Genomic DNA, 57,671 nt, shown 5'->3' on the forward strand with positions numbered 1-57,671 from the left:
AATGCTGCCTGGCGGCAGGAGATGCCGCCAGAAAACGCATGCCTTACGCACTTCAAGCCAACTACACGCCTCATCTCGACAAGGCTGCTTGAACTTCGAAGATACTGACTGGTTGTTCAGATCTTCCCTAGTCGTTGATTGGCTTCGGATGTGTTAACAGGCCCTAAGCACATGCGCCGGAATTTGCTATTCGGGATTGGGGATTCGCAGAAGCAGCGTATTGATTGGCCTGCCAATTCCGCTTCAGTTCGCTTAAACCGATGCAAGGAAAATTCAAGTCGGTGTGTTTTGCGAATTCCCAATCCCGAATGACGCATCCCGCCTCCATGACTAACAGCACATCCGCTATACCTAACTCCACACTAGCATTGCCTTCAACCTAGTGGAGATGGCGATGACCGAGCCGGATGCCTACCTACGAAAATTTCAGAAAGAACTGAGCGCCGGCACCGTGTCGCTGGCGTTGCTGGCAGTGCTGGCGCAAGCCGACGAGCCGCTGTATGGCTACCTGATCGCCAAGCGCCTGGAGCGATTGGATGGCGTGCTGAGTGGCAAGCAGAGTGCGCTGTATCCGGTACTGCGCAATCTGGAAGCGGCAGGGCTGCTGCAGAGCCATGTCGAGCCCTCTGCGTCCGGTCCGCCGCGGCGCTACTACCGCATCACCCAAACCGGGCGTGATTGCCTGCGCGACTGGACCGCCGCCTGGCGCGCCACCCGCGATTCCGTTGATTCAGTGCTTGAGGGGACTCACCCATGACGACCATTGCGCAGACACGTCCGTTGCCGACCACCATTCCCGATTACCTGACCCAGTTGCGCCAGGCCCTGGCCGGCGCGGACCCGGCGATGATCCAGGACGCACTCTACGATGCCGAGGAGTACCTGCGCGCCGAACTGGCCGAGCACGCTGACAAGAGCGAGGCCGAGGTGATCGCCGGCGTGGCCAGCAGCTACGGCGCGCCGGATGAAGTGGCCGAGATCTATCGCGAGACCGAAGTGACGGTGACGCGCGCACTGCGTCCGCCGCTACCGCCCAAACGCAGTTCCTGGATGGGCAGGTTCTTCGGCGTCGCGGCCGACCCGCGCACGTACGGCGCATTGTTCTACATGCTGCTGTCGCTGGTCACCGGCGTGTTCTATTTCACCTGGGTGGTGACCGGCGCGAGTCTGTCGGCAGGCCTGTTGATCCTGATCATCGGTGTGCCGCTGCTTGTGCTGTTTTTCGGGTCGGTGCGTGTGCTGTCACTGGTGGAAGGCCGCGTCGTGGAGACGCTACTGGGTGTGCGCATGCCGCGTCGTCCCGCCCATCCCGGGCCGCAAGGTGGCTGGCTGCAACGCATCGGTGCGATGTTCACCGATGCGCGCACCTGGAGCACGATGCTGTACTTCCTGCTGATGCTGCCGCTGGGCATTATTTACTTCAGCGTGTTCACCACCTTGTTGTCGTTGTCGCTGGGCTTGGCCGCTTCTCCGCTGGCGCTGCTGTTCGACAACACGGCGGTGCTGACCTGGGATGGCGTGGATGTCACCAGCCCCTTGCTGGCGCTGCCGTTGTTTGTCGTCGGCGTGCTGCTGCTGTTCGTCACGCTGCATCTGGCACGCGCCTTCGGCAAGCTGCATGGGATGTTCGCCAAGCATTTGCTGGTCAAAAGTGGCGAAAGTTGAGTGCACTGCGTGATTGCGTGATTGCGTGATTGCGTGTTGTGCGACATGCGACATGCGACATGCGACTGCGATCGCTGCAGTACCGCGTGGTCTGCAGTGCAGAACCTGAAAGACGCTACGACTTGAAATCCCGGTTGTCGTGGAAGTGATTGGACAGTGCGGATAGATCAGTTGCAGAGCGGGTGATCTGTGGATTGGCTGCAGGGCCCTTGCCCGCCCACCATCGCGGGACACGCCGCAAGTACGTCCATGTAGGCTCTTGCGCGGCATCCATGCCGCGTAAGGTCCCGCGACGGTGGGCGGGCAAGGACCAGTCGAGCTGGTCGGTATGCATGTTTTCAACAAAGCAGCCGGCTCACTTTCTGGTGCGGTGTCCTCGCCGATTGCGGGACCGTGTAGCGGCATGGATGCCGCCACCGAGCCTACAGGGAGGTACTTGCGGCGTGTCCCGCGGGCGGCGAGGGCACCGCGCGCTCGACCACTCGACCACGCACTACTCTGTCTTTGCATGAACCAAGAATCTGCCCATAAAAAAGCGCCTTGATCAAGATCGATCAAGGCGCTTTTTTTTCACCTGATCAAGCGCGTTTGCCGCGCTTGCGGATCGGGGTGACGGTGGCGGGGTCGCGGCTGCCGACCGGGTCGGCATCGTAGCGAGCGATGAATTCGCGCACCTGCGGGTACACCACTTCGCGCCAGCGACGGCCGCTGAAGATGCCGTAATGGCCGGCGCCTTCCACCACCAGATGACGGCGATGCGCCGCATCGATGCCGGTGCACAGATCGTGCACCGCTTCGGTCTGACCGAGGCCGGCGATATCGTCCAGTTCGCCTTCGATGCTGAGCAGTGCGGTATTGCGGATCGCCGACGGCTTCACCAACTGACCGTCCACTTTCCACTTGCCCTGCGGCAGCAAGAAGTCCTGGAACACCACGCGAATCGTGTCCAGGTAATACTCGGCCGGCATGTCGAGCACGGCGTTGTATTCGTCGTAGAACTGCCGGTGCGCCTGCGCATCCTGCAGGTCGCCCTTGACCAGATCGGTGTAGAAATCCCAGTGCGACATCACGTGTCGGTTGGGATTCATCGACAGGAAACCGGCGTGCTGCAGGAAGCCCGGATACACCTGCCGGCCATGCCCCGGATAGGGAAACGGCACGGTGTGGATCAGGTTGTTCTGGAACCACTCGATGCCGTTCTCGGTGGCCAGGTTGTTGACCTGGGTCGGGCTGCGGCGTGCATCGATCGGCCCGCCCATCATCACCAGCGAGCGCGGCGTGGGCTCATCGTTGGTGGCCATCAGCGATACCGCCGCGAGCACCGGCACGGTGGGCTGGCACACGCTCACCACATGCAGGCGGTCGGCGCCGATGTGGCGGATGAATTCCTGGATGTAGCTGATGTAGTCCTCGAGCCGGAACGCGCCGGCTTCCAGCGGCACCATGCGCGCGTCGACCCAGTCGGTCACGTAGACCTTGTGGTTGCGCAGCAGGGTACGCACGGTGTCGCGCAGCAGGGTGGCGTGGTGGCCGGACAACGGCGCCACCACCAGCACGGCCGGCTGCTGCTTCATCGTGCCGATCAGCTCGACATGGTCGCTGAAACGCTTGAAGCGCAGCAGGCGGCAGAACGGCTTGCTCAGGACTTCGCGTTCGATGATCGGCAGCGAGTGGCCATCGACCTCGACATCGTCGAGCGCCCAGGCCGGCTTTTCGTATTCCTTGCCGAGGCGATGGAACAGCTCATTGCTGGCTGCCATGCGTTCGGCGCCCGGGAGCGAGGCCCACAGACTGTCGGGGTCGGAGAACATCTTGGCGTTCGCCTGGGCCTGATGCACCCAGGGGGCGAGCAGATTACGGGTTAGCTCGTGCAGTTGATAAAGCATTCCACCCATCCGTGCGGCTTTGCTGCCACGCAGCATACCCGCTTTGGCGCATTTGCACCTTAATGGGGCTGCGGACGGTAAAGGTTGTCATAGGAGCTATGGCAAGCGTAAGCAGCTTCATCTGCCGCCATTTGTGATCTTCCGAACGGCTTAGCGCTACGGAAGATCGCGTTAGTAGTAGGACTATCGAAGCCCCTCTCCTGCGGGAGAGGGGTTGGGGTGAGGGTACGGGGCAAAGCCACACGCGGTAAGTCATTCAAGCAACCAACGGACTACTCTCAACCGCGCTCCAGTGCCGATGCCTCCCCACCCAACTGCGGCGACAACCAGCAATGCGATCCCAGCGCCGCAAAGCCCACGCTGGCGAAGCGGCGCCGATACCAGCGCGCCGGCCGCGGCTGAAAACCATCGTGATCGCCTTCGAAGGCATCCTCCTGCGCAAATGTCTCCAGAAACGCCACGCCTGCGCACATCTCGGCCAGTCCGGGCAGGCCCTGGTTGAACTCACGCGTGGGTACGTAATGCAGCACGTCCGAGCAGATCAGCAGATCCACCGGCGCACACGGGCGCAGCCAGGCGAAGTCGCCGAAGCGGGCAGGGTGGATCTGCCGGCTGCGCCCGTAGCGCTGCACTGCATAGGCGCTGCTGTCGAAACCCAGATAACTGAGCTTTGGCCGCAGCGCCAGCAACGGTGCGCGCCACGCGGCCTCGCCACAGCCGATATCCAGCACGCTGCGGATCGGGCGCTCCAGGTAGTACTCGGCCTGGCTCACCGCGAGTGCGACCTTGCGTCGCAGGCGCGCCGGGTCGGCTAGCCCGGCATCGCGATACCAGCGGCTGAAATAGTGGGCGTCGTACTGTTTGTCGTCGGGCTGATGCATGGACGGATGTGCTTTCGCGCAAGCGGATAGGTGAAAATGCGGGCCATCCTACGCCAGCCAGCGAAGCCAGCCCATGACCCTGTATCTGTGGATCAAGACCTTCCACCTGTTGTTCGTCATCGCCTGGATGGCCGCGGTGTTCTACCTGCCGCGCATCCTGGTCAATATCGCCGAAGCCGGCGCCGAACCCGCAGTGCGCGCGCGCCTGGTGCTGATGGGGCGCCGCCTCTACAAGTTCGGCCACAGCATGCTGGGTCTGGCGCTGGTGCTGGGTGCGGTGTTGTGGCAAGGCTATCGGGTGATTCCTGACTTCCCGACGATGGTGGCTGGCGGCTGGATGCACGCGAAACTCTTTGCAGTGGCGCTGATTCTGGCGCACTACATCGTGTCCGGGCGCTGGTTGAAGGGCGTGGACCAGGGGCGCGCCGTGCCCAGCGGCCGCGCGCTGCGGTTGTTCAACGAAGTGCCGGTGTTCTTGTTGGTCGGCGTGATCTGGCTGGTGCTCGCCAAGCCGTTTTGAGCGCTGTTGACGAACAGACGGCGTGTGCCGAGCCGAGGCGCTGGCCGACGCAGGTTGACTGGGTCAGGTAGCAATTACGCGTCGACGCCCAGCTCGCTCAGACCTTTGCGTGCGATGTCGATCCAGGCGCGTTGTTCGCGCTGGTAATGCTTGGGCGAGGCGGCCGCGTGGCGTAGCACCTGCTCGAAGATGGCCTTGGCCTCCTGCTGGCGCGCAGCGCGCAGCAGCAATTGCGCATAGCGCACGCGTGCTTCTTCGCCCGGATAGCCTTGCGCAAGCGTCTCGTACTCGTGCAGCGCCTCGTCGATGCTGCCGCTGTCTTCAACCGCGCGTGCATACAGCAGATGCCCGTCGTGCGAACGGTAATTGGGATTGGCGGCGATCAATGCGTCCAGGGTCTTGCGTGTTTCCGCCGCCTGGCCCAGCCCGTACTGCGCCTTGGCCAGGCCCAGCATCAAGTCTGGATCGTCGCGGTAGATGCCACGCAGCGCGCCCTGGTAGAGCTCTGCCGCACGCGTGTAGTCGCCTTGTTCCAGCAGCGTCTGCGCGAGCCGACGGCGGTTTTCCGGAGTGTCGGCCACATCCAGTTGCCGCGAAGCGTCGCGTTGTTCGCGTTGCGGATCGATGCGCTGACGCACCTTGCGCAGTCCACGGCGCGCCGTGGGGTCGTTGCGCAGGTCCGGGATCACCGCCACGCACACGTAGACCAGGACCGCCAGCAAGGAAAACGCCAGCAGGATGAAGATCCAGTACAGCGGGCGGCCACTACGCACCACGTGCACGCAGCAGGCGGCCTGTAACACCAGCGACAACAGCAGTAGCGGGCTCATTGTGCGGACATCCTTTTCATGCGTGCCTGGCGGTGCGATGGCGCGCTCTGCGCCATCGTGAGTCAACCGCCGATCAGTTGCCTTCGTAAGCGCCGTAGCTGCGCAGGCGCTCGTAACGCTGCTGCAGCAGTGCGTCGACCGGGATCTTTTCCAGCGCGTCCAGCTCGTTGAGCAGCACCGCTTTCAGACGCTTGCCCATCTGCTCGGGATTGCGATGCGCGCCGCCGGTGGGTTCGCGAATCACCTTGTCGACCAGGCCCAGGCCTTTCAGGCGCTTGGCGGTGAGGCCGAGCTGCTCGGCAGCGTCCTTGGCCTTGGCCGCGTCCTTCCACAGGATCGAGGCGCAGCCTTCGGGCGAGATCACCGAATAGGTGCCGTATTCCAGCATCAAGGTGCGGTCGCCCACGCCGATCGCCAGCGCGCCGCCGGAGCCGCCTTCGCCGATCACGGTGCAGATCACCGGCACTTTCAGTTCGGCCATTTCCAGCAGGTTGCGTGCGATCGCTTCGGACTGGCCGCGCTCTTCGGCGCCGATGCCGGGATAGGCGCCGGGGGTGTCGATGAAGGTCAGCAGCGGCAGGCGGAAACGCTCGGCCAGCTTCATCAGGCGCAGCGCCTTGCGGTAGCCCTCCGGGCGCGGCATGCCGAAGTTGCGCGCAACCTTGGTCTTGGTGTCGCGGCCTTTCTGGTGACCGATGATGACCACCGGACGGCCATTGATGCGGCCCAGGCCACCGACGATCGCCTTGTCATCGGAATAGGCGCGGTCGCCGGCCAGTTCCTGGAATTCGTCGCAGATGGTGTTGATGTAGTCCAGCGTGTACGGGCGCTGCGGGTGGCGCGCCAGCTGCGAGACCTGCCAGGCGGAGAGGTCGCGGAAGATCTGAGCGGTGCGTATGCGCAGCTTGTCGCGCAGCGCACGCACCTCGGTGTCCACGTTGACTGCAGGGCCGGTGCTGGCCTTGCGCAGTTCCTGGATCTTGGCTTCCAGATCGGCGATGGGTTGCTCGAAGTCGAGGTAGTTAGGATTCATGCAGTGGTGTCGTCAACGTAAGGCGGGAAGTGTAGCTGAAGCGGTGCGCCCGACCCGTACGGAACCGTTCGGATGCGGGGATTCGGGATTGGGGATTCGCAACAGCGGTCCAGAGCAACCCGAACGTAGCAGCGCCGCTCTTGCCAATCCCGAATCCCGAATCCCCAATCCCGGCCCCTCACGCCCACGGTGGGCTGTACTTGATCTTCAAGGTGCGCACTGCCGGGTCGGCGCGCAGGCTGTCCATCAGGTGCTGGTCGATGCGCACCGAGTGGCTGCCGTTGAGGTCGAGCATGCCGGCGACGCCGCCGCTTTGGGCGCGTAGCAGCAGGTCCAGGCGCAGCGGCGTCTTGCCGGGGCGGTGCTTGGCCAGCAAGGCGTCGATGCGCTTCCAGGCCTGTTTTTCGCGCAGGTCCAGGCGCAGTGACAGGCGTTGCGCGTGGTCGGCGCAGATCTGCTCGTAGTCCCAGCACTGGCGGATGCGCAGGCTGTAGCCGCCGTTGAATTCGTCCTCGCGCAGGCCGCCCTTGACGATCAGGATGCGGTCGCGGGTGAGCAGATGCCCGAACTCGGCCATCGCATCGGAAAACGCGCTGCACTCGACCCGGCCACGGCCGTCTTCCAGTTGCACGAACACCTGGCTGTCGCCCTTGCGACGCACGCCGACCACCAGGCCGGCGAGAATGGCGCTGACTTCCGGGCGCCAGGCACGTTTTTCGCCATCGCCGCCGCCCCCACCGCCGCCACGCTGCTGCGAGGCGAGAATCTTTTCCAACGCCCCCAGATCGCAGCCGACCAGCTCGCGCACTTCGTCGCGGTGCGGGTCGAACGGGTGGCCGCTGAGATAGAAGCCCAGCGTTTCGCGCTCGCCGGTGAGCAGTTGGCCCAGCGGCCATTCCTTGCTTTCGGGCAGGTCCAGACGCAGTGCCGGTGCACTCGGGTCCGGCCCGCCGAACAGCGAGTTCTGCCCCGAGGCGCGCTCGCGCGCCATCTGCTCGGTGGCTTTCATCACCTCCGGCAGCTGCAGCATCAGCGAGGCGCGGTTCTTGCCCAGGCCGTCCATCGCGCCGGCATTGACCATCGCCTCCAGCGTGCGCCGGTTGAGCTTTGCGGTGCCCACACGCGTGCAGAAATCCAGCAGCGTGGTGTAAGGGCCGCCGCGCTCGCGTTCTTCGATGATCGCCTCGCACGCGCTCTGGCCGACGCCCTTGATCGCGCCCAGGCCGTACTGAATCGTGTCCGGGGTGGCGGCCTCGAACATGTAGGCCGATTCGTTGACGCGCGGCGGCTTGACGGTCAAGCCGAGGTTGCGCACCTCGTCGAGGAAGCCGACCACCTTGTCGGTGTTGTCCATGTCCGAAGACAGCGTGGCGGCCATGAACTCGGCCGGGTAATGCCGTTTCAGCCAGGCGGTCTGGTAGCTGACCAGCGCGTAGGCGGCGGCGTGCGACTTGTTGAAGCCGTAGCCGGCGAACTTCTCCATCAGGTCGAAGATTTCGTCGGCCTTGTGCGCGCTCACGCCGCCCTTGGCTGCGCCCTCGCGGAAGATCTCGCGGTGCTTGGCCATTTCGGCCGGCACTTTCTTGCCCATCGCGCGGCGCAGCAGGTCGGCGCCGCCCAGCGAATAATCGCCGACGATCTGCGCCATCTGCATCACCTGCTCCTGGTACACCATGATCCCGTAGGTGTCCTTGAGGATGGCCTCGGTGCGCGGATCCGGGTAGATGATCTCCTGCTGGCCGTGCTTGCGCGCGTTGAAGTCCGGGATCAGATCCATCGGGCCGGGGCGGTACAGCGACACCAGCGCGATCAGGTCTTCGAAACGGTCCGGGCGCGCGTCCTTGAGCAGGCGGCGCATGCCCGAGGATTCGAACTGGAACACCGCGCCGGTATTGCCCGAGGCGAACACGCCCTTGTATGTGGGCACGTCGTCGAGGGGGAGGGTGGTGATGTCGACCGGGTCGATGCCGGCGCGCGCGTGGCGCACGTTGATCGCCTTGACCGCCCAATCGATGATGGTCAGCGTGCGCAGGCCGAGGAAGTCGAACTTCACCAGGCCGACCGCTTCGACGTCGTCCTTGTCGAACTGGGTGACCTGATTCTTGCCGCGCCCGCCCTCGTCGTGTTCGGCGAACAGCGGGCAGAACTCGGAGAGCGGCTCGGGCGCGATCACCACGCCGCCGGCGTGCTTGCCGGCGTTGCGGGTGAGGTCCTCGAGCTGGCGCGCCAGGTCCATCAGGTCGCGCACGTCGTCTTCGACCTGATAGCGCTGGATCAGGTCCGGCGAGGCCATCTCCGAATCCTTGCCTTCGCCCATCGCATCCTTGAGCGTGATGCCCAGGATGTTGGGGATCAGCTTGGCCACGCTGTCGACCAGGCCATAGGTGAAGCCGAGCACGCGCCCGGCGTCGCGCACCACCGCCTTGGCCGCCATGGTGCCGTAGGTGATGATCTGGCTGACCCGCTCGCGCCCGTACTTGCGCGCCACGTAGTCGATCACCTCGTCGCGGCGATCCATGCAGAAGTCGATGTCGAAGTCGGGCATCGACACGCGTTCGGGATTGAGGAAGCGCTCGAACAGCAGGTTGTACGGCAGCGGATCCAGATCGGTGATCTGCAGCGCCCAGGCCACCAGCGAGCCGGCGCCGGAACCGCGGCCCGGGCCGATCGGAATGCCCTGGTTCTTGCCCCACTGGATGAAGTCGGCAACGATCAGGAAGTAGCCGGGGAAGCCCATCTTGATGATGGTGTCCAGCTCGAATTCCAGCCGGTCGACATAGTCCTGGCGGGTCTTGCCGGGGGCGATCGGGCTCTTTTCCAGGCGCGCGGCCAGACCGTCGCGCGCCTGGCTGCGGATCCAGCTGTCCAGCGTTTCGTCTTCCGGCACCGGATAGGCGGGCAGGAAGTAGGTGCCCAGGCGCATCTCGATATTGCAGCGCTGCGCCAGCGCATGGGTGTTGTCGATCGCGTCGGGCACGTCGGCAAACAGCGCGGCCATCTCGTCGGCAGACTTCAGGTACTGCTGGTCGCTGTATTCGCGCGGGCGCTTGGGGTCGTCGAGCACGCGGCCGGACGAAATGCACACGCGCGCTTCGTGCGCATTGAAGTCGCTGGCGTACAGAAAGCGCACATCGTTGCTGGCCACCACCGGCAGGCCACGCACGCCGGCTGCATGCAGGGCGAACTGGTTGAAGCGTTCTTCGCCCTCGCGCCCGGTGCGGGTCAGTTCCAGATGCAGGCCATCGCCGAATACGCGTTGCCAGTCGGCCAGTTGCTGCTCGGCCAGATCGGCGCGGCCTTCGCTAAACAGGCGCCCGGCCAGGCTGTCGCGGCCGGCCAGGGCGAACAAGTTGGCGTGGCCGCTCTGCAGCCATTCGGGGTGGATCGCCACGCCGCCTTCGGGGCGGTGGCCTTCCATCCAGGCGCGGGTGAGCAGCCGAGACAGGCTCAGATAGCCTTCGCGGTCGCGGCACAACAGGGTCATGCGCCAGGGCGTCATGTCCGGTGTGGCGATCATCACGTCGGCGCCGGCGATTGGCTTGATGCCGACGCCCTCGGCGGCCTTGTAGAACTTGACCAGCGCGAACAGGTTGTTGAGGTCGGTGACCGCCAGCGCGGGCATGTCGAGTTCGACCGCGCGGCTCAGCAGGTTGGCCTGCTTGGCCTTTTTCGGGTCAGCCTGATCCGGTTTCTCGGGCACACGGATGGTGGAATCCGCCAGCGAGAACTCGGTGTGGACGTGCAGATGGACGAAGCGGGAAGTGGACATGCGAGACCGGAATAATGCGCGGTCAGGGTAGCGACCGTGGCCGGGCCGAACAAGGCTTGACAGCACCGGTGCGGGGCTGCGGCCAGACGCCACGGGGGCTGGCCGGTGCAGCCGATTCAGGGTTCGGCTAGCTGCGTGGAGCGCGCTGGCGGCGATTGCGCGGATCGGGGGGCGTGCGGGGCTGCGCGAGCGCAACGTCCGCTGCGCGAAGCTACGGCCGAAGCGGGTCGCATGCGCGCGGATGGATGGCACCGATACCGGGCCAGGTCCCCTGAACTGCGGTCAGTCAATCGACCAGCAGCAGGCCATCGGCCGGGGCCACGCAGGGCACGTCCCAGTTCGACGGGGCGGCGGTCTCGATCCCCAGCGCACGCCGCACCGGTGCGAAGCTGCGGCGATGCTGCGGGCAGGGCCCGTGGGTCTGCAGCGCGGCCAGATGCACCGGCGTGGCGTAGCCCTTGTGCTGGTCGAAGCGGTATTCGGGATGCTGCGCGTGCAACTCATGCATCAGGCGGTCGCGGGTGACCTTGGCCACGATCGAGGCGGCCATGATGGCGCGGTCGAGCGCATCGCCACCGATCAAGGCCTCGGCAGGGCAGGGCAAGCCCTTGGGCACGCGGTTGCCGTCGATACGCGCGAACCCGGCCACATGCGCTACCCCTTCCACTGCGCGTCGCATGCCCAGCATGGTCGCCTGGTAGATGTTGATGCGGTCGATCTCTTCGCTATCGATCAAGATCACCGACCATGCCAGCGCCCGCTCGACGATGCGCGCGTACAACTGCTCGCGCCGCTCGGTGGTCAGTTGCTTGGAATCATCCAGCCCGTTGATGCGCGGCTTGCTCGGGTCGAACACCACCGCAGCCACCGCCACCGGCCCGGCGAGCGGGCCGCGGCCGGCTTCGTCGACGCCGGCGATCAAGCACCGGGATTCGGCATTCGGGATTGGGGATTGGCCAAACAAGGGCGACTGGCGCGCCTCGGTGCTGGCGCTATCGGCTTGTGCGTACGGAGCCAGGATTTTCATGCCTTTGCTCCTGACGAATCCCGAATGCCCACTCCCGAATCCCTGCCTTCCAGCAGCCCGGCCACCGCATCGGCCGCGCGCGCCGATGCATCGCGGCGTAGCTCTGCGTGCAGGGCCAGATACCGCGGCTGCAGCGCGGCGACTTTCTCCGGGTGCTTGAACCAGTCCAGCAGGGCCACGCACAGGCGCTCCGGGGTGCAGTCGTCCTGCATCAGCTCGGGCGCCAGATCGTCGTTGGCCAGGATGTTAGGCAGCGCATAGCGGTTGACCTTGAGCAGACCCAGTGTCTTGACGATGCGGTAGGTGAGCGGGGCGACCTTGTAGCCGACCACCATCGGGCGCTTGACCAGCATCGCCTCCAGTGTGGCAGTGCCGGAGGCCAGCAACACCACGTCGGCAGCCAGCATCGCGGTGCGCGCCTGGCCGTCGAGCAGGTGCGAGCGCAGCACCGGCAGCGACGAGTGCGACAGCTGTTCGGCCAGTAATTGCTTGCAGCCAGGGTTGGCTGCCGGCACCAGCACGTGCAAGTTGGGCAGATGTTCGGACACCAGCCAGGCGGCCTGGAAAAACGTATCGCCGAGCTTGCTGATTTCGCCATGGCGGCTACCTGGCAACACCGCCAGCACGGTGCTGGAGGCAGACAGGCCCAGCTTGGCGCGCGCGGCCGCGCGATCGGCCTGGTAGGCGATATCGTCGGCCATCGGGTGGCCGACAAACCGCGCATCGATGCCGTGCCGGGCGTAGATCGGCGGCTCCATCGGAAACAGGCACAGCACCAGGTCGGCGCTGGCACCGATCTTTTCCGCACGCTTCTCGCGCCATGCCCACACCGAGGGGCTGACGTAATGCACGGTGCGCACGCCACGCTGCTTGAGCCAGCGCTCGACCGAAAGATTGAAGTCGGGCGCGTCGATACCGATGAACACATCCGGCTTCCAGGCCAGCACACGCTCACGAAACGCACGGCGCAGCTTCAGCAGCCGCGGCAGATGCTGCAGCACTTCGGTCAGGCCCATCACCGCCAGCTCGCTGGCATCGAACCAGGTCTGGCAGCCAGCACCGCGCATCGCATCGCCACCGATGCCGACGAATTCGGCAGTCGGATAACGGCGGCGCAATTCATCGATCAACCCGGCACCCAGGATGTCGCCGGAGGCTTCGCCGGCGATCAGCGCGATGCGTGGAGCGCGCTCGCGCGCGCTGGGAATCGGGAGTGGGGAATGGGGAATCGGCAGTGCCGTCGGGTGGCCGACGACAGACGCGTCGTCGTGCGCGCCTGCATCGATTCCCGACTCCCGATTCCCGATTCCCGTCATCGCAACAACGGCCTTTCCGCCGCTTCGATGAACTCCAGCAGCCCGCGTACGTCCTCGCTGCTCTTGGCCTGTTCGGCCAGCTGCAGTTTGGCCTCGCTCAGCGGCAGGCCGGCGACGTACAGCGTGCGGTAGGCGCGCTTGATCGCGGTGATGCGCTCGGCATCGAAGCCGCGGCGCTTGAGCCCTTCGCTATTGATGCCGCGTGGGCGGCCCAGCGATTCGCTGCCGACCATGGTGAACGGCGGCACGTCGCCGTTGGTCAGCGCGCCCATGCCAAGGAAGGCGTGCGCGCCGATCCGGCAGAACTGATGCGCGCCGGCAAAGCCGCTGATGATCACGTAGTCGCCCACGGTCACGTGGCCGGCCAGCGTGGTGTTGTTGGAAAACACGCAGTGATTGCCCACATGGCAGTCGTGCGCCACGTGCGTATAGGCCAGCATCCAGTTGTCGTCGCCGACCACGGTGATGCCGCCACCGCCGCCGGTGCCGCGATTGATGGTGACGAATTCGCGGATCACATTGCCGTCGCCGATCACCAGTTCCGTGCGCTCGCCGGCGTACTTCTTATCTTGCGGTTCGCCGCCGATCGCCGCGTGGCCGATGAAGCGGTTATTGCGGCCGATCCGGGTCGGGCCATGGATCGAGCAATGCGGCCCGACCTCGGTGCCCGCGCCGATCTCCACATCGGCACCGATCAGCGAAAACGCGCCGACGCGGACGTCGTCGGCCAGCGTTGCCGAGGGATCGATGACCGCCGTGGGATGAATCAAAGGTGTCGAATCACGCATCGTGTCTTACTCCGAAAGCGGGTTATTACCTGGCGCCGGCGCACATCACCTCGGCACTGGCCACCACTTCGCCATCGACCTTGGCCTCGCCGTAGAAGCATCCCACGTTACGGATCAGGCGCTTCATCTTCACCTCCATGATCAACACATCGCCCGGGATCACCTGCTTGTTGAAGCGGGCGTTGTCGACCTTGACCATGTAGAACAATTGCGACAACGCATCGCGGCCCAAACCGAGTTGGGTCATCACGCCACCGACCTGCGCCAGCGCCTCGATGATCAGCACGCCAGGCATCACCGGGCGGTTCGGGAAGTGGCCCTGGAAGAACGGCTCGTTGATGGTGACGTTCTTCTGCGCCACGATCCACTTGGTTTCCAGATCGAGTTCGAGGACCCGGTCGACCAGCAGAAACGGGTAACGGTGCGGGAGCAGCGTCTGGATCTGACTGACGTCGATCGGCAGCTCATACGTGGGGTAACTCATTCTTTCTCCTTGCCCACAGCCAGAATGCGCCTTGCCAGCACATCGAGTTGTTTGAAGCGCGCGGCATTCTTGCGCCACGTGCGATTGTCGGTGAGAGGGGTGCCGGACGAATACTCGCCCGGCTCATGGATGGAATTGCGCACCACCGATTTGCCGGTGATCACGACCTTGTCGCAGATCTCCAGGTGGCCGACCACGCCGACATGCCCGCCGAGCAGACAGTAACGGCCGATCTTGGCGCTGCCGGCAATGCCGGTGCAGCCGGCGATCGCGCTATGCGCACCGATATGGCAGTTGTGCGCAATCTGCACCAGGTTATCCACGCGCACGTCTTCTTCCAGCACGGTGTCTTCCAGCGCGCCGCGGTCGATGCAGGTGTTGGCGCCAATCTCGCAATCGTCGCCGATCACCACACCGCCCAGTTGCGGCACCTTGATCCAGTGGCCGGCATCCATCGCCAGACCGAAACCGTCGGCGCCGATCACCGCGCCGGGGTGAATGCGCACCCGCTTGCCCAACCGCACGCGGGTCACCAGGGTGACGCGGGCGATCAGTTCGCTGCCATCGTCCACCACGCAGTCTTCGCCGATGATGCTGCTGGTGCCGATCACGCAGCCATCGCCCACGCGGCTGCGCGCACCGATGCTGACGAACGGGCCGACATGCGCGCTCGGCGAGACCTGAGCGGTGGGGTCGATCACCGCCAACGGATGGATGCCCGGTTCGCGCACCGGCGCCACATCGAACAAGGCGGCGATCTTGGCGAAGGCGGTATAGGGATCCTTGGCGACCAACGCGGTGCCGCGTGCGGCTTGCGCATCGTCGGCACGCAGGACAACGATGGCTGCCTGAGTGTCAGCCAGCTGCGGCCGATAGCGTGGGTTGGACAGGAAGCTCAGCTGCCCCGCGCCGGCATGCGCCAGGGTGGCGACACCGGTGACTTCGGTGGTGCCGTCGCCAACGACGGTCAACCCAAATTGTTCGGCAATCGCAGTGGCGGTCAAGCGCATCAGGGTGAACCTCTTGTAAATGTGAACCGCCGGTATTCCCTAAACTACTGTGCTCACTATTGCTTACGAACGAGCCGAAATACGCGATGGTGGCTGGTCAATCAATCAGTGCGCGCATTGAATATACGACAATAAGATAATATAGATAAATGAATTTATTAACTGGTTGACTTTCGATATTTTTTTTTGCTAAAAAAAATAGCACCTCCATGTAAGGTGCATTCTGAGTTCAAACCAAACCAAGTGGGGTATGTATGCATTTCGATATATGCAAGAAATTACCTTCTATCGTTCTTGGCTCGTCTTTGATTCTGCTTTTTGCTGGTTCGGCGATCGCTCAAGGCACTCCAACACCTGGTCAATGCCAAACAATATTAGGGAACTGTCTGTCAGGTGGTGGAAGCCAGCAACAGTGCAAAGCAAATTTTGATTATTGCATGGAGCGTGCAAGAGGGTGGTAGGTTAGTCGATTCGCGGTTGAATGATTGAGATGAAGGGCGAGATTTATTTCTCGCCCTTCATTTTATTTAAAATTGTCCGCCGAAGGTGAACTGCAGACGTTCGATCTCGTCGTTGTCTTCCTTCTTCAGCGGGAACGCGTAGCTGATCGAGATGGGGCCGACCGGTGCGCGCCACAGCAACGCCACGCCGGTGGACGCGCGCAGTTCGTTGGCCTTGAAGTTGTCCACGCCGCTGTACACGTTACCGAAGTCGAAGAATGCCGACACGCGCGCCGACGGGCTGTCGAACAGCTTGGGGAAATACATTTCCACCGAGCCGACGGTCTTGAACGAGCCACCGAGCGGCTGGCCGCGATTGAAGCCGTTGATGGCTTCCGAACGCGGGCCCAGGGTGTTGTCTTCGAAGCCGCGCACCGAGTTGGTGCCGCCGGCGTAGAAGTTCTCGTAGAACGGCAGGCCGGTGGCGTTGATGGTGCGTGACACGCCATTGCCATCGGTCACCACGCGCGTGCTGTCGTTGCCGTAGCTGTCGCCATAGCCCAACTCGAAGCGCGTGTTCAACACGATCGCCGGAATGATCGGCCAGTAGTTGGAGATCTGGTAATTGAGCTTGTAGTACTCGATCGTGGAGCCGGGCAGGGTGGTTTCCAGGCCGACACGCTGATAAGTGCCGCGGGTCGGCATTAAAAGTTCGTTGCGGGTGTCGCGCGCCCAGCCCAGCTCGGTACGCCAGGCGTGGAAGGTACGGGTGCCGACCGCATCGATGTAATCGATGATTGCCCGCGGCGTCGTGCCCGGGAAGGTGGTGATCTGGTTGCTGTCGATGCCGACCATTGCCGAGACGGTGTCGTTTTCGGTGATCGGTACGCCGAACACCACCTGCGCCGAACCGTTCTTGCTGTTGAACTGCGCGGTGTTGAAGTCCGAGTAGTCGAGTGCGCGCCAGGACAGGTTGTAGCCCAGCGACACGCCGTCGTCGGTAAAGAACGGGTTGGTGTAGGAGAACGCGTAACGCTGCTGGAAGGTGCTGCGCGAGGCTTCCACCGCCACGCGGTTACCGCCGCCCAGGAAGTTGTTCTGCGACAACTGCACCGAGGTGGTCACACCGAAGCTCTGCGAGTAACCCAGGCCGAACACGAAGCTGCCGGAGGTGGTTTCCTTGACGTTGTAGACCACGTCGACCTGGTCGTTGCTGCCCGGCACGGCCGGCGTTTCCACGTCCACGCTCTCGAAGTAGCCCAGGCGCTGCAGACGGATCTTGGAACGGTCGATCGCCGCCTGCGAGTACCAGGTATTTTCGAACTGGCGCATTTCGCGGCGCAAGACTTCATCCGAGGTACGGCTGTTGCCCTTGTACAGGATCCGTCGCACGGTCACGCGCGGGCCCGGCACCACCTGCAGGTTCACCGCAACGGTGCGGTCCTCGCGGTTCGGCGTCGGGATCGGGTTGACCTTGGCGAACGCGTAACCGACGTTGCTCAGCGTGTTGGTGATCGCATCGGAGGTGTATTCCAGCAACGCGCGCGAGAAGATGTCGCCGGCCTTGGGAATGACCAGCCGCTCGATGTCGGCCTGCGGCAACACGGTGTCGCCGGTGACCTTGATCTCGGAAATCTTGTACTGCTCGCCCTCGGTGACGCCGGCGCTGACGAACATGTCGCGCTTGTCGGGGCTGATCGCCACCTGGGTGGAGTCGATGCTGAAGTCCACGTAGCCGCGGTCCAGATACCAGGAGTTGAGCTTCTCCAGGTCGCCGGACATCTTTTCCTTGGAGTACTGGTCGTCGCGGCGATACCACGAGGCCCAGTTGTGCTCCTTGGATTCCCAGTTTTCCAGGATGTCCTCGTTGGCGAACTTTTCGGTGCCGATCAGGTTGACGTGGCGGATCTTGGCCGCCTTGCCTTCCTTGATCGCGATGGCCACGTCCACGCGGTTGCGATCCAGCGGGCTCACCGTCGGGGTGATCTCGACGTTGTACTTGCCGCGGTTGTTGTACTGGCGGGTCAGTTCCTGGGTCACGCGGTCCAGGCTCAGGCGGTCGAAGGTGCCGCCCTCGGTCAGGCCAATATCGCCCAGGCCCTTGAGCAGCTCCTCGGACTTGATGTCCTTGTTGCCGGTCACGGTGAGCTTGTTGATCGCCGGGCGCTCCTTGACCGTGATCACCAGGATGTTGCCCTGACGATCCAGCTGCACGTCTTCGAAGAAGCCGGTGCGGTACAGCGCGCGGATCGAGTCGGCAACCTTGCCATCGTCCACGGTGTCGCCGCGATTCACCGGCAGATAGGTGAACACGGTGCCGGAGGCGATGCGCTGCAGGCCGTCGACGCGGATGTCGCTGGCAACGAACGGCTCGGCCGCCAGGGCAAGGGCTGGCAGGCTGAGGCCGGCGGCAAGAGCGAGGGCAAGCAGGCGGCGAGTGGGAAGACGCGTCATGTCACATCCGGTTGGAGTCGATTTCGGGTGTTGCTGGATGCCGACGTATGACGACGACAACAGGCGGAAAGGGTGGAGCAGGTTCATCGTGGAAGCAGGCCGAGGATGTCGTTGTAGAACGCCAGTCCCATCAGCCCTGCCAGGAGCGCCAGGCCGACATATTGCCCGGCAATCATGGCCCGTTCGCTGATCGGGCTGCCCTTGATCAACTCGATAAGGTAATACAGCAGATGCCCACCGTCCAAGATCGGGATGGGCATCAGGTTGATGATCGCCAGGCTGAGCGACAGCAATCCCAGGAAATACAGGAACCAGTCGAGCCCGCGTTCGGCCGAGGCATTGGCGGCGCGCGCAATTGTGACCGGGCCGGAGATGTTTTTCACCGAGGCCTGGCCGGTCAGCATGCGCTTCATCATGCCCAGCGAATCGGCGGTCATCTTGCCGGTTTCGCGGATGGCGGCAGGGACGGCGGCGAACAGGCCGTACTGCTGGCGGCTGTCGTAGGCCGGGGCTGGTGCGGGGGCAAACCCCACGCCCAGCATCCACTGTCCTTGCGGCGATTTGCGCGGGGCAATTTCCAGCGCCAGCCGGTCTTCGCCGCGTGCGACCTCGATCATGCCGTTCCCGCCCTGCGCGCCCAGCGTCTGCAGCTGCGCAGGAATCTCGTCGGCCGAGCGGATCGGCTGACCATCGATGGCCACGATGCGGTCGCCCGGCTTGAGCAGGCCCTCGGCCGCAGAGCCGGCGACCACCTGACCCACCACCGGCGGCTGCAGCATGAACTGCCAGCCGATGCCGGCCAGCGCGGCCACGCGGCGCTCGTCGAAACCGACCGGCAGCTGCGACAGGCGCAGGGTGTGCTCACTGTTGCCGGCGCCCTCGGCGGCGGTCAGCACGCGGATATCGCGCCTGTCCATCGCTGCGGTGGTGAGCTGCATGCTCGCATCGCTCCAGCTGCTCACGTTGCGGTCGTCGATCCGCACGATGCGCTCGCCAGGCGTCAGCCCGGCTTCGGCGGCCAGGCCATCGGCACGGCCGACGGTGGCCGAATAATCCTGCTTGCCGACCACGAACATCGCCCACAGCATTGCCATGCACAGCAACAGGTTGGCGATCGGACCGGCGGCGACAATGGCGATGCGTTGCCACACCGTCTTGCGATTGAAGGCCTGATCCTGCTCGGCCGGATGCACCTCGCCTTCGCGCTCGTCGAGCATCTTGACGTAGCCGCCCAACGGAATCGCGGCGATCGCAAACTCCGTGCCGTGGCGGTCGCGGCGCATCCACAACGGCTTGCCGAAACCCACCGAAAACCGCAGCACCTTGACGCCGCAGCGGCGCGCGACCCAGAAGTGCCCGAATTCGTGAAACGTCACCAACACGCCCAGGCTGACGATCATCCACCAGACCGAACCGATGAAATCACCCATGGATGCAACTCGGCTGCGTGGATCGATCAGGCATGAAAGGAATGATGGGCGAGGGCGCGTTCAGTGATCTGCCGTGCTTGGGCGTCGGCAGAAAGAAGGGTGTCGAGGGTGTCGGCATTGTGCCGTGGGAGCGTTGTCAGTGTGTGTTGGACCAACGCTGGGATCGCTAGGAAACCCACTTGGCCCTGAAGAAAGGCTGAAACAGCCACTTCGTTGGCCGCGTTCAGGATCGCTGGCGCGGTTCCACCGGCCTCCAGTGCCTCCCAGGCCAGCCGCAGACACGGAAATGCGGCCGTGTCCGGCGCTTCGAAATCCAGTCGCCCCTGGGTCAGCAGGTCCAGCCCGGCAACGCCCGATTCGATCCGCTCCGGCCACGCCAGGCCGACCGCCAGGGTGGTGCGCATGTCCGGCAGGCCCAGCTGGGCCAGGGTGGAGCCGTCGACGAATTCGACCAGCGAATGCACCAGGCTCTGCGGGTGTACCAGCACATCGATCTGCGCGCCGGGCAGGCCGAACAGGTGATGCGCTTCGATGACCTCCAGGCCTTTGTTCATCAGGGTCGCCGAATCCACCGAAATCTTCGGGCCCATCGACCATTTGGGATGTGCGACCGCTTGCGCCGGGGTGACCGCGCCCAGCGCGGCGCGCTCCCAGCCACGGAACGGGCCGCCGGAGGCGGTCAGGATCACCCGCCGCACGCCACGGCTGGCGTCGCAGGAGCGCAGGCACTGGAAGATGGCGCTGTGCTCGCTGTCGATCGGGATGATCTCCGCGCCCGCCGCCGCCGCGGTGCGGGTCAGCAGCTCGCCGGCCAGTACCAGCGATTCCTTGTTGGCCAGCAGCAGGCGCTTGCCGGCGCGGGCGGCGGCCAGGGTCGAAGGCAGGCCGGCGGCGCCCACGATGGCGGCCACCACGGTGTCGCAGGCATCGCTGCCGGCCAGTGCATCCAGCGCCTCGCTACCGGCATGCGCCTGCGTGGCCAGGCCTGCCGCACGCAGGCCATCGCGCAGCACCGGGTACAGGGAGTGGTCGGCAATCACCGCATGCGCGGGCCGATGCGCGGCGCACAGCGCCAGCAATGCCTCGACCTTGTTACCGGCCGACAGCACGCTGGCACGCAGCCGCTCGGGGTGACGGGCGATCACATCCAATGCCGACGCACCGATCGAGCCGGTGGCGCCGAACACGGCGACCTGACGGAGAGAGGAGCCAGCCATGCCTAGAATCCGAGAATTTCCTTGCCGAGTGCGAACACCGGCAGGGCGGCGAGCACGCCATCGATGCGATCCAGCACGCCGCCGTGGCCCGGAATCACCGCGCCCGAATCCTTGGCGCCGGCGTGGCGCTTGAGCAGGCTCTCGAACAGGTCGCCCAGCACCGAGGCCAGCACCGCAATGGCAGAGACCAGAATCAGCTGCGGCACATGCGCCAGGGTCAGACCGGCCAGCCAGCCGAATGCGCAGGCGACCAACACGCCGGCAAGCATGCCGCCGAGCAGGCCTTCGATGGTCTTGTTCGGGCTGATCCGTGGCGCCAGCTTGTGCTTGCCGAATGCGCGGCCGGCGAAATACGCGCCCGAATCGGCCGCCCACACCATGGTCAGCGCGGTCAGCAACCACAGATTGCCCTTGTCTGGATTGGCATGCAGCAGCACCAGCGCGGCCCAGGCCGGCAGCACCGCCAGCGTGCCGGCGGCCAGCTTGAGCGCACGCGCCTGGCCGTTGCCGTGGTCGGCGCCAAAGGTGAAAAAGCGCAGCCAGAGCAAGGCCAGCAGCCACCAGGCCACGCCCACCAACGCGGCAATCTGGAACAGCACCATGGAGCCGGCCGACGCCCACACCATCAGCACCATCAGCAGCAGATTGAGCATCAGCAGCACGGTGCGCGGCAGGCTGTCGTCGATGCCGGACAGCTTGAGCCACTCCCACAGGCCGGTCAGGAACAGGATCGCCGCCAGCGCTGCCAGCCATTGGGTCGGCAGCAGCACGATCGCGCAGATGGCGAGCGGCGCCATGATCAACGCGGCAATCACGCGGGTCCTGGTCATGCGGAGGAGGCCTCTGTCGCCTTGTCGGCAATCTGGGCGCTGGTCAGTCCGAAGCGACGTTCGCGCCCGGCGTAGTCGTCCAGTGCCTGCTGCAGCACCGCGGCATCGAACTCCGGCCACAGGGTTTCGGTGAACCACAGTTCGGTGTAGGCCAACTGCCACAACAGGAAATTGCTGATGCGGGTGTCGCCACCGGTGCGGATGAACAGATCCGGCGCCGGCAGGTCGGCCAATGCGATCCGGCTGGCCAGCAGGGCTTCGTCGATCTGCTGCGGCTGCAGGCGGCCGGCAGCCACTTCTTCGGCCAGTGCACGTGCGGCCAGCGCGATGTCCTGGCGGCCGCCGTAGCTGGCAGCGATGCTCAGCACCAGCCGCGAGTTGGCGGCGGTAATGCGTTCGGCGCCGGCCATGCGCTCGCGCAACGGCGCGGCAAAGCGGCTGCGGTCGCCGATGAAGCGCACTTGCACGCCACGCCGCTGCAGTTCGTCGACCTCGCGATCGAGTGCATGCAGGAACAGTTTCATCAAGTCATCAACTTCCTCCTGCGGGCGGCCCCAGTTTTCACTGGAGAACGCGAACAGGGTCAGCGCCGAGACGCCTTTTTCCAGGCAGAAATCGATGGTGCGATTGACCGCACGCGCGCCCGCGCGATGGCCGATCATGCGCGGACGGCGCCGACGCTGCGCCCAACGCCCATTGCCATCCATGATGATGGCGATGTGGCGCGGCACGGCGGCAGCGGAGGGTTCTGGATGCATGGCAGGCGATGCCACGATCAGACCGTCATCAGTTCCTGTTCCTTGCCCTTGACGACCTCATCCACGTCCTTGATGGCCTTGTCGGTGAGCTTCTGGATGTCGTCTTCGGCGCTGCGCGCCTCGTCTTCGGTGACTGCCTTGTCCTTGAGCAGATCCTTGACCTGCTGGTTGGCATCGCGCCGGATGTTGCGGATGGCCACCTTGCTGTCTTCGCCTTCGCCATGCACGGACTTGCTGAGCTCCTTGCGGCGCTCCTCGGTCAGCGGCGGCAGGTTCAGACGGATCACGGTGCCGACCACGGTCGGGGTCAGGCCCAGATCCGAGGCGTAGATCGCTTTTTCGACGTCCTTGATCATGCCCTTGTCGAACAGGCTGATGACCAGCGAGCGGCCTTCGGAGACGCTGATGCTGGCAACCTGATTCAAGGGGGTGTCGGTGCCGTATGCCTTGACCTTGATGTTGTCCAGCAGCGCCGGAGAGGCGCGGCCGGTACGCACGGTGGTCAGGGAATGGCGCAGAGCATCGATGCTCTTGGTCATGCGCGTGAGCGCGTCTTGTTTGATCTGGTTGAGCATCGCCGGAATCCGTGTGGAGCTGAATCCGGGGATTATAGCCGGGACTGCGTTTCGAGACTTGCCGGCTGGCAGGGTCCTGCGCAGCCGGTTCACTTGCGGCGCCGCTTCACGCCCGGCGCCGTTATCGATCAGGTATCAGCGCAGTTCCTGGAACGGCGCTTTTGCGATTCCCCAATCCCGATTCCCGATTCCCAACCTCAGCTGCGGCCCTGCACCAGCGTGCCGATCTGCTCGCCGTGCAGGATGCGCAGCAGCACGCCGGGCTCGCTCATGCCGAAGATGCGCAGCGGCAGGTCGCTGTCGCGTGCCAGGGCGAAGGCAGCGGTGTCCATCACTTCCAGGCCCTGCATGATGACCTGGTCGTAGGTCAGGGTGTCGTAGCGCACCGCATCGGTATGCTTCTTCGGGTCCTTGTCGTACACGCCGTCGACCTTGGTTGCCTTGAGCAGCAGGTCGGCACCGATCTCGATCGCGCGCAGCGCCGCACCCGAGTCGGTGGTGAAGAACGGGTTGCCGGTGCCGGCGGCGAAGATGGCGATGCGGCCCTTTTCCAGATGACGGATCGCGCGCCGGCGGATGAAGTCTTCGCACACGTCGTTGATCTTGATCGCGCTCATCACGCGCACCTTGGCGCCGAGCTTTTCCAGCGCGTCCTGCATGGCCAGTGCGTTGATCACGGTGGCCAGCATGCCCATGTGGTCGCCGGTGACGCGGTCCATGCCGCTGGCGGCCAGACCTGCGCCGCGGAAGATGTTGCCGCCGCCGATCACCAGTGCGACCTGCGCGCCGGCCTGCTGCGCTTCGATCACTTCATGGGCGAGGCGATTGATGACTTTGGGGTCGATGCCGTAATCCCCGTCTCCCATCAGCGCCTCCCCGGAAAGTTTGAGAAGAATGCGGCGATAGGGAAGTGCAGACATGGGGGAAACCTCGGTGTGGGGGATCGGCAAACGCCGGCAAGTCTAGCGGAAGCCTGTCACCGGGCGTGGTAAAAATTCGCTTGTCGGGGCGTGACGTGATGCGTTGCTCAGTGCGCGCGCGGCGGCTGCGGGGCTGGCACATCGGTCGCATCGTAAGCGGTGACACGGTTGCGGCCGCGATGCTTGGAGCGATACAGCGTGCTGTCGGCAGCCTGCAATAAATGCTCGATGCTCTCGAACTGGCGGCCGCCGCCGCCATGCGTGGCCAGCCCTGCGGAGAAGGTGATGTGCAGCGGTCCGCTCTGCAATTGCGCCATCGGCGTGCGTGCGGTTTCGACCAGGATGCGCTCGATCACCATCAATGCGGCGTCGGCTGTGGTGTTGGGCAGGATCACCAGGAATTCTTCGCCGCCGTAGCGTGCGACCAGGTCGCTGGTGCGCACCATCCGCTGCAGTGTCTGCGCAAAATTGCGCAGCACTTCGTCGCCGATCAGATGCCCATGCGAGTCGTTGACGCGCTTGAAGTCGTCCAGGTCGATGAAGGCGATCGACAGCGGCCAGCTCTGGCGTGATGCAAGCTCGAATTCGTGCTCGAGCGCAGTGCCCAGCTGATGCCGATTGAACACGCCGGTGAGTGCGTCGCGGCTGGCCTGTTCGGCCAGATGACGCATGCGGTTTTCCGATTCGTCGGCATGCCGGCGCGCTTCGGCCACATCCTGCAACTCGCGCAGGCTGCGCAGCATCGCCAACTCGCGGGCCTGCTCGAAGATCATCTGGATGTGCTCGGGCTGCGGTACGCGGATGTCGAACAGGGCTTCCAGTTCGGGCAGCGATTCGGCGATGCGCTCGATCACTTTTTCGAAGCGTTCGGCGTCCAGTTCCAGCACCTGCTGGGCCTGCTGTTGCGCGTGTTCGGTGGCGGTGACCGCGCTGGCCGACAGCCAGATATCGGCCAGTCGTCCGGACAGCGCGACACAGGCCATGAACGGTTCCAGGCTGGCCGGTTCCTGTTCGCTTTGCGCGATCGCGTTCTGCAGATACGGCGGCAACTGCCATTGATGCGCAAGCCAGGCGCCGACCTCGGCATGGGTTGCGCCCAGGTGCTCGCGCTCGGCTTCCAGCAACGCGGTGTTGTCCGGCGCCTGTTCCAGCAGCGGCGCATACAGCGCGGGTGCGCCTTGCAGCAGAGCCAGTTTGCCGATGTCCTGCAGCAGGCCGGCCAGCATCAATTCTTCGGGTTTGCGGATGCCGTAGGCCTGCCCGAGGATGCGGCTGGCCAGTGCGCATAAGCCGGCACGCCGCCAGATACGATCGTGCAGCGGATGCGCGGTGAAGGTGCTGCGCACGCCGTGCACCATCGAAAACCCAAGTGCCAGGCTCAAGGTGGCATTGAGGCCGAGCATGGTCAGCGCCTGGCCGAGGTTGTCGATGCGGCGGCGGCTGGCGTACAGCGGCGAATTGGCAACGCGCAGCATGCGTGCGCTCAATGCCATGTCCATGCCGATGACATTGGCCGTCGCGGTCATGTCTACATCGGGGTCTTGTGCAAGTTCAATGATGCGCAGCGCGACGCCGGGCGGCGATGGCAGGTTACGGCAGTAGTGCAGGGCGGCTTGGAGGTCTGGTTGCATGATTCATCGCCGACAGTGAGCGCAAGCATACAGCTGCGTTCGTTGAGTGGGGCACGCCAAGCCTTGCCATCGCTGCGCTGCGATGTGCGCGTTCTTGACGCTGAGAGCCTTGTCGGCATTCAGATTTAGCGGCCACCGTCACAACATCTGTAGAGTCGAGGTCGGTTGTCGGTGCGGTGTATGCGTGCGCTTCAGCTTTGAGCGTCGGTGCGGATGCGCATCAGGTTTCAGGCAAAAAAAAAGCCGCGGCATGCCGCGGCTTTTTTTGCGTGTGGCGAAGATCAGGCCAGGCCGGCCTGCTTCATCACTTCGGCGGCGTAGTCTTCCACCACCTTCTCGATGCCTTCGCCAACGGCCAGGCGCTGGAAGCCGATCACCTCTGCACCGGCAGCCTTGACGGCCTGCTCGACGGTCTGATCGGTGTTCAGCACGTACGGCTGCCCGTACAGCGTGACTTCGTTGATGATCTTGCTGATCTTGCCGCTGATGATCTTTTCCAGGATCTCGGCCGGCTTGGACTTGTCCTTCTCGGACATCTTGGCCAGTTCGATTTCCTTTTCCTTGGCAACGAACTCGGCCGGAACGTCGGAGGCCTTGACGTGCGGCGGGTTCATCGCGGCGATGTGCATGGCGATGCCGCGTGCCAGCTCGATGTCGCCACCCTTCAGCTCGACCAGCACGCCGATGCGGCCGCCGTGCACGTAGGCCGCGACGTTGTTGGTGCTGTCGATGCGCACCAGGCGACGCACCTGCAGGTTCTCGCCGACCTTGGCGATGACCGCAGCGCGGCGTTCTTCGATGGTCTCGCCGCTGTCGAGCTTGACGCTCTTCAGCGCTTCGGCATCGGCCGCATCCGAGTTCAACGCAGCGGTGGCCACGATCTCGGTGAAGGCCAGGAAGTTCTCATCCTTGGCGACAAAGTCGGTTTCGGAATTGATTTCGACCAGCACGGCCTTGCCGCCGGCCTGGGCGGTCGCGATGCGGCCTTCGGCGGCAACACGGTCGGCCTTCTTGTCGGCCTTGGCCAGACCCGACTTGCGCAGCCATTCGGCGGCGGCGTCGATGTCGCCAGCGTTTTCGACGAGTGCCTTCTTGCACTCCATCATGCCGGCGCCAGTGCGCTCGCGCAGTTCCTTGACCAGGGAAGCAGTGATTTCCATGGAATTACCTCGTTTGGACGAATGCATGCGGCGGAGATGTTCCGCCAATGAGGAGACGGCGCAATGTGCTGGCCGCCCCCGTAGATGTCTTCAGTGGCCCGGGCGACGGGACGCCATGGTCCCGTCGGGGCTGCGGCCGCACAGCATGGTGCGGCTGCATTGCAGGCCGATTACTCGGCAGCAGGAGCAGCCGGAGCTGCGGCGTCGGCCGGAGCGTCAGCCTTCTTTTCGGTCTTCTCGGCCTTCTTGGCCGGGGCGCGACGGCCCTTGCCTTCGTCGGCGGATTCGGCCGAGAACTCTTCTTCGCGCACCGAAGCGGAGTTCGGAGCAGCAGCCTTGCCTTCCAGCACGGCGTCGGCAGCGGCGCGTGCATACAGCTGCACGGCACGGATGGCGTCGTCGTTACCCGGGATGGCGTAGTCGACCAGGGCCGGGTCGTAGTTGGTATCGACCACGGCGATCACCGGGATGCCGAGCTTCTTGGCTTCCTTGATGGCGATATCTTCATGGCCGATGTCGATCACGAAGATCGCGTCGGGCAGGCGGTTCATTTCCTTGATGCCGCCCAGCGAGGCGTCCAGCTTCTCGCGCTCGCGACGCAGGCCCAGCACTTCGTGCTTGACCAGCTTCTCGAAGGTGCCATCGGTCTCGGCCGCTTCCAGTTCCTTCAGGCGCGCAACCGACTGCTTGACGGTGCGGAAGTTGGTCAGCGTGCCGCCCAACCAGCGCTGGGTCATGAACGGCATGTTGCAACGCTCGGCTTCTTCCTTGATGGACTCGCGCGCGCTGCGCTTGGTGCCCAGGAACAGGATGGTGCCGCGCTTCTGCGCGATCGAGGAGAGGAAGTTCATCGCGTCGTTGAAGAGCGGAACGGTCTTCTCGAGGTTGATGATGTGGATCTTGCCGCGCGCGCCGAAGATGTATGGCGCCATCTTGGGGTTCCAATAACGGGTCTGGTGACCGAAATGGACGCCGGCTTCTAGCATCTGACGCATGGTGACTTGGGGCATTGAAGTAACTCCTGATAGCGGAATCTACGTGCGCGGACTGGACTTTGAAGAGTCCGCACATGGATGTGCGGGCCCTTGCGAAAGGATGCGCACAAACGATTCCGGGGTTGGGCTTCCCTGTCGCCTCCGTGTCGAACCCCTCGCGGGGCACCCCGGCACGGATGGCGGCGGCAGGTGTGAATTCGTCGGTGACGTCCGACGTGGACGACGCAATGCGTAAAGACGCAAAACAGCCGGCGGAGTATAGCTGGCAGGGCGCGTCTGCGCAATTGGTCGGCTTGGGAACATCCAAACTGCGTTGAAGCTCAAGGTCTTGGCGCCTTGAGAGGTTCATTGGAAGTGTGGATGCGTTGGGGCAGAGCGGCTGGTCTGTTGATTGGCTGCGGGGCCCTTGCCCGCCCACCATCGCGGGACACGCCGCAAGTACGTCCATGTAGGCTCTTACGCGGCATCCATGCCGCGTAAGGTCCCGCGACGGTGGGCGGGCAAGGACCAGTGAAGATGGCCGTGTGTATGGTTGCGAGCGGTGAATGCGGCGCGGCGGTCAGGTGCGGTGCGGCCTGATCAGCTCAGTTCGATCCAAACAACTGAGCGGTTTCGTCAACCACTCTAATGCTGCCCCGATTCCCGATTCCCGATTCCCGATTCACGGCTCAAGCGTCAGCGTGGTCTCGATGTCGCTGTTGATGCGTGCCACGAAGCGGCCGCTGCCGGTGGGCAGGTTGGCCGGCAGTGCCCATTGGCGGGTTTGGCCTGGCAACACGTAACCGGCGAGATCATCGCGGATGCTGCGGCGGGTGCCGCCGGCATCGATGTAGGCCAGATCGGCCAGCCGTGCATGGCTGAGCCCGGCATTGTGCACGCTCAGTGCGCGTCCGCCGCCGTGGCCGGACAGGGTGGTCCGCAGCACTGGATTGGGCGCGGCGGGCTGGCTGGGCAGCGCGAATACCGGGGTGGAATAACGCAGCAACTCGGTTTCGTCGCCGGTGGCGTGTTGGGTCACCACCAGTCGATAGCTGTCTTCGGTCTGCACCGGGCTGGGGCCGAGCCGGATCACCCGTAACAGCTGGCGCCCTTGCGACGGGATCTCGAAATGATTCGGGCTGACCGTGGCGCCGGTAGCGGGCTCGAGCACTTCGCGCTCGCCATCCTGCCGCCAGCGGTAGAGCTTGGCTTCGGCGCGCCATGGCAGCGCGGCCTGGTTGTAGAGCCAGACCGTTGCCTGATCGCCGTCGGCCGGGATATGCGCAGTGGTCGGTGCGATGGCGATCTCGGCAGCGCCGGCGCCGCCGTCGATTGCGACGCAGGCCAGCGCAACTGCGATCCAGCAATGAAGGGAGCGTCGCGTGGTCATGGTCAGAACGCGATCGTGGTAATGCGTGCGGCGGTGGCCGGCGCCGGGCCTGCCAATGCACTGGCGTCCTGGCCGGTGCTGGCGATGGCCGATGTTTCGGCGGCACGCGCCGGCTGGGCGATTGCCATCGGCGTGCCCCTGGAACAACTGGCGCGCGGCGGCGTGGTGCGCAGCTCGCAACCGCTGAGCAGGCGCAGGCCGATGTGCAGGGTGGAATTTTCCGGGCCGCGGCTGGCGGCAGCATTGGCCACAGACGCGCTGCAGAACAGAGCAAGCAGCATCAGGCGCTTCAGGAGGGTGACCGGCATCATGAAGGCAATCGTTTGCATTGGAGACGTAACAAATAGCGACGCCCCGGATGCGAACTTGATTAACTGTCAATAAGTGATGGAGACGGTCACCGTGTCGTTGTAGTCGCCTGCGATGGGGAGTTGCGGTGCGGGCGCGCGGCCGTAAACGGTCACCGTCTGGGCCACTCCGTTGCCGGTGCCGCTGAGCGTATCGACACCAATGCTGGTCCCCCAACGGCTGCCGCGGCCGACGTCTCTGTAGAGCTCATAGGTGATGTAATTGGCGCTGCTGGAATGCCGCATGCGTCGGAGACTGCCCGTGGCGTTGATGCCGTCGCCCAGCCCGATGTTCCAGGCGGTGCGGTTGGTGCAGGTCAGGCTGATGGTGGAGCTGCGGTCGATGGCGGTGCTGATGGTGCCGGCAATGCTGCCGAAATCCAGGTCGGTGGTGACGTAGGTATTGCAGCGTGCCGGCACGTTGGCCGAGGCGGTGAACGGGAAGGCGTTGCTGGCGGTCTTGGCGCCGCTGCCGCCGGCCATGCAACTGCCCGGAAGCGATGGGACGCCGATGATGCTCTCGTTGTAGGCGTAGCGCAGCACGGTGTCGGCGCCGCCGAAACTGCTGGTGTGGTTGCCGACCGACAGGATCTGGTTGGCTGGAATGCGTCCGTACAGCGTGATGGTGGCCGTCTGCGAGCCACCGGTGATCACCGGGACGCCGTACGACAGCGTCAAGGTGCGCGGCGATGGCGTTGTGGATCCGGTGGCGCCCCAGATCTGGGTGCGCGTGGCATCGCTGTAGACCTGGAAGTCCAGGCTGTCGCTGGTGGAGTTGAGCATGCGGCGTGGTACATACAGCCCGCTGCTGGCGCTGCCCGGCCCCAGGTCCAGGCAAAGGCTTACTTGTGCATAGCCCAGGACGCTGAGCGCGGCGGTTGCGCAGGAGACGTTGAGCGTTGCCACTGCATCGGTGGTGCCATTGGCTGCCACATTGCCGAACGCCAACGGCGTGCCCAGCGTGACGGTACACGTGGTGTCGGCCTGCGCGCGCTGGCTTGGTGTCAGCCATAACATCGCGATAGCCAGTGCAATCACCAGGCGCCAGATGCGGTGCAGGGTCATGGCGTTTTCTGCTCGGTGACGCATTGCAGTGGTCCCACCCGCGGAATGCCGCTCGGGTTGGCCGGATAGGTGAACTGCGCGCTGCAGCGGCCCTGCGGCAAGTCGACCAGCAGGCGGTTGTCGCTCTGCAGATTGTCCAGATAGGTTTCGCCGTCGTAGCCGACCACGACGCGTTCGGCATCGCCCTCGCGCTGCACCACGCTGCCCACCGGCAGCGGGGCGCCTTGTGCGTCGTGCAGCACGATGATTGCCGCACGCACGCGGGTGATGCCGAAGCGCACTGCGACGCCGGATTGCTGGCGCGGCGTCACTGCGGTATCGACGCGATCCACGCGCAGATCTGCCGGCAAGGTCAAGGTGTCGATCGACAACTGGTTGCGCTGCCACGATTGCAGCGGGGTGACCAGCAGCGTGCCGCGCGCATCGGTGACGCCGATCAGGCGATTTTCCAGCCGCACCGGAATGCCGGCCTGGCCGTCGGTGGACACCACCGCAAAGGCATCCTGGATATCGCGCGCGGCAAAGCCACGCCCGTTCATCCACACCAGGCTGCCGCTGGCGCTGGCATAGCCGAAGTTGTCGCCATCCTGATTGGCCGCGCCGAGGTTGTAGCGGCCGACCCGGTTCAACCAGCCAAGTTCGGCCAGCCCGCCGCTGGCATCGTCGCCGGCACGCCCCTGCAGGCGCCAGCCGATGCCGCCCAGGTCGCCGTCGCCCGGTAACGGCTGGCTAACATCGGCCACAAATCCGGTGCGGTTGCCGTTGCGCTGCATCGATGCGCTGGCCTGACGCAGCTCGCCGAAGGTGGTCGATAGCGACAGATACAGGCTGCGATCGCTGCGCACGTCCAGGTTCTGATTGCCGGACAGATTGGCGGCCCAGTTGCGCCCGAAACTGCGCGACCAGAACACGCTGGCATAGCGCGAGGTGTCGCCTTGCGGATAGCTCAGCCGCACGTAGCTGGTGCCGAGCGAGCCGATCGGAGCGACGTTGACGCCGAACACCGCGCGGTCGCTGATGCGTGCCGGCAATGCGCCCTGCAGCGCGCCCAAGTCGCGGTAGTCACCGTGGGTGCGCTGGGTGCCGAGATTGAAGTTGAAGCGACGGTTGTTCCAGGCGTAACCCAGTACGTACTGGCCGCCGCGCAGGTCGTCCATCTGGCTATGCGCATAGGCGATATTGAACACGCCACCCACGCCAAGCAGCCAGATCCCGCCGGCCCCGGCGTTGACCACGCCGCCGCCGGCTTCGGCCTGCGCCTCGATGGTGAAATCGTCGCGCAGGCCCTTGCGCAACGTGGCGCTGGCGACCGTGCGCGCATCGTAGGAAAACGAGCGCACGCCGTAGTCCTGGCGCAGGTGGCCGATCCCGGCCGACCATTCGGAAATGCCGCGCGCCAGCAGTTGCGGGGTGCCGTAGAACGCGAAGTCCAGCCGGCGCACGCGGCCGAACGCATCGGTCACCACGATCTGCGCCTGGCCGGTGCCGCTGATGCCCGGCTGTGCGGCCAGCTGAAACGGCCCGGCCGGCACCTGGCCGCTGTATTGGCGCAGGCCATCGACATACAGCTCGATGGTTGAAGGCACCGCCGCTTCGCCCAGAAAACTCGGCGTCGGCGTCAGCACGCGATAGGGCTGCAAGGCGTAATTGCGGCCGATCTGCACGCCGCCCAGGCGGATCGAGCGGCTCCAGTCGACAAAGCCGCTGTAGAAATCGCCGACCGTCAGGCTGGTGGCTGTATCCGGGAAATCCATCTGCCAGGCGCTGTCCAGACGCACCGCTTCGCTGCGCCAGCGCTGGTCTTGCGGACGGTCGTAGGCCAGGAACACGGCGGTGGTGTCGACCATGCCGCGGCCGACGCCGAAGCCGCGCAGTTCGGTCGCCAACGACACGCTGCTGGCCCCGGCATTGCGTGTGGCATAGACGTCGTAATTGAGCAGCATGCCCGGGGAGGCGGTGGCGCTGGGCGGGGCGACTTCTTCGGCTTTCAATACCGTGGTGGAGAGCGACAGCTGCGCCAGCGGCACCTGCAGCGCCAGCCGCTGCAGCGCGGCGTCGTAGCGCACTTCCACATCGGGCAGGCGATCCAGATCGACCAGCTCGCCGGCGCTGCGCTCGGCCAGGATGAAACCGAGTTTGCGCAGCGTTTCGACCGACCCACGCAGGTGGCCGTCCACCAGTTCGAACGGCGCCAGGCCGCGGTCGGCCTGATTCAGGGTGACATCCAGGTACAGCGTCTGCGGCAGTGCGCTGGCGCTTTGCGGGGTTTGATCGGGCAGCGCGGCAACGTCGGCCAGATCGACAGCCGCGGCGCTTCCCAGGCAGGTGGCGGTCGCGAGCAGCGTCATCGCCAGCCGGGCCGTGTCACGGCGCTGTCGGCGTTGCCAACAGGGTGCGTTCGTCCGCCTCACCATTGATCCTTGCGATGATGGTGCCGCGGGCGAACTGCGCCAGCGGTGCACCCAGCGACCAGCGCATGGTCTGGCCGGGCAGCACATAGCCCACCAGTCCGTTCAATGTGGTCTTGGTCGCGCCATCGACGCGATGCTGCAGGTCGGCGACTTGGGCATGCCCATTGCCGGTGTTGCTGATCTGGATCTGCGCATTGCCGTCGCTGCCGGCCACCACTTGCGTGCTCAAGGTCGGCGTGGGCTCGGCTTTTCCGGGCGGCAGCACGAAGATCGGCACCGAGTAGCGCAGCACGAACTGCATGCCCTTGCGGTCGGCATCGGCGTTGGGCAATTCGTCCACGATGATGCGGTAGCAGACTTCCTGGCTGGTCGGCGCAGGCCCGGCGCGGATCACCCGGATCAGCTGACGCTCGCCGGCGGCCAGCGTGCGCATCGGTGGGCTGACCAGCAGTTCCTGGGTCGGGTCGAGCTGGTCCTGCCCGTCGCGCTGGGTCCAGCGATAGGCGCGGGTCTGCACCTGCACCGGCACGCCGCCGCTGTTGCTCAGCCACAACCCGTCGGCGGACTGTTCTGCGCTCAGCGTCAGCGAGGTCGGTGCCAATTGCAGGCTGGCTGCGCGCGCCGATAGCAGCGGCCAGGCGCTGCTCAGCGCGAGCGTCAAGACCATTGCGGTCGTGACCAGCCACGCCGGCATGCGAGACGACAGGCGGTGGTGCAAGGGCATGCGCGCGCTCAATAGACGATCGTGGCGGTGATCGTGTCCTGGTACGCACCGGTTGCCGGATTGTTGGCGGACGGGTTGGTCACACGGCCGTAGACCGGATAGACCTGGTTGATGCCGGTGGCGGTACGACTCAGCGTATTGGTGCCGCTGGTGCTGCCCCACACCGTGCTGCGTCCCAGATCCTGGTACAGCTGGTAGGCGATGAAGTTGTTGGTGGTGACCAGCGCATCGGTGTTCTTCATGCGGCGGGTGGTGACGTCGTTGGCGGTGCCGGCATTGCTGCCTGCGCTCAAGGCAATGTTGTACGGCGTCAACGCGGTGCACTGTGCGGTCACGCTGCCGTTGGCGTCGGCATTGGCGGTCGAGGTGGACAACACCGAGCCGAAGTCGACGTCCGTCGCAGACGCCGCCGTGATGGTGCAGGCCTTGGTGACGGCGATCTTGACGTTGAATGTGGTGGTATCGGCTGCTGTGGCAACGCCAATGGTCGAGAGCAGGCCGAGGGACAGCAGGACAGGACGGACAGTACGCATGGACATTTCCTTGACCGGTCTGGTCATTGGTGACGCGACGACGTGTCGCCCTTCCTCCAATGCATCAGCTGTGCCAAACGATAACGCCGAATTCACGCGATAACGCCGAATTCACGCGCTATCTAGCTGTTTAATCTGGCTCTTTTCGCAAAAATGGGATGTCCTGCGGATGACTCCGTTAATGGAGAATTTGACGGTTTCTGAACTATGTCACACATGAATGCGCGGTGACGCCAGTTTTCTGCTGCACCGCCCGCTTCTGCGTAACGGCTTGTTTTGCAAAAATCGGCTGCACGGGTCGTTCAGATTCAGCCCGAATCGGCGATAATCCGGACCATGAGCGTCAATCTAAAAACCAAAGAAGAAATCGAGCTGATGCGCGTCGCCGGCCGCCTGGCCGCCGAAGTGCTCGACATCGTGGCCCCGCACGTGCAACCGGGCGTGACCACTGCCGAGCTGGACCGCATCTGCCACGACCACATCGTCAACGTGCAGGGGACCATTCCTGCCAATGTCGGTTATCGCGGCTTCCCCAAGAGCGTGTGCACCTCGGTCAATAACGTGATCTGTCACGGCATCCCGAGCGCGGCCAAAGTCCTGAAGGAAGGCGACATCGTCAATATCGATGTCACCGTCATCAAGGACGGCTGGCACGGCGATACCAGCCGCATGTATTACGTCGGCACGCCGTCGGTGATGGCCAAGCGTCTGGTCGATACCACCTACGAAGCGATGTGGCGCGGCATCCGTGCGGTCAAGCCGGGTGCGACGCTGGGCGATGTGGGCCATGCGATCCAGAAGTTCGCCGAAGCCGAGCGCTTCAGCGTGGTGCGCGATTACTGCGGTCACGGCATCGGCAAGGTCTATCACGACGAGCCGCAGGTGATGCATTACGGCCGTCCCGGCGAAGGCCTGGTGCTCAAGCCCGGCATGACCTTCACCATCGAGCCGATGATCAACGAAGGCACCTACCACCATAAGACGCTGCCCGATGGCTGGACCGTGGTCACCAAGGACCGCAAGTTGTCCGCGCAGTGGGAACACATGGTCGCGGTGACCGAAGACGGCGTGGATGTGCTGACGCTGTCGCCGAACGCGCCCGCCCCGGTATGACGGCCACGCCGGCGGATCGACCCGACCCGGGTGTCGCCGGCGATGCCGAGTGGGCCGCGCAGGCCCGTCCGCTGCTGGTGCATGCGGACATGCGGCTGTGCAAGCGCTTCGATCAAGGCGAACCGATCGAACGCCTGGTGGCCTTGCGCGCACGCGCGGTCGACCAATTGATGCGCAATGCCTGGACGCGCTGCATCCCGGCCGATGCCGGGTTGTCGCTGCATGCGGTTGGCGGTTACGGGCGTGGCGAACTGTTTCCGCGTTCGGATGTGGATGTGCTGGTGCTGGGCGAAAGCGCGGTGCAGCAACAGCATGAGCAGGCCCTGGCGCGCTTGTTCGCGTTGCTGTGGGATGTGGGCTTGCCGATCAGTCATGCGGTGCGCTCCGCTGCGCAGTGCACCGCCGCTGCAGCCGACCAGACCGTGCTGACCGCATTGATCGAATCGCGCCCGCTGGTTGCAGGGAGCGAGGCGCGCGCAGCACTGGCCGCAGCGATCGCCCCGCAACGGGTCTGGCCGGCGCGCGAATTCTTCCAGGCCAAGCGCGAAGAGCTGCTGGCGCGGCATCAGCGCTTTGGCGACACCGCCGACAATCTGGAACCGGACATCAAGGACGGACCTGGCGGCTTGCGCGATCTGCAAACGCTGGGCTGGATGGCGCTGCGCGCCTTCGGCGTCAAGGATCTGGAAGCGCTGGTCGGGCTCGGCCATGTCGGCTTCGACGAAGCTGCGGCGCTGCGGCGCGAGCGCGAAGAACTGGCGCGGCTGCGCTTCGGTTTGCATATCGTCGCCAACCGGCCGGAAGAACGCCTGCGTTTCGACTATCAAAAGACCCTGGCACAGCGGCTGCGGTTTGCCGACGACCCGGAAAGCCTGGGCGTGGAAAAGATGATGCAGCGCTTTTATCGCAGCGCTGCATTGATCCGCCGCATCAGCGACCGGTTGTTGCAGCGCTTCGAAGAACAATTCGATGGCGAAGCGGTACCGGAACCGATCGGTGGCGGCTTCAGCCTGCGCCGCGGCTATCTGGCGGCCGACGCGGACGACTGGCCGGGCGGCGATGTGCTGCAGGTGTTCGCCTTGTTTGCGCAGTGGGCGGCCCATCGCGAGGTGCGCGGCCTGCATTCGCTGACCGCGCGCGCGCTGGCCGAGGTGTTGCGCGAGTTGCCGGCTTACGACGTGGCCGACGCCACTGCGCGCGACCGCTTCATGGGGCTGCTGCGCGGCCCGCGTGCGATGGAAACGCTCAATCGCATGGCGCGCCTGGGCGTGCTGGGGCAGTGGATTCCCGCATTCGCCAGTGTGTCCGGGCGCATGCAGTTCGACCTGTTTCATGTCTACACGGTGGACCAGCACACGCTGATGGTGCTGCGCAATATCGCGCTGTTTGCGGCCGGTCGCGCCGACGAGCGGTTTTCGATCACCCACGAAGTCTGGCCGCGCTTGCGCAAGCCGGAATTGCTGCTGCTGGCCGGTCTGTTTCACGACATCGCCAAGGGCCGCGGCGGCGATCATTCCGAGCTGGGTGCGGTGGATGCGCGCGCGTTCTGCCAAGCGCATCGGCTCAGCGAAGGCGATACCGCGCTGGTGGCCTGGCTGGTGGAGCAGCATCTGCGCATGTCGGTGACCGCGCAGAAGCAGGACATCTCCGACCCTGAGGTGATCCATCGTTTCGCCACGCTGGTGGGCACGCGCGAACGGCTGGACTATCTGTATCTGCTGACCTGCGCCGACATCGCCGGCACCAGCCCCAAGTTGTGGAATGCCTGGAAGGACCGGCTGCTGGCCGATCTGTATTTCGCTGCGCGCCGCGCCTTGCGCGAAGGTCTGGAACATCCGCCGCCGCGCGAAGAACGCCTGCGCGAAGCGCGCGAGTCCGCGCGCGCGCTGATGCAGGCGCAAGGGCATGACGATGCCACCATCGATCGTCAGTTCGCCGGCATGCCGGACGAGAATTTCCTGCGTTTCCGTCCGGAGCAACTGGCCTGGCAGGCGGTGTCGCTGATCGAAGTGCAGATCGGCCAGACCACGGTCAAGGCGCGTCGCGCAGTGCCGGACAACGACGCACTGGAAGTGTTCGTGTATTCGCGCGACCGGGACGGGTTGTTCTCGGCGATCGTCTCCACGCTGGATCGCAAGGGTTACGGCATCCACCGCGCACGCGTGCTGGATGCACCCAACGATGCCATCTTCGACGTGTTCGAAGTGCTGCCGCAGGACAGCTCTGCCGATGGCGACCCGCAGCGTCTGGCTGCGGCCTTGCGGCAGGTGCTGGCCGGCGACCTGCAGAAGGTGCGTCCCTCGCGGCGTGCGGTGCCGCGCCAGCTGCGCCATTTCCGCTTTGCGCCGCGCGTGGAATTCAGCGAAAGCGCTGGCGGCCGCCGCACCCGCATCAGCCTGGTGGCGCCCGATCGCCCCGGCTTGCTGGCCGACGTAGCCAACGTGCTGCGCCTGCAACACCTGCGCGTGCACGACGCGCGCATTGCCACCTTTGGCGAGCGCGCCGAAGACCAGTTCCAGATCACCGACGAGCACGACCGCCCGTTGTCCGAATCCGCCCGGCAGGCGCTGCGCGATGCGCTGTGCGCCTGTCTCGATCCCACCTAGCACCTCCGGAGACCCCATGGCTACCAAGAAGACTGCGCGCAAGCAGAGCGCGACCACGACCAGCGCAGCGCCTGCGCGCGCGACCGCAAAGAGCAGCAAGGCGAGCGGCAAGCCGAGTGACAGCAAGTCGGTCGGCAAGCCGGTAAGTAAGCCGGTCAGCAAGCCAGGCAAGCTGCCTGTTGCGCGCAAGGCCACCGCTGTCGCAGCTGCCGGCACCAAGGCTGCTGCCAAGAAGAACGTTGCAAAGAAAGTCGCCGCCAGTGCACCGCGCGTGGCCAAGCAGCCGACCAGCGTGGTGTCTGCGCCGGCGGCCAAAAAGGCTGCCGCTGCGAAGAAACTGCCGATCGCCGAAAAGGCCGTGCACAGCGTTGCCGCGCAGGTGGGCACTGACGAACTCAAATTCGGTATCGAGAGCGCATTCGAGCGCCGCGCCAGCTTGACCATCGACGAAATCGACGGCTCCACCCGCGCCATCGTCACCCGCGTCATCGACGGATTGGAGAGCGGCGAGTTCCGCGTCGCCGAGCCGGACGGGCAGGGCGGCTGGACCGTCAACGAGTGGTTGAAGAAGGCCGTGCTGCTGTATTTCCGCGTCAACGAGATGGCGGTGATCGAGGCGCAGCCGGCGCCGTTCTGGGACAAGGTGGAATCGCGTTTTGCCGGGTTCAACGAGGCCGAGTTCCGCAAGGCCGGTGTGCGTGTGGTGCCGGGCGCGGTGGCGCGTCGCGGCAGCTATTTCGGCAAGGACGTGGTGCTGATGCCGAGCTTCACCAATATCGGCGCGTACGTCGGCGAAGGCAGCATGGTCGACACCTGGGCCACGGTGGGGTCGTGTGCGCAGATCGGCAAGCACTGCCATCTGTCCGGCGGCGCCGGCATCGGCGGCGTGCTGGAACCGCTGCAGGCCAGCCCGACCATCATCGAAGATCATTGCTTCATCGGCGCGCGTTCGGAAGTGGTGGAAGGCGTGGTGGTGGGCCATCACAGCGTGATCGGCATGGGCGTGTTCATCGGCCAGAGCACGCGCATCTACAACCGTGCCACCGGCGAAATCTCGTATGGCTATGTGCCGCCGTATAGCGTGGTGGTGTCCGGGCAGCTGCCGTCCAAGGATGGCTCGCACTCGCTGTATTGCGCGGTGATCGTCAAGCAGGTGGATGCCAAGACGCGCAGCAAGACCAGCGTCAATGAGCTGCTGCGTGGCCTTGCCGATTGAGCACGCAACCGAACGTGCACGAGGGCATCCTCTCCAGGGCTGCATCGCGCTGGGTGCGGTGGGGCATCCCGGCATTCTGGCTGGGCTGGGGCGTGCTTTACACGGTCGGTGTGCTGACCCGCGATCCTAGGGTCACAACCGGCGGGCCGTGGCATTGGATCGTGCCGGCGCTGGTGGTGGCGATGGCCCTGCGTTGGCTGCGGCAAACGGCGCGTTGGGCGCAGGTGTACGACGCCGGCGATGCCTTGCTGGTCGAGCACCAGGGACGGCGGCAGCGCATCGACCTGCGTGACCTGCGCGCGGTCGAGCCGGCCTGGCTGATTCCGCCGGTGCGCCTGGCACTGCAGGTGCAGGCCGGCGACGCACCGGTGATCTTCCTGCCTGCCCGCGGCCGGTCGGCCGAACTGCTTGCCACCGACCTGATGGCGCGCGCCGATGCGCGCCGCGCAACCACAGGAGCTGCATGAAATGACCACGCTATACGGACTCAAAAACTGCGACACCTGCAAAAAAGCCACCAAGTGGCTGGACCGCTTCGATGTCGCCTACACCTTCGTCGATTACCGCGATCACAAGCCCGAGCCGGAGACGCTGGTGGCGTGGGCCGAGCAGGCCGGCGGATTCGATGCGCTGATCAACAAGTCGTCGACCACCTGGCGGCAACTGCCGGACAACCGCAAGGCCGCCGCCAGCGCCGCCGAATGGAAACTGCTGCTGCGCGAATATCCGCAGCTGATCCGCCGCCCGGTGGTCATCACCGATGACGGCCAGCTCAGCCAGGGATTTTCGGACAACGGCTTCAAGCAGCGCTTCGGCGTTGCGTGAGCCGGTGCTGCCGCAGCTCCCCACTTCTCCAGTGATTCCCGATCATGTCCGACATTATTGACCTCACCTGTGAACTGATCTCTCGCCCGTCGGTGACGCCGGACGATGCCGGCTGCCAGGAACTGATCGCGCAGCGGCTGGCGCGCGCCGGCTTTGCTATCGAACACCTGCGCCTGGGCGAGGTGGACAATCTATGGGCCACGCACGGCAGCGGTGCGCCGGTGCTGGTGCTGCTCGGGCATACCGATGTGGTGCCGCCGGGGCCGCGCGAGGCGTGGACCAGCGATCCGTTCGACCCACAGATTCGCGATGGAGTGCTGTACGGGCGCGGTGCTGCCGACATGAAAAGTGGAGTGGCCGCGTTCGTGGTCGCCGCCGAGCAGTTCGTTGCCGCGCATCCGCAGCACACCGGCACGTTGGCACTGCTGTTGACCTCCGACGAAGAAGGCGATGCCATCGATGGCGTGCGGCGTGTGGCCGAGCTGTTCCGCGAACGTGGGCAGGCGATCGATTGGTGCATCACCGGCGAGCCGTCGTCCACCGAGCGGCTGGGCGACCTGCTGCGGGTCGGCCGCCGCGGCAGCCTGTCCGGCACGTTGACGGTGAACGGCGTGCAGGGGCATGTGGCGTATCCGCACAAGGCGCGCAATCCGATCCATCTGGCAGCGCCGGCGTTGGCCGAACTGGTTGCGCGGCGGTGGGACGACGGCTTCGAAAGTTTTCCGCCGACCAGCCTTCAGGTTTCCAATATCCATGCCGGCACCGGCGCCAACAACGTGATTCCGGGCGAGCTGCAGGTGGCCTTCAATCTGCGTTACACCCCGCATTGGGATGCACCGCGATTGGAAGCGGAGATTGCCGCAGTGCTGGATCGCCACGCGCTGGAGTACTCGCTGCGTTGGCATCGCAGCGGCGAGCCGTTCTACACTCCCGAAGGGCGCCTGCGCAGCGTCGCGCGCGAGGTATTGGGGCAGTTTGCCGGCGCACCGCCGGAAGAAAGCACTGGCGGCGGCACCTCCGATGCGCGCTTCATCGCGCCTCTAGGTGCGCAATGCATCGAGGTCGGCCCGGTCAACGCCAGCATCCACCAGGTCGACGAGCATGTGCGCGTGGCCGATCTGGAGGCCTTGCCGACGCTCTATCGCACATTGATCGAGCGGCTACTGGTCGAATGATGTCCCGTCTGCCGCCGTCGTTGCCGCTGAAACAGTTGCGTCATCGAAAACGAACCGTTAGCGTCGGCTGCATGGTCCTTCGCCTCGCCAACCTCAATAACGCCAACCGCAACAATCTGCGCGCGAATAATCGTGCGCGGCCGATGCGGATCTGCGACTAGGCGAAGTACAGCAAGCGCCCAGGAATCAGAAAACCCGCATCGGCCGATGCGGGTTTTTTTTATGGGTGTCATTCTCGTGCAGCACGCTCTTCCACCAGCCGCCAACCCCCGCAGTTTTTTCAGGAGTGTTTCCATGTGTTCCATCTTCGGTATTTTCGGCCTGCAACCCGGTGACGATCTGCAGGCATTGCGCCGGCAGGCACTGGAATGTTCGCAACGGCAGCGGCATCGCGGTCCGGACTGGAGCGGCGTGTATGTCGATACCGGCGCGATCCTGGTGCATGAGCGCCTGGCCATCGTCGACCCGGCCGGTGGTTCGCAGCCGTTGCTGTCCGAAGATAGGCAGCTCGCCCTCGCGGTGAACGGCGAGATCTACAACCATCGCGAGCTCAAGCAGGAGCTGACGCAGCCGTACGCGTTCCAGACCGGCTCCGATTGCGAGGTGATCAACGCGCTGTATCGCGAAGACGCACCGGCTTCGTACCTCAATCGCCTCAACGGCATCTTTGCGTTCGCGCTATGGGACAAGGCCGCCGGGCGGGTGATCATCGCGCGCGACCCGATCGGTGTGGTGCCTCTGTACTGGGGCCATGATCGCGAAGGCCGCTTGCGGGTGGCCTCCGAACTGAAATCGCTGGTCGACGATTGCGCCGATGCAGCGCAGTTCCCGCCCGGCCATTGGTACGACAGCGCCACCGGCGCATTGAGCCGCTACTACGAGCGCGCCTGGCGCGAATACGCCGAAGTGGAAGGCGTGCAGGTGCAGTTGCAGGAATTGCGCGAGGCGTTCGAGCGTGCAGTGCATCGCCAGTTGATGACCGACGTGCCGTACGGCGTATTGCTGTCTGGCGGTCTGGATTCGTCGCTGGTCGCGGCCGTTGCCGCGCGCTACGCACGTCATCGCATCGAAGAGAACGACACCACCGAAGCCTGGTGGCCGCGCCTGCATTCGTTCGCGATCGGCTTGAAAGGCTCCCCGGATCTGGCCGCCGCCGAAGTTGCTGCCGCCGCGCTGGGCACTGTGCATCACGGCTTCGAATACACGTTCGAAGAAGGTCTGGATGCGCTGCCGGAAGTCATCCGTCATATCGAGACCTACGACGTCACCACCATTCGCGCGTCCACGCCGATGTTCCTGCTGGCGCGGCGGATCAAGGCGATGGGCGTCAAGATGGTGCTGTCCGGCGAAGGCAGCGACGAAATCTTCGGCGGCTATCTGTACTTCCACAAGGCGCCGAACGCGCGCGAATTCCACGAGGAACTGGTGCGCAAGCTCGACGCACTCAACAACTTCGATTGCCTGCGCGCCAACAAGTCGATGATGGCCTGGGGCGTGGAGCCGCGCGTGCCGTTCCTGGATCGCGAGTTCCTGGATGTGGCGATGCGCATGGATGCCAGTTTCAAGATGATCGACAAGACCAGCAGCGGCGCCATGCGCATGGAAAAGGGCGTGTTGCGCGAAGCCTTCGCCGGCTATCTGCCCGAGTCGATTCTGTGGCGACAGAAAGAGCAGTTCAGCGATGGCGTGGGCTATGGCTGGATCGATGGACTCAAGGCGCATGCCGAAGCGCATGTGAGCGACCGCGAGCTGGCCGCAGCCGACAAGCGCTTCCCGGTCAACCCGCCGCAGACCAAGGAAGCGTACTTCTATCGTACGCTGTTTGCGCAGTTCTTCCCCAGCCAGGCGGCTGCGGAGACGGTGCCTGGTGGCAAGTCGATCGCGTGTTCGTCGCCGACCGCGATTGCCTGGGATGCGAGTTTTGCTGCGATGGCCGACCCGTCCGGCCGTGCGATTGCCGGCGTGCACGAACAGGCGTTGGCTTCGTAACGTCGCTACAACTGCAGCGGCCGGCAGGTACTCACGCACTGCCGGCCGCTGTTGCGATCACTCGTGGCGCACGCAATAGCCGTAGCGCTGCGGCTCGATATCCACACCGGCCACATCGGCCTGGTTGTTGCGCCACAGGTTCGGCTTGAAGTCGCCCGCAGTGCAGTTGGCAGCGCGGTCCACGCCGATGGTGTAAGTGAACGGATTGCTGGCAAAGCGGTTGTTCTCGAACACGTTGTCCTGGCTCATGCTGTTGTCCCAGCACAGGATTTCCGGGGTGCGGTAGCGAATCGCGCAAGCCAGAAAGATGCCGGCGACCTTGTTGCCTTCGAACTGATTGTTGCTGAAGCGGTTGCGCCGCGCATCCGACAGATAGATGCCCTGGCTGCCATTGCGCTCAAAGCGGTTGTTGCGGATTTCGCTGTCTTCCAGGTGCTCGGTGGTCAGGCCTGCCGCCACGTTGTCGTGGATGTAGTTGTTGACCATGGTGACCTTGGCGGTGCGATTGAACGACACGCCATCCCAGATCGCCCCGGAGACGTCGTTGTTTTCGATGGTGATCTCGCGCGTGTCGTACTCGCTCAGCAGGCAGGCGCTGCGGCACTTGTTGACCTGCAGGCCGGCAAGCCGGATGCCCTGGCCGGAACGCACCACCACCGCGCTATTGCTCAGGTACGGGCGCTCGGGCATGAATTCCTTGTCGCCGGTGCTGGCGACGATCTGCATGTCTTCGATGCTAACGTTGCGGATCACACCGATCGGCTGCTGATTTTCGTAATCGCCGACCACCAGCGCCGGCTGCTGCACGCCATCGGCCATGCGCAGCAAGGTGGTCGGGCCCTTGCCGCGCAAAGTGAGATTGCCGCGGTGGATCGAGACCAGGCCGTTGAGCGGAAATTCGCCTTTTTCCAAGCACAACACCGCAGGCGTATCGCTTTGCGGAAGCTTGTCGATGGCTTTTTGCAGATCCTGGCCGGGGCGCACTTTGGCGGTGCACGCGGCGACGGGCGCGTCCGGTGGGCCCGCTTGTGCGGGTGGCGCAGCCGAGCAGGCAGTGGCAATGAACAATGGCAACAGGGCGGAAACGGAGCGGGCAAGCTGAGGCATGCGGATTCCGGTCAGTGAGGGGAGGGGAGCGATGGTGTGGAGATGACTCCATATCGCGACGGCCTCTAGTGTGTCCCACCGAACGTTAAGGTCTGGCTGATTCCGGCATGCGCGATTCTGCGCAGGTTCATTGCGTCGCTGTGGTCGAGGCCGCAACGGCGTGTGCGGCACGCCGGAGTGGCTGACGAACGTCACAGTTGAGCGCAGCGATCAAGATCTGAGCACGTGCGCGGTTGCCACGCTTAAAAACTGTAAGCCAGCTGCGCATAGATGCGACGCGGTTCGCCCGGAAAATGCCCGGTGCGTTCGGTGAAACCGCTCACCGCATAGACCTTGTCGAACAGGTTCTTGACGTTGACCTGCAGCTTCCACGCATCCCACTGCGTCTGCCAACTGATGTCGAAGATCGCATACGGTTTGACGCGCTGGCCTTCCAGGCTGACCCGCTCGCCCACGTAATCGGCACCAAAGGCGATTGCCGATTTCCAGGCCGGCAGGTCGTAGCGCGTCCACAGGCCGAAGGTGTTGCGCGGTGCATTGGCGAAGCGGTCGCCGGAGGCATTGGTGATGCCGTTGGTGCCTGCATCGAGCACGCGCGCATCGTTGTAGGCGTAAGTCAGATTGAGCACCCAGCGCTCGGTGAGGTCGGCCAGCAGATCCACTTCCAGGCCTTCGCTGCGCACCAGGCCGAGGGCGGAGAGCTGATTGACGCCATCGACGATGCTGCCGTTGGCCTGCACGATATTGCTGCGTTCGATGCGGTACAACGCAGTATTGAGCGTGAGCCCGCCATCGTTGAGCGCGGTTTTCAGACCGACTTCCCATTGCGTGCTGCGCTCCGGATCGAACGGCCCGCCGACGCTGCTGTCCTGATTTGCCGCATCCTGTGGCAGAAAACCGCTGGCATAACTTGCGTAGGCATTGACGCCATCGCGCAACACGAAGGTGCTGCCCACGCGCCAACTGAGATCGTTGCCGGTGACGCGCGAGCCATCCAGCAGGTTGTCGTCCTTGAAGCCGTCCCAACGCAGCCCGGCCATCGCATACCAGCGCGGCGTCAGTGTGAGTTCGTCCTGCAGATACGCGCCATAGCGCTGACTGCGGGTGCTGGTGGCGCGCCAGGGTAGGCTGTCCAGACCGTAGTCGTAGAAGCCGCTGCGCCCGTACACCGGGTTGAGCAGATCGATGCCCGGCACCGGGCCGCGCGTGCGTCCGGTATCGGCGGTGTTGGCGGTTTGCGCGCGGAAATCCGCATCCAGCCGGTAGTAATCCGCGCCCATCAGCAGTTTGTGTTCGATCGCGCCGATGCTGGTACGGAAGATCGCGTTGACGTTGTTGGAGATCGCATCGTTGTCGCGGAACTGATTACGCAACTGCCGCGTCATCCATTCGGCGGTGCCGTCGCCATCGCGGTCGATCAAGCCCATCGGCTCGTGATAGATCTGATGCTCGTCGTTCTTGAACCAGCGCAGCGCCATGTCCACGTCCCACGCATCCGACGGTGCAAAGCGGTACTGCGCAAACGCCACCTTGGCGCGCATGTCGAGGAAATCGGTGGGCTCGTTGTGGTTCCAGCGACGGTCTGTGAGGAAGTTGCCGTCGTCGTCCACCGGCACGCCACGCAGGCGATTGCCGCCCAGGTTCTGGGTGATGTCGGTGTACTGCAAGGTGAGCTCGCCGGTCTGGCCGATGTCGAACGCCACCGACGCATCGCCGATCTGGCTCTGGCTATCGGTGTTGCGGCGAAAGCCATCTTCGCCATCGGCATAGGCACCGATGCGGTAGCGGATGCGCCCATCGTCGCGTGCCGGGCCGGTGGCTTCGAACGAGGCCGCACCGAAGGATTGATTGCCTACCTGCAGCTCGACCCGACGCGCGGCCTGATGGCCGGGCTTGCGGGTGACGTAATTGATGACGCCACCGGGTTCGCCACCGCCGTACAACGCGCCGGCCGGGCCCTTGAGCACTTCCACGCGTTCGATATTGAACAGCTGCGGCACCGAGAAGCCCGCATACGGGTCGCCGCGCAATCCGTCGTACAACACGTTTTCCTGGCGGAATCCGCGCAGGGTGACACCGGCATAGCTGAAGAAACTGATGCCACTGATGCTGCGATACAGATCGGTGATCTGCCGCGCCGCCTGGTCGTCGATCAGCTCGCGCGGCAGCACCTGCACCGACTGCGGCACCAGCGCCAGCGGCGTATCGGTGCGTGTGGCCACTGCGGCGTCTTCGGACTTGTAGAGCGTTTGGGCACGGCCGATGACGTCGACGCCATCCAGCTCGGTGACGGTTGCTGAGGTGCTGGTGTGCTGAGCGAAAGCGGATGGCGAGTGCAGGGCGAGCGCAGCGGTAAGCGCGGTGACAAGGAGCGTGGGGCGCATTGGTCACTAATGGGAATGGTTATCAAATGCATCTTAGCATGATGTGCTCGCTTCGCTGCGTGGACCGCTAGAGGTGGCCGGGTGTAGGTTTTGAGCCGGGCGTAGGTGTTGAGAGGTGCAAGGTGGAGATTTGCAGACGTGCAGGACTTGTAGAACGCAGAACGCAGAACTTCAGACATGTGGACACGCAGACGCGCAGCGCATTCCTTCTCCCGCCGGGAGAAGGTGCCCGAAGGGCGGATGAGGGTGCGGGCATAGCCGCGTGCCGTCTGTCATGCAGGAAGCCGCTTGACGCTAGTGCAGGATGAGCGGCGTCGCATGCCATCGGTTGCGTGGCATGCGATCGTACCCTCACCCCAACCCCTCTCCCGCAGGAGAGGGGCTAACGCAGCTCACCCAAGCGTTTTGCTTTCGTCGAAACCCGTATCCACCGTCGAAACCTGTGTCGACAGACGAGACAGCACGACCACGCCTAATTCGGCTGCAATCGCAGCGTGTAACGCGTAGCCGTCGGCAGAAACGGGGTCGGCCGGCCATGCACCCAATCGTCATGCCCTGCGCCCCAGAACGGCGACAGCGGATGTCCGCTCTGGCCGCCGGGCATATGCACGATGCCGTCGCGTTCGTGGCCTGGCGAGACCACCATGCGTTCGGAGGCGCCGAAGGCCGGGCCTTGCACGCGCGGCATGTCGCGATCGCCGGGCAGTTGGTCGGGCGGCATGCACAGCCAGCGCTTGGCGAGGGCAGGCAACGCACGCGCGATCGGGTGGCAGATGGCGGCGGTATTGCGCTCGCCCCAGGTACGCTTGCTCAAGGGGCCGTCCTGCGCAGCTAAATCCGTCTGCGCACTGCGTGCAGCATCGGCAAGCAGCTGATCCCAACTGGTGTACGTGGGCGGCAACAAATGTGCAGGGCGCTGCTGCAGCAACGGCCAGACGATGCCTTCCAACTGCGCGCGACGCGGCGGCAGGAAGTCATCCCCAAGCGCAGCGTTTGCCGGTGCCAGCAGTCCGGCTTCCACCGCATCGATGGTCATGCTGCGAAAACCGCGCACGATGCGATAGCTCACCGAGCCGGTGGACGCATGCCCGTCCCACTGCCGCGTGGCGACTTCGATCTGTTGCAGCGCCGGGTCCTTGCTGTGTTCGACCACGCTGCGCAACAACTGCCACCACCGCGTGAGCAGCACGGCGCGATCGTCGAGCTGGATGGCGAGCAGATCCAGTTCGTTGAAACGCTGTTTTGCGAACAAGTCGTCGCGAATCTGCTGCGCGCGCGCGCCCAGGTCGTAGCCGGCATTGCCGAGTGTCGCCAGCTGTTGCGCATCGACGATGCGGCTGTTGGCAGTCCAGAGCCGGTGCGTGGGTGGGTCGATCAAGGCGGGTGCATCGTCGCTGCGCACGGGCCACGGCACGCAGCCGGTCGGCGCAGGTTCGGAGGCGACCGCGCCGGCAGCCGCAGGCACTGCCTCGTTCGACTCCTGCGCCGAGGTTGCAAGTTCGGCAATACCGCTCGGGCTGCACCCCGCATTGCGTGCCGGGCGTGCGCCGATCAGCCGCCAGGCGATGCGCCCGCTGCGATCGGCCAGTACGAGATTTTGCGCGGGAATGCCCGAGCGATCCGCCACCGCAAAGGCCGCCTGCAGATCCGCCGCACTGCTCATCTGCGCGAAATCCAGGCGGATTGCGCCGGGAAGCTGCGCGGCCCAGCGCAGTGCAAGCAAACTGCCGTCGGCATTCTCGTGCAGGATCGGGCCCCAGATCGCCTCGCGGACAGGAAAACTTACCGGTGCAGCGCCTGCCACACGGATCGTTTCGACATGGGTGGTGAGCGCTTGCGGATGCCCGGGCGTGGCTGGCGCAATCCGCGCGAAATCCGCCGTGTCGATATAGCTGTTGGTGAACGCCCAGGCCACGTGCCCATTGCTGCCGACCACCACCGCCGGCAGGCCGGGCAGGGTGAAGCCGGTGACATCCACCTTGCCCTCGGGCGCGCTGGTATCCGGATACCGCAAGCGCGCGCGGAACCAGATGTTGGGCGCACGCAGGCCCAGGTGCATGTCGTCGGCGACGATGGCGCGGCCGTCGCGGGTGAGGCTGCCGTCCACGGCGAAGTTGTTGCTGCCCGGGGTCGGTTGTTCGGCGCGTGGTGCAGCGGCTGGATGCGGCAAACGGCGCAGATCCAGCGTCGCCGCATCCGGAAGTACCGCATCGCCCAGTGCCGTCCCGAACAGCGGTGCATCCCAACTGGAGCCCTGATGATCGAGCAGCGCCGCCAGTGCGGGCGGCACCACCTCGCGGATGCGTGCGATGGCCAGTTCGGTCTGGTTGTCGTTGTCCTGCAGGTCGGCGTACATCGCCATGCCGGTGAGGATGGAATCGTCCAGCGTCCATGCGCGCGGCGTCTGTCGCAGCAGCAGGTACGGCCACGGACGCACGCGCAAGGCCGCCAGCCCCGCATTCACGCCGTCGGTATAGGCCTGCAATGCTGCGCGCTGGCTGCCTGCAGCAATGTCCAGGCTGGCATGCACGCGTGCGCGCAACCGATGCACGCGATTGCGCTTGTCCAGGTCCAGCGCCGCGGCGCCAAACAGCTCGGAGAGTTCGCCGGCCGGCGCGCGGCGCATCAGATCCATCTCGAAATAGCGCTCCTGCGCGTGCACATAACCGAGCGCACGCATGGCATCGACCTGGCTGGCCGCATCGATGGTGACCACGCCCAATCGGTCGCGCTGCACGCTGACCGGCGCCGCCAGGCCGTGCAGTGCGCTATTGCCGTCCAGCTGCGGCAGGCTGCCACGCATCAACAGATACACGGCCAACACGGCCGCCACGACCAACACCACGATTGCCAGCAGCAGCCGGCCCAGCCATTTGCGCATTGTCGATTCCTTGAGCTCGGTCAAAGTGTGGCGCACCGTCATGACGGTGGCGGGTCTGGTGGCAACGCAACTGAAAGTGATTCCGATTAGATCATTGCCCGGCGGCTTAGGGCACCATGCGCGCATTGCGTCGCTGGAGCACACCATGAAAGGCCATCCCGAAGTCGTCGATTACCTCAAGCAGCTGCTGCGCGGCGAGCTGGCGGCACGCGACCAGTATTTCCTGCATTCGCGCCGTTACGAAGATCAGGGCCTGATGGCGCTGTACGAGCGCATCAATCACGAGATGCAGGAAGAGACCGAGCACGCCGACGCGCTGCTGCGGCGCATCCTGTTCCTGGAAGGCGACCCGGACATGCGGCCGTCTGAGTTTGCGCCCGGCAAGACCGTGGTGGAGATGCTCGAGCGCGATCTGGTCGTGGAATACGAAGTGCGCGCTGCGCTCGCCGCCGGCATGAAGCTGTGTGAAGAGCATGGCGATTACGTCAGCCGCGACATGCTGCTCAAGCAGCTGCAGGACACCGAAGAAGATCACGCCTGGTGGCTGGAGCAGCAACTTGGCCTGATCAAGCGCATTGGCCTGGAGTTGTACCAGACCTCGAAGATCGACAAGGGTCACGTGGCCGGCTGAGTCGGGCGACTGGGCGCTGCGCAGCCGAAGAGCTGGCGCAGCACAGGTTCGCAGTCGGCAAGTGCCGCGCTGTGCATCGCGATTGCTGCGCGGCCTGCGTCATCTACCGACCGTCTGCTGCGGTGTGTTGCTTGGCGCAGTGCGCGCGTGTGCGGAACCACCGCGTGGTGCAAGGTCACGCGGTCTTGATTGGCTTGCGACTTGCGCATTGTGCGAAGCATGCAACGGCCGACTGATGCGAAGGCAGCAGCGTTCGGGCGCGACAGCGCGTTCGAACGCGATCGTCAGTTACGTTGCAGGCGATACACCCCGGTCGACAGTGCGGTAACGCCATCGGCACGGAACCGCGGCTCCTGATCCAGGATGTCGCGGTGTTCCAACGCCTGCACCTGCCACTGCGCGTCGAACAATGCGTGCACCTCGGTGGCATCCACCGAGAAGGGTGGGCCGGCTTTTTCGGCTTGCGGATACTCCAGCGTGATCAATAGACCGCAGCAGCCTGTGGGTAGGCGCGCATAGACGGTCTCCAGATAGCATCGACGTAGCGCCGCGGGCAGGGCGATCAATGCAGCGCGGTCATAGACAGCGCTGCAATCGGCCAGCACGCTTGCGTCCAGTGCAAAGGCATTGCCGCAGATGATTTCGATCGGGCCGGCAATAAAGTGCTCGCCGGCGCTGCTGGTGTGTCGCTGCGGTCGCAGGCCTGCGTCATCGAAGAACTGCGTGACGGCCAACGGCGATACTTCCACACCCAGCACGCGATGGCCTTGCGCGGCCAACCAATGCAGATCCAGTGTCTTGCCGCACAACGGCACCAGCACGCGGGCAGCCTTCGGCAACTGCAACACCGGCCAATGCTTTTGCAGCAGCGGCATCACCTCGTCCTGATGGAAGCCGGTCTGACCATCCCGCCACCGCTGCAGCCAGAAATCTGTATCCATGATGTTGTCTTGTTGTCGTTGACCAGTGAAGTGACGTCGGGGATGGCAGTGCCATTGCAGATCGAAAGGAGCCGATCAGAAAGCAGCGCATCGGACAGCCGCGCGACGTGCACTGCTTGCACCATGCAAACCGACCCTCTCGACTGGTCCTTGCCGGCTCACCGTCGCGGGACCTTACGCGGCATGGATGCCGCGTAAGAGCCTACATGGATGTACTTGCGGCGTGTCCCGCGATGGTGGGCCGGCAAGGACCCTGCAGCCAAGCCGCAGATCATCCGCTCTACAACCGACGCATCCGCACCGTTCGATGACCTCTCAAGGCGACGCAGAGCTTGAGCTTCAGCGTCGTTTGGATGTTCCAAGCCGAGCTAATCGAGGGCGCGACGACAGCATCGAACGCGCCGCCGCGCGCCGGAGGAGTGAACCGCCGTTACTGCACTTCCAGCCCGTCCACTTTCTGCCGCGCCTCAAACCAAGGCGCTGACAGTGTTGAACGCGCCGCCGCGCGCCGGATGAGTGAATCATCCTTACTGCACTTCCAGTCCATCCACTTTCTGCCACCCGCGCGGCAACAACGCCCCGCGACTCGCACGCGCGCCCACATACGTATCCAGATCCTTGAACGACAGGCTCATGGTGCGTGCGCCGCTGCGTACCAGCAGCGTGTTGCCCGGTGCCACCGCCACCACCGCCACCACGCGCTCGGTGCCGAGCTTGGCCTTGGGGATCTCGATGATCTTGTTGCCTTTGCCCTTGTCCAGCTCGGGCACATCGCTGGCCGCCACCGCCAGCAGATTGCCGGCGCTGGTGACCGCGACAATGCGATCGCTCTGCGGGTTGGTCACCTGCGCCGGCGTCAGCACCTGCGCGCCGGTGGTCAGATTGAGCATCGCCTTGCCGGCCTTGTTGCGGCCGGTGAGGTTCTCGAAGCGGGTGACGAAGCCATAGCCGTGCGATGAGGCCAGCACGAAGCGAGTGGCGTTGTCCGCGCTAGCCATGACCTGGAACGACGCGCCGGAAGCGGGCGAGAAACGCCCGGTCAACGGCTCGCCATTGCCACGTGCCGAGGGAAGGGTGTGCACTGCGGTGGAGTAGGCGCGGCCTTCCGAATCCAGGAACGCCACTTGATGGGTGCTACGGCTGCGCACTGCGGCCAGCAAGCTGTCGCCATCGCGGTAGGACATGCCGGCCGGATCCACTTCGTGGCCCTTGGCCGCGCGCACCCAGCCCTTTTCCGACAACACCACGGTCATCGGTTCGCTGGCGACCATTTCGGTTTCGTCGATCGCCTGCGCCGCGCCACGCTGCACCAGCGGCGAGCGACGCGCGTCGCCGAACTTCTTGGCGTCGGCGGTCAGCTCGTCCTTGATCAGCTTCTTCAACTTGGTCTTGCTTTCGAGAATGGCCAGGATCTGCGCGCGTTCCTTGGCGAGGGCTTCCTGCTCGCCGCGGATCTTCATTTCTTCCAGGCGCGCCAGCTGGCGCAGCTTGGTTTCCAGAATGTATTCGGCCTGTTCCTCGCTGAGTGCGAACTTGGCCATCAACACCGGCTTGGGTTCGTCCTCGCTGCGGACGATGCGGATCACTTCGTCCAGATTGAGGAAGGCGACCAACAAACCTTCCAACAGGTGCAGGCGGCGCTCGACCTTCTGCAGGCGATGGTTGAGCCGGCGGGTGACGGTGTCGCTGCGGAAAGTCAGCCACTCGCTCAGCAGCTGGCGCAGATTCTTGACCTGCGGGCGGCCATCCAGCCCGATCACGTTGAGATTGACGCGGTAGCTGCGCTCAAGATCGGTGGTGACGAACAGGTGGCCCATCAGCTGCTCGGCATCGACGCGGTTGGAGCGCGGCACCAGCACCACCCGCACCGGGCTGGTGTGGTCGGACTCGTCGCGGATGTCTTCCAGCCACGGCAGCTTCTTGGCGCGCATCTGCTGGGCGATCTGCTCGATCACCTTGGACGGCGACACCTGGTACGGCAGCGCGTCGATGACAATGTTCGCGTGTTCTTTCTTGTAGGTGGCGCGCGCGCGCACGCTGCCATGGCCGGTCTCGTAGATGGCGCGCAGGTCGGCCACCGGGGTGATGATTTCGGCGGTGGTCGGGTAGTCCGGGCCGAGCACGTGCTCGCACAGTTCGGCGACCGTGGCATCGGGGTTGTCGAGCAGGCGCAGCAGCGCGCTGACGATCTCGTTGAGGTTGTGCGGCGGCACGTCGGTGGCCATGCCCACCGCAATGCCGGTGGTGCCGTTGAGCAGCAGGTGCGGCAGGCGTGCCGGCAACCAGGTCGGCTCTTCCAGGGTGCCGTCGAAGTTGGCCGCCCAATCGGTGGTGCCCTGGCTGATTTCGCCCAGCAGCACTTCGGCGATCGGGGTCAGCTTGGATTCGGTGTAACGCATCGCCGCGAACGACTTTGGATCGTCGGTTGAACCGAAGTTGCCCTGGCCTTCGATCAGCGGGTAACGGTACGAAAACGGCTGCGCCATCAGCACCAGCGCTTCGTAGCACGCGCTGTCGCCGTGCGGGTGGTACTTACCGATCACATCGCCCACGGTGCGCGCGGATTTCTTCGGCTTGGCGGCGGCATTCAGGCCCAGCTCGCTCATCGCGAAGATGATGCGTCGCTGCACCGGCTTCAGTCCGTCACCCAGAAACGGCAGGGCGCGGTCGAGCACCACGTACATCGAATAGTCGAGATAGGCGCGTTCGGCGTACTCGCGCAGCGGCAGCTGCTCGAAGCCATGGAAGGTGGGGCGGGTCAGATCGGTCATTGCGAAGCCAGGTCCTACGAAAGAGGAGCCCGCGCGCCAGGCGCGAGCTCGAAGAGCGCCGATTATCCGGATGCGGCGGGGGATGCCAAGCCGCGCGCGTGGCCACCGGCCAGATAACGCGTGGGCGGGGCGCCGAAATGGCGGTGGAACACGCTGACGAAAGCGCTGGGGCTGCTGTAGCCGAGCTGGTCGGCGACCTGTGCCACCGCGCTGCCCTGACTCAAGCGCCGCAGGCCTTCGGCGAGCCTGGCCTGCTGCCGCCACTGCGCGAAACTCAGCCCGGTCTCGCTGCGGAAGTGCCGGCTCAGACTGCGCGGTGACAACCCGCCCCAATCGGCCCAGGCATCCAGCGGGCGAGGGTCGGCGGGGGTGTCGAGCAGCTGGCGGGCGATACGCAGCAGCCGGCGGTCGGCTGGCATGGGCAGGTGCAGGTGGTCGATCTGCACCTGGCACAGCTCGTCCAGCAGCACGGCGGCCAGCCGTTGCTGGGCGCTATCCAGCGGCTGATCCAGCGGCCAACTGGCGGCGCGCATGATCGCTTCGCGGGCCAGCCCGGTCAGCCGGATCACCCCGCCTTGCGCGGGCAAGGCGGCGCAGGCATCCGGCCGCACCACCACGCCCCAGCCGCGCATCGGCCCGGCCAGCTCCACGGTGTGCTGCTGGCCGGGCGGCATCCAGCCGGCGCAGCCTGGCGGCAATGAGAGGGTGCCCTGTTTGGTATGCACGGTCAGTACGCCGTGCTCCACATACATCAGCTGGCCGCGCACATGCGCGTGCGGGGCGGTCTCCGGTGCCCATACCGCATGCAGATCGGCCAGGAAGGCGATCACTTCCGGACCATCGGCCCACTCGAAGCTGGCGCGCACGCCCGGCGGCAAGGCATCGACCGTCGTTGGCGGGTTTTCGATAGTCATTGGCGCAATTGTATTACCAGGCCAGCCAGACCCGCGCGTATCGTGGCGATCCTTGCAGGCGGTTTAATCCCTTTCGATATATTTGCATTGACAAATATATATTTCGGAAGAAAATGGCCGGCCATGAACGATCTCTCCTCCACCTCGCCGTCGTTCGGCTTGTTGCTGCGTCAGGTGCGCGACGCGCTGATGCGGCAGCTCGATGCCGAGATGAAGGGCGAACTGCCCGACTTCGGTTTCAGCCACTACGTCGGCTTGAAGATTCTGGCGGTGCGCTCGCCCTGTACGGCCAACGAACTGGCGCTGGCGCTGGACCAGACCCCGAGCGCGGTGACCCGGCTGCTCGACAAGCTCGAAGCGCTGGGCGCGGTGCGGCGCGAGCCGCATGCGCAAGACCGGCGCGCGCTGCAGATCGTCATGACCGAACAGGGCGTGGCCTTGTGGGAGCGCCTGAAGCTGCGCGGCGAACGCGCCATCGAGCACGGTCTGCGCGATCTGGCCACGCCAGAGCGCGAACAACTCACCTCTCTTCTCATCCGTGTCCGCGATGCACTCAACTCATGAACGCTGCTAGTTCCTCGATCCAGATGTTGCGCCTGCGCTCAACGCGCTTTGCGCGGCCGCTTGTGCTCACCGCCTTGACGCTGGCATTGGCCGCCTGCGCCAGCAGTCGTGGTCTGGCCCCGCAAGGCGCCGTGCTGGAACCGGGCGCGCTGCATGCCGAGCGCACCCTGGCGCAAACCACCCTGAGCCCGGCGGCGTGGCCGGCCAGCGATTGGTGGCGCGCCTTGGGCGATCCGCAATTGAATGCGTTGATTGCCGAAGGCCTGCAACACAGCCCCAGCCTGGCGGCGGCGGATGCGCGCTTGCGCCAGGCGCAGGCACGCATCGGCACCGCGCAGGCCGATCGCGGCCCGAGCCTGTCGGTGTCCGGTGGCTATGCCGGCGTGCAGTTGCCCGAATCGGTGGTGGGCGACGAACGCGGCGGCAAGTTCGGCGGCAACGGCCAGGTAGTGTTGGATTTCCGCTACGGCGTGGACCTGTGGGGCGGCAAGCGCGCCGCCTGGGAAGCGGCAGTGGACCAGGCGCATGCAGCCGATGTGGATGCGCAGGCGGCACGTTTGAACCTGTCGGCGGCGATCGCCGAAGCCTATGCCCAACTCGATTACGCGTGGCGTCTGCACGATGTGGCCAACGATGAGCTGATGCGCGCGCAGAAAACGCTGGACCTCACCCGGCAACGTCGTGGCGCCGGCATCGATAGTGAACTGCAGGTGCGTCAGTCGCAGGCGCGCGTGCCGGCTGCGCAACAGCAGCTGCAATCGGCGCAGCAGCAGATCGACGAAGCGCGCACGACGTTGGCCGCGTTGGTCGGGCAGGGCCCGGACCGCGGGCGGGATATCGCGCGCCCCAGCTTGAGCAGCGCAGGCGCGCTGCAATTGCCAAGTGCGTTGCCGGCCGAGTTGTTGGGTCATCGCCCCGATGTGGTCGCCGCGCGCTGGCGCGTTGAAGCGGCAGATAAAAACATTGCGGTCGCCAAGACGCGCTTCTATCCCAGCTTCAACATCACCGCGTTGGGCGGGCTGGTGAACCGGGATGTCGGCCAGTTGCTGGAAAGTGCATCGCTGTTCGGCGTGGTCGCCCCGGCCTTGAGCTTGCCGATCTTCGATGGCGGCAAGCTGCGCGCCAATCTGGCCGGCAGCGATGCGCAGTACGACCTGGCGGTGGCCGACTACAACCAGAAGGTGCTCGATGCGCTGCGTGAAGTGGCCGACCAGGTCAACGCGGTGCGTTCGCTGGAGCAGCGCGCACGCTCGCAGGACGAAGCCGTGCAGACCGTCACTGCCGCCTTCGACCTCGCACAACAGCGCTACCGCGCCGGCATTGGCAGCTATCTGGAAGTGCTCAGCGTGCAGGAGCAATTGCTGCTCGCACGCCAGCGCATGGCCAGCCTGCAATCGCAACAACTGTTGGCCTCGGTGAGGTTGCAGCGCGCCTTGGGCGGCGGATTCACGCCGGAACCTGCGCGCGACACCGCACACGCCGCGACCACTTCCGCACAACCGAATTCCTGAGACAGCGACGATGAGCCAGACGACTGCAACTTCTTCCCAACCTGCGCCAGCCGCGCCCAGCAAGCGCCGTGCGGCGCTGCGCATCGTGGCCATTGTGGTGATCCTGGCGATCATCGGTCTTGTGGTGTGGTACTTCCTGGTCGGCCGCTGGCACGAAGAGACCGACGACGCATACGTGCAGGGCAACCAGGTGCAGATCACCCCGATGGTGGGCGGCACGGTGGTCAGCATCGGCGCCGAAGACGGCATGCGCGTGGAGCGCGGCCAGTTGCTGGTGCAGCTGGACCCGGCCGATACCGCAGTGGCGTTGCAGCAGGCCGAAGCCAACCTGGCCAAGACCGTGCGTCAGGTGCGCGGTCTGTACCGCAGCGTGGAAGGCGCGCAGGCCGAATTGTCCTCGCGCGAGGTCACGTTGCGCAGCGCGCGTGCCGACTTCGCACGGCGCAAGGATCTTGCTGCCAGCGGCGCGATTTCCAACGAAGAACTGGCCCACGCCCGCGAAGAACTCGCTGCTGCCGAAGCGGCGGTGAGCGGTTCGCGCGAGAGCTTCGAACGTAATCGCGCCTTGGTGGATGACAGCGCGGTGGCCAATCAGCCAGACGTGCAGACGGCCGCCGCGCAGCTGCGTCAGGCCTATCTCAACCATGCGCGCACCGGTGTGATTGCGCCGGTGTCCGGTTACGTGGCGCGTCGTTCGGCGCAGCTCGGCCAGCGTGTGCAGCCCGGTAGCGTGCTGATGGCGGTGGTGCCGCTGGAGCAGGTGTGGGTGGAAGCCAACTTCAAGGAAACACAGCTCAAGCACATGCGTCTGGGCCAGCCGGTGGAATTGCATTCGGATCTGTACGGCGGTGGCGTGAACTACACCGGCCGTATCGAAAGCCTGGGCCTGGGCACCGGCAGCGCGTTCTCGCTATTGCCGGCGCAAAACGCCAGCGGCAACTGGATCAAGATCGTGCAGCGCGTGCCGGTGCGCAT

The 57,671-nt window shown here is 64.8% G+C and carries 47 protein-coding genes (1 of these 47 running past the window's edge); 15 read left to right on the plus strand and 32 right to left on the minus strand.

Annotated elements, in window-relative coordinates; translation table 11 throughout:
* Positions 1–394 precede the first annotated feature (394 nt).
* The gene (locus ABS769_RS12110; RefSeq protein WP_317061870.1) at positions 395–757 is read left to right on the plus strand and encodes a PadR family transcriptional regulator; all 363 of its coding nucleotides are present in this window, start codon (positions 395–397) and stop codon (positions 755–757) included.
* Positions 754–1,665, plus strand: coding sequence for a sensor domain-containing protein (locus tag ABS769_RS12115; RefSeq protein WP_317061871.1), 912 nt, complete (start codon positions 754–756; stop codon positions 1,663–1,665). Before ABS769_RS12110 ends, ABS769_RS12115 begins: the two co-directional genes overlap by 4 nt.
* A 578-nt stretch (positions 1,666–2,243) precedes the next feature.
* On the opposite strand, the gene ABS769_RS12120 is transcribed toward ABS769_RS12115, so the two are convergent.
* Entirely contained in the window at positions 2,244–3,587 is a 1,344-nt protein-coding gene (locus ABS769_RS12120) for a polyhydroxyalkanoate depolymerase (protein ID WP_176340577.1), read from the minus strand.
* 242 nt (positions 3,588–3,829) lie between these two features.
* Positions 3,830–4,432 carry a class I SAM-dependent methyltransferase gene (locus tag ABS769_RS12125; RefSeq protein WP_317061872.1) on the minus strand — a complete coding sequence of 201 codons (603 nt, stop codon included), beginning with the start codon at positions 4,430–4,432 and terminating at the stop codon, positions 3,830–3,832.
* Positions 4,433–4,505: 73 nt separating this feature from the next.
* On the opposite strand from ABS769_RS12125, the gene ABS769_RS12130 reads away from it, so the two are divergent.
* Positions 4,506–4,952 (plus strand): CopD family protein, encoded by a 447-nt coding sequence (locus tag ABS769_RS12130; RefSeq protein WP_168959396.1) that lies wholly within the window; start codon positions 4,506–4,508, stop codon positions 4,950–4,952.
* A 74-nt stretch (positions 4,953–5,026) separates the two neighbouring features.
* On the opposite strand, the gene ABS769_RS12135 is transcribed toward ABS769_RS12130, so the two are convergent.
* The 24 genes from ABS769_RS12135 to ABS769_RS12250 form a co-directional block, all read right to left on the minus strand.
* The gene (locus ABS769_RS12135) at positions 5,027–5,782 is read right to left on the minus strand and encodes a tetratricopeptide repeat protein (protein ID WP_317061873.1); all 756 of its coding nucleotides are present in this window, start codon (positions 5,780–5,782) and stop codon (positions 5,027–5,029) included.
* A 73-nt stretch (positions 5,783–5,855) separates the two neighbouring features.
* A complete protein-coding gene (locus ABS769_RS12140) occupies positions 5,856–6,815 on the minus strand; it encodes an acetyl-CoA carboxylase carboxyltransferase subunit alpha (RefSeq protein ID WP_317061874.1) in 960 nt (319 codons plus the stop codon).
* A gap of 178 nt (positions 6,816–6,993) precedes the next feature.
* Entirely contained in the window at positions 6,994–10,584 is a 3,591-nt protein-coding gene (gene dnaE / locus ABS769_RS12145; protein WP_317061875.1) for a DNA polymerase III subunit alpha, read from the minus strand.
* Positions 10,585–10,870: 286 nt separating this feature from the next.
* On the minus strand, positions 10,871–11,611 hold the full coding sequence (locus ABS769_RS12150) for a ribonuclease HII (RefSeq protein ID WP_317061876.1): 741 nt from the start codon (positions 11,609–11,611) through the stop codon (positions 10,871–10,873).
* On the minus strand, positions 11,608–12,927 hold the full coding sequence (gene lpxB / locus ABS769_RS12155; RefSeq protein WP_430544159.1) for a lipid-A-disaccharide synthase: 1,320 nt from the start codon (positions 12,925–12,927) through the stop codon (positions 11,608–11,610). Before lpxB ends, ABS769_RS12150 begins: the two co-directional genes overlap by 4 nt.
* Positions 12,924–13,715, minus strand: a complete 792-nt coding sequence (lpxA, locus tag ABS769_RS12160) for an acyl-ACP--UDP-N-acetylglucosamine O-acyltransferase (RefSeq protein WP_317061877.1) — start codon at positions 13,713–13,715, stop codon at positions 12,924–12,926. Before lpxA ends, lpxB begins: the two co-directional genes overlap by 4 nt.
* 25 nt (positions 13,716–13,740) lie before the next feature.
* Positions 13,741–14,199 (minus strand): 3-hydroxyacyl-ACP dehydratase FabZ, encoded by a 459-nt coding sequence (gene fabZ, locus ABS769_RS12165; RefSeq protein WP_006452824.1) that lies wholly within the window; start codon positions 14,197–14,199, stop codon positions 13,741–13,743.
* Positions 14,196–15,209 (minus strand): UDP-3-O-(3-hydroxymyristoyl)glucosamine N-acyltransferase, encoded by a 1,014-nt coding sequence (gene lpxD / locus ABS769_RS12170; protein ID WP_317061878.1) that lies wholly within the window; start codon positions 15,207–15,209, stop codon positions 14,196–14,198. The genes fabZ and lpxD overlap by 4 nt, the downstream gene beginning before the upstream one ends.
* A gap of 527 nt (positions 15,210–15,736) precedes the next feature.
* On the minus strand, positions 15,737–18,103 hold the full coding sequence (gene bamA, locus ABS769_RS12175) for an outer membrane protein assembly factor BamA (protein ID WP_317061879.1): 2,367 nt from the start codon (positions 18,101–18,103) through the stop codon (positions 15,737–15,739).
* Between the two features lie 83 nt (positions 18,104–18,186).
* Positions 18,187–19,533 carry an RIP metalloprotease RseP gene (gene rseP, locus ABS769_RS12180; RefSeq protein ID WP_317061880.1) on the minus strand — a complete coding sequence of 449 codons (1,347 nt, stop codon included), beginning with the start codon at positions 19,531–19,533 and terminating at the stop codon, positions 18,187–18,189.
* Between the two features lie 26 nt (positions 19,534–19,559).
* Positions 19,560–20,750, minus strand: a complete 1,191-nt coding sequence (locus ABS769_RS12185; protein ID WP_317061881.1) for a 1-deoxy-D-xylulose-5-phosphate reductoisomerase — start codon at positions 20,748–20,750, stop codon at positions 19,560–19,562.
* Positions 20,751–20,752: 2 nt separating this feature from the next.
* Positions 20,753–21,580, minus strand: coding sequence for a phosphatidate cytidylyltransferase (locus tag ABS769_RS12190; protein WP_317061882.1), 828 nt, complete (start codon positions 21,578–21,580; stop codon positions 20,753–20,755).
* Positions 21,577–22,338 carry a polyprenyl diphosphate synthase gene (gene uppS, locus ABS769_RS12195; protein WP_317061883.1) on the minus strand — a complete coding sequence of 254 codons (762 nt, stop codon included), beginning with the start codon at positions 22,336–22,338 and terminating at the stop codon, positions 21,577–21,579. The genes ABS769_RS12190 and uppS overlap by 4 nt, the downstream gene beginning before the upstream one ends.
* Positions 22,339–22,355: 17 nt before the next feature.
* A complete protein-coding gene (gene frr / locus ABS769_RS12200; protein ID WP_006452832.1) occupies positions 22,356–22,913 on the minus strand; it encodes a ribosome recycling factor in 558 nt (185 codons plus the stop codon).
* 197 nt (positions 22,914–23,110) lie between these two features.
* Complete coding sequence (gene pyrH, locus ABS769_RS12205; RefSeq protein ID WP_006452833.1) at positions 23,111–23,833, minus strand: UMP kinase; 723 nt, start codon at positions 23,831–23,833, stop codon at positions 23,111–23,113.
* 107 nt (positions 23,834–23,940) lie between these two features.
* Entirely contained in the window at positions 23,941–25,464 is a 1,524-nt protein-coding gene (locus tag ABS769_RS12210; protein WP_095574863.1) for a sensor domain-containing diguanylate cyclase, read from the minus strand.
* A 281-nt stretch (positions 25,465–25,745) separates the two neighbouring features.
* Positions 25,746–26,651: a translation elongation factor Ts gene (gene tsf, locus ABS769_RS12215; RefSeq protein WP_434801683.1), complete on the minus strand. Its 906-nt coding sequence runs from the start codon at positions 26,649–26,651 to the stop codon at positions 25,746–25,748.
* 143 nt (positions 26,652–26,794) lie between these two features.
* The gene (gene rpsB / locus ABS769_RS12220) at positions 26,795–27,634 is read right to left on the minus strand and encodes a 30S ribosomal protein S2 (protein WP_023903440.1); all 840 of its coding nucleotides are present in this window, start codon (positions 27,632–27,634) and stop codon (positions 26,795–26,797) included.
* Positions 27,635–28,280: 646 nt separating this feature from the next.
* Complete coding sequence (locus ABS769_RS12225; RefSeq protein WP_317061885.1) at positions 28,281–28,988, minus strand: fimbrial biogenesis chaperone; 708 nt, start codon at positions 28,986–28,988, stop codon at positions 28,281–28,283.
* A gap of 2 nt (positions 28,989–28,990) precedes the next feature.
* On the minus strand, positions 28,991–29,317 hold the full coding sequence (locus ABS769_RS12230; RefSeq protein ID WP_317061886.1) for a hypothetical protein: 327 nt from the start codon (positions 29,315–29,317) through the stop codon (positions 28,991–28,993).
* Between the two features lie 48 nt (positions 29,318–29,365).
* Positions 29,366–30,400: a Csu type fimbrial protein gene (locus ABS769_RS12235; RefSeq protein ID WP_317061887.1), complete on the minus strand. Its 1,035-nt coding sequence runs from the start codon at positions 30,398–30,400 to the stop codon at positions 29,366–29,368.
* Positions 30,397–32,748 (minus strand): fimbria/pilus outer membrane usher protein, encoded by a 2,352-nt coding sequence (locus tag ABS769_RS12240; protein WP_317061888.1) that lies wholly within the window; start codon positions 32,746–32,748, stop codon positions 30,397–30,399. The genes ABS769_RS12235 and ABS769_RS12240 overlap by 4 nt, the downstream gene beginning before the upstream one ends.
* 16 nt (positions 32,749–32,764) lie before the next feature.
* A complete protein-coding gene (locus ABS769_RS12245; protein WP_104551763.1) occupies positions 32,765–33,535 on the minus strand; it encodes a fimbrial biogenesis chaperone in 771 nt (256 codons plus the stop codon).
* An 8-nt stretch (positions 33,536–33,543) separates the two neighbouring features.
* Entirely contained in the window at positions 33,544–34,068 is a 525-nt protein-coding gene (locus ABS769_RS12250; RefSeq protein WP_043909063.1) for a Csu type fimbrial protein, read from the minus strand.
* 336 nt (positions 34,069–34,404) lie between these two features.
* Between ABS769_RS12250 and map the strand changes: the two genes are divergently transcribed.
* The 8 genes from map (at position 34,405) to asnB (ending at position 42,992) form a co-directional block, all read left to right on the plus strand.
* Positions 34,405–35,181: a type I methionyl aminopeptidase gene (gene map / locus ABS769_RS12255; protein WP_115038029.1), complete on the plus strand. Its 777-nt coding sequence runs from the start codon at positions 34,405–34,407 to the stop codon at positions 35,179–35,181.
* Positions 35,178–37,787: a [protein-PII] uridylyltransferase gene (locus ABS769_RS12260; protein WP_317061889.1), complete on the plus strand. Its 2,610-nt coding sequence runs from the start codon at positions 35,178–35,180 to the stop codon at positions 37,785–37,787. The genes map and ABS769_RS12260 overlap by 4 nt, the downstream gene beginning before the upstream one ends.
* Before the next feature lie 16 nt (positions 37,788–37,803).
* The gene (gene dapD, locus ABS769_RS12265) at positions 37,804–39,003 is read left to right on the plus strand and encodes a 2,3,4,5-tetrahydropyridine-2,6-dicarboxylate N-succinyltransferase (protein ID WP_317061890.1); all 1,200 of its coding nucleotides are present in this window, start codon (positions 37,804–37,806) and stop codon (positions 39,001–39,003) included.
* Positions 39,000–39,470, plus strand: coding sequence for a hypothetical protein (locus ABS769_RS12270; protein ID WP_317061892.1), 471 nt, complete (start codon positions 39,000–39,002; stop codon positions 39,468–39,470). The genes dapD and ABS769_RS12270 overlap by 4 nt, the downstream gene beginning before the upstream one ends.
* A gap of 1 nt (position 39,471) precedes the next feature.
* The gene (locus ABS769_RS12275; RefSeq protein ID WP_006450834.1) at positions 39,472–39,828 is read left to right on the plus strand and encodes an arsenate reductase; all 357 of its coding nucleotides are present in this window, start codon (positions 39,472–39,474) and stop codon (positions 39,826–39,828) included.
* A gap of 44 nt (positions 39,829–39,872) precedes the next feature.
* Positions 39,873–41,003 (plus strand): succinyl-diaminopimelate desuccinylase, encoded by a 1,131-nt coding sequence (dapE, locus tag ABS769_RS12280; protein ID WP_317061894.1) that lies wholly within the window; start codon positions 39,873–39,875, stop codon positions 41,001–41,003.
* A complete protein-coding gene (locus ABS769_RS12285) occupies positions 41,003–41,164 on the plus strand; it encodes a hypothetical protein (protein WP_155767023.1) in 162 nt (53 codons plus the stop codon). Before dapE ends, ABS769_RS12285 begins: the two co-directional genes overlap by 1 nt.
* Before the next feature lie 133 nt (positions 41,165–41,297).
* The gene (gene asnB / locus ABS769_RS12290) at positions 41,298–42,992 is read left to right on the plus strand and encodes an asparagine synthase B (RefSeq protein WP_317061896.1); all 1,695 of its coding nucleotides are present in this window, start codon (positions 41,298–41,300) and stop codon (positions 42,990–42,992) included.
* Between the two features lie 57 nt (positions 42,993–43,049).
* Here asnB and hpaM read toward each other — a convergent pair whose 3' ends face one another.
* The 3 genes from hpaM to ABS769_RS12305 all read right to left on the minus strand — a co-directional run bounded on the left by hpaM (position 43,050) and on the right by ABS769_RS12305 (position 49,364).
* Entirely contained in the window at positions 43,050–44,099 is a 1,050-nt protein-coding gene (hpaM, locus tag ABS769_RS12295) for a type III secretion-associated outer membrane-bound protein HpaM (protein WP_317061898.1), read from the minus strand.
* Between the two features lie 242 nt (positions 44,100–44,341).
* Positions 44,342–46,483 carry a TonB-dependent siderophore receptor gene (locus ABS769_RS12300; RefSeq protein ID WP_317061900.1) on the minus strand — a complete coding sequence of 714 codons (2,142 nt, stop codon included), beginning with the start codon at positions 46,481–46,483 and terminating at the stop codon, positions 44,342–44,344.
* A gap of 472 nt (positions 46,484–46,955) precedes the next feature.
* On the minus strand, positions 46,956–49,364 hold the full coding sequence (locus ABS769_RS12305; RefSeq protein ID WP_317061901.1) for a penicillin acylase family protein: 2,409 nt from the start codon (positions 49,362–49,364) through the stop codon (positions 46,956–46,958).
* Positions 49,365–49,509: 145 nt separating this feature from the next.
* On the opposite strand from ABS769_RS12305, the gene bfr reads away from it, so the two are divergent.
* Entirely contained in the window at positions 49,510–49,995 is a 486-nt protein-coding gene (gene bfr / locus ABS769_RS12310) for a bacterioferritin (protein ID WP_043889738.1), read from the plus strand.
* A 284-nt stretch (positions 49,996–50,279) separates the two neighbouring features.
* Here bfr and ABS769_RS12315 read toward each other — a convergent pair whose 3' ends face one another.
* The 3 genes from ABS769_RS12315 to ABS769_RS12325 form a co-directional block, all read right to left on the minus strand.
* Positions 50,280–50,936, minus strand: coding sequence for a thiopurine S-methyltransferase (locus tag ABS769_RS12315; RefSeq protein WP_317061904.1), 657 nt, complete (start codon positions 50,934–50,936; stop codon positions 50,280–50,282).
* A 527-nt stretch (positions 50,937–51,463) separates the two neighbouring features.
* Positions 51,464–53,707: a DNA topoisomerase IV subunit A gene (gene parC, locus ABS769_RS12320; RefSeq protein WP_317061906.1), complete on the minus strand. Its 2,244-nt coding sequence runs from the start codon at positions 53,705–53,707 to the stop codon at positions 51,464–51,466.
* Positions 53,708–53,769: 62 nt separating this feature from the next.
* Positions 53,770–54,621 carry an AraC family transcriptional regulator gene (locus ABS769_RS12325; RefSeq protein ID WP_317061907.1) on the minus strand — a complete coding sequence of 284 codons (852 nt, stop codon included), beginning with the start codon at positions 54,619–54,621 and terminating at the stop codon, positions 53,770–53,772.
* A 123-nt stretch (positions 54,622–54,744) separates the two neighbouring features.
* Here ABS769_RS12325 and ABS769_RS12330 point away from each other — a divergent pair, with 123 nt between their 5' ends.
* The 3 genes in view from ABS769_RS12330 to ABS769_RS12340 are tightly spaced (at most 23 nt apart) and all read left to right on the plus strand, a layout consistent with a single transcriptional unit that may run on beyond the window.
* Positions 54,745–55,185, plus strand: coding sequence for a MarR family winged helix-turn-helix transcriptional regulator (locus ABS769_RS12330; protein WP_317061908.1), 441 nt, complete (start codon positions 54,745–54,747; stop codon positions 55,183–55,185).
* A gap of 23 nt (positions 55,186–55,208) precedes the next feature.
* Entirely contained in the window at positions 55,209–56,696 is a 1,488-nt protein-coding gene (locus tag ABS769_RS12335; protein ID WP_317061912.1) for an AdeC/AdeK/OprM family multidrug efflux complex outer membrane factor, read from the plus strand.
* A gap of 10 nt (positions 56,697–56,706) precedes the next feature.
* Positions 56,707–57,671, plus strand: partial view of an efflux RND transporter periplasmic adaptor subunit gene (locus ABS769_RS12340; RefSeq protein ID WP_104550977.1) — the 5' portion only. It continues 229 nt past the right edge of the window; only the first 965 of its 1,194 coding nucleotides appear in the window; it begins with the start codon at positions 56,707–56,709; the stop codon falls past the right edge of the window.

The sequence above is a fragment of the Xanthomonas hortorum genome, from assembly GCF_040279205.1.
In the GTDB taxonomy this organism is placed as follows: domain Bacteria; phylum Pseudomonadota; class Gammaproteobacteria; order Xanthomonadales; family Xanthomonadaceae; genus Xanthomonas; species Xanthomonas hortorum_F.

Excerpts from the sequence above, each read along its gene's own strand:
- ABS769_RS12110 (WP_317061870.1), top strand. The coding sequence starts at position 395 with ATGACCGAGCCGGATGCCTACCTACGAAAATTTCAGAAAGAACTGAGC.
- ABS769_RS12115 (WP_317061871.1), top strand. The coding sequence starts at position 754 with ATGACGACCATTGCGCAGACACGTCCGTTGCCGACCACCATTCCCGAT.
- ABS769_RS12120 (WP_176340577.1), bottom strand. The coding sequence starts at position 3,587 with ATGCTGCGTGGCAGCAAAGCCGCACGGATGGGTGGAATGCTTTATCAA.
- ABS769_RS12125 (WP_317061872.1), bottom strand. The coding sequence starts at position 4,432 with ATGCATCAGCCCGACGACAAACAGTACGACGCCCACTATTTCAGCCGC.
- ABS769_RS12130 (WP_168959396.1), top strand. The coding sequence starts at position 4,506 with ATGACCCTGTATCTGTGGATCAAGACCTTCCACCTGTTGTTCGTCATC.
- ABS769_RS12135 (WP_317061873.1), bottom strand. The coding sequence starts at position 5,782 with ATGAGCCCGCTACTGCTGTTGTCGCTGGTGTTACAGGCCGCCTGCTGC.
- ABS769_RS12140 (WP_317061874.1), bottom strand. The coding sequence starts at position 6,815 with ATGAATCCTAACTACCTCGACTTCGAGCAACCCATCGCCGATCTGGAA.
- dnaE (WP_317061875.1), bottom strand. The coding sequence starts at position 10,584 with ATGTCCACTTCCCGCTTCGTCCATCTGCACGTCCACACCGAGTTCTCG.
- ABS769_RS12150 (WP_317061876.1), bottom strand. The coding sequence starts at position 11,611 with ATGAAAATCCTGGCTCCGTACGCACAAGCCGATAGCGCCAGCACCGAG.
- lpxB (WP_430544159.1), bottom strand. The coding sequence starts at position 12,927 with ATGACGGGAATCGGGAATCGGGAGTCGGGAATCGATGCAGGCGCGCAC.
- lpxA (WP_317061877.1), bottom strand. The coding sequence starts at position 13,715 with ATGCGTGATTCGACACCTTTGATTCATCCCACGGCGGTCATCGATCCC.
- fabZ (WP_006452824.1), bottom strand. The coding sequence starts at position 14,199 with ATGAGTTACCCCACGTATGAGCTGCCGATCGACGTCAGTCAGATCCAG.
- lpxD (WP_317061878.1), bottom strand. The coding sequence starts at position 15,209 with ATGCGCTTGACCGCCACTGCGATTGCCGAACAATTTGGGTTGACCGTC.
- bamA (WP_317061879.1), bottom strand. The coding sequence starts at position 18,103 with ATGACGCGTCTTCCCACTCGCCGCCTGCTTGCCCTCGCTCTTGCCGCC.
- rseP (WP_317061880.1), bottom strand. The coding sequence starts at position 19,533 with ATGGGTGATTTCATCGGTTCGGTCTGGTGGATGATCGTCAGCCTGGGC.
- ABS769_RS12185 (WP_317061881.1), bottom strand. The coding sequence starts at position 20,750 with ATGGCTGGCTCCTCTCTCCGTCAGGTCGCCGTGTTCGGCGCCACCGGC.
- ABS769_RS12190 (WP_317061882.1), bottom strand. The coding sequence starts at position 21,580 with ATGACCAGGACCCGCGTGATTGCCGCGTTGATCATGGCGCCGCTCGCC.
- uppS (WP_317061883.1), bottom strand. The coding sequence starts at position 22,338 with ATGCATCCAGAACCCTCCGCTGCCGCCGTGCCGCGCCACATCGCCATC.
- frr (WP_006452832.1), bottom strand. The coding sequence starts at position 22,913 with ATGCTCAACCAGATCAAACAAGACGCGCTCACGCGCATGACCAAGAGC.
- pyrH (WP_006452833.1), bottom strand. The coding sequence starts at position 23,833 with ATGTCTGCACTTCCCTATCGCCGCATTCTTCTCAAACTTTCCGGGGAG.
- ABS769_RS12210 (WP_095574863.1), bottom strand. The coding sequence starts at position 25,464 with ATGCAACCAGACCTCCAAGCCGCCCTGCACTACTGCCGTAACCTGCCA.
- tsf (WP_434801683.1), bottom strand. The coding sequence starts at position 26,651 with ATGCATTCGTCCAAACGAGGTAATTCCATGGAAATCACTGCTTCCCTG.
- rpsB (WP_023903440.1), bottom strand. The coding sequence starts at position 27,634 with ATGCCCCAAGTCACCATGCGTCAGATGCTAGAAGCCGGCGTCCATTTC.
- ABS769_RS12225 (WP_317061885.1), bottom strand. The coding sequence starts at position 28,988 with ATGACCACGCGACGCTCCCTTCATTGCTGGATCGCAGTTGCGCTGGCC.
- ABS769_RS12230 (WP_317061886.1), bottom strand. The coding sequence starts at position 29,317 with ATGCAAACGATTGCCTTCATGATGCCGGTCACCCTCCTGAAGCGCCTG.
- ABS769_RS12235 (WP_317061887.1), bottom strand. The coding sequence starts at position 30,400 with ATGACCCTGCACCGCATCTGGCGCCTGGTGATTGCACTGGCTATCGCG.
- ABS769_RS12240 (WP_317061888.1), bottom strand. The coding sequence starts at position 32,748 with ATGACGCTGCTCGCGACCGCCACCTGCCTGGGAAGCGCCGCGGCTGTC.
- ABS769_RS12245 (WP_104551763.1), bottom strand. The coding sequence starts at position 33,535 with ATGCCCTTGCACCACCGCCTGTCGTCTCGCATGCCGGCGTGGCTGGTC.
- ABS769_RS12250 (WP_043909063.1), bottom strand. The coding sequence starts at position 34,068 with ATGCGTACTGTCCGTCCTGTCCTGCTGTCCCTCGGCCTGCTCTCGACC.
- map (WP_115038029.1), top strand. The coding sequence starts at position 34,405 with ATGAGCGTCAATCTAAAAACCAAAGAAGAAATCGAGCTGATGCGCGTC.
- ABS769_RS12260 (WP_317061889.1), top strand. The coding sequence starts at position 35,178 with ATGACGGCCACGCCGGCGGATCGACCCGACCCGGGTGTCGCCGGCGAT.
- dapD (WP_317061890.1), top strand. The coding sequence starts at position 37,804 with ATGGCTACCAAGAAGACTGCGCGCAAGCAGAGCGCGACCACGACCAGC.
- ABS769_RS12275 (WP_006450834.1), top strand. The coding sequence starts at position 39,472 with ATGACCACGCTATACGGACTCAAAAACTGCGACACCTGCAAAAAAGCC.
- dapE (WP_317061894.1), top strand. The coding sequence starts at position 39,873 with ATGTCCGACATTATTGACCTCACCTGTGAACTGATCTCTCGCCCGTCG.
- ABS769_RS12285 (WP_155767023.1), top strand. The coding sequence starts at position 41,003 with ATGTCCCGTCTGCCGCCGTCGTTGCCGCTGAAACAGTTGCGTCATCGA.
- asnB (WP_317061896.1), top strand. The coding sequence starts at position 41,298 with ATGTGTTCCATCTTCGGTATTTTCGGCCTGCAACCCGGTGACGATCTG.
- hpaM (WP_317061898.1), bottom strand. The coding sequence starts at position 44,099 with ATGCCTCAGCTTGCCCGCTCCGTTTCCGCCCTGTTGCCATTGTTCATT.
- ABS769_RS12300 (WP_317061900.1), bottom strand. The coding sequence starts at position 46,483 with ATGCGCCCCACGCTCCTTGTCACCGCGCTTACCGCTGCGCTCGCCCTG.
- ABS769_RS12305 (WP_317061901.1), bottom strand. The coding sequence starts at position 49,364 with ATGCGCAAATGGCTGGGCCGGCTGCTGCTGGCAATCGTGGTGTTGGTC.
- bfr (WP_043889738.1), top strand. The coding sequence starts at position 49,510 with ATGAAAGGCCATCCCGAAGTCGTCGATTACCTCAAGCAGCTGCTGCGC.
- ABS769_RS12315 (WP_317061904.1), bottom strand. The coding sequence starts at position 50,936 with ATGGATACAGATTTCTGGCTGCAGCGGTGGCGGGATGGTCAGACCGGC.
- parC (WP_317061906.1), bottom strand. The coding sequence starts at position 53,707 with ATGACCGATCTGACCCGCCCCACCTTCCATGGCTTCGAGCAGCTGCCG.
- ABS769_RS12325 (WP_317061907.1), bottom strand. The coding sequence starts at position 54,621 with ATGACTATCGAAAACCCGCCAACGACGGTCGATGCCTTGCCGCCGGGC.
- ABS769_RS12330 (WP_317061908.1), top strand. The coding sequence starts at position 54,745 with ATGAACGATCTCTCCTCCACCTCGCCGTCGTTCGGCTTGTTGCTGCGT.
- ABS769_RS12335 (WP_317061912.1), top strand. The coding sequence starts at position 55,209 with ATGTTGCGCCTGCGCTCAACGCGCTTTGCGCGGCCGCTTGTGCTCACC.